Annotated in this window: 43 protein-coding genes (1 of these 43 running past the window's edge); 21 read left to right on the plus strand and 22 right to left on the minus strand. The window is 72.6% G+C overall.

Annotated elements, in window-relative coordinates:
* Window positions 1–38: 38 nt before the first annotated feature.
* A complete protein-coding gene (locus DBP14_RS10625) occupies window positions 39–2,447 on the minus strand; it encodes a hypothetical protein (protein ID WP_129306892.1) in 2,409 nt (802 codons plus the stop codon).
* Between the two features lie 226 nt (window positions 2,448–2,673).
* Between DBP14_RS10625 and DBP14_RS10630 the strand changes: the two genes are divergently transcribed.
* Entirely contained in the window at window positions 2,674–3,225 is a 552-nt protein-coding gene (locus DBP14_RS10630) for a hypothetical protein (RefSeq protein ID WP_129306894.1), read from the plus strand.
* A gap of 10 nt (window positions 3,226–3,235) precedes the next feature.
* Here DBP14_RS10630 and DBP14_RS10635 read toward each other — a convergent pair whose 3' ends face one another.
* From DBP14_RS10635 to DBP14_RS10670, 8 genes are all read right to left on the minus strand, one after another.
* A complete protein-coding gene (locus tag DBP14_RS10635) occupies window positions 3,236–4,153 on the minus strand; it encodes an oxidoreductase (RefSeq protein ID WP_129306896.1) in 918 nt (305 codons plus the stop codon).
* Between the two features lie 158 nt (window positions 4,154–4,311).
* Complete coding sequence (locus tag DBP14_RS10640; RefSeq protein WP_129306898.1) at window positions 4,312–5,448, minus strand: dipeptide ABC transporter ATP-binding protein; 1,137 nt, start codon at window positions 5,446–5,448, stop codon at window positions 4,312–4,314.
* 50 nt (window positions 5,449–5,498) lie between these two features.
* Entirely contained in the window at window positions 5,499–6,563 is a 1,065-nt protein-coding gene (locus tag DBP14_RS10645) for an ABC transporter ATP-binding protein (RefSeq protein ID WP_129306900.1), read from the minus strand.
* 10 nt (window positions 6,564–6,573) lie between these two features.
* Window positions 6,574–7,554: an ABC transporter permease gene (locus DBP14_RS10650; protein ID WP_129306902.1), complete on the minus strand. Its 981-nt coding sequence runs from the start codon at window positions 7,552–7,554 to the stop codon at window positions 6,574–6,576.
* An 88-nt stretch (window positions 7,555–7,642) separates the two neighbouring features.
* Window positions 7,643–9,451: an ABC transporter substrate-binding protein gene (locus tag DBP14_RS10655; protein WP_129306904.1), complete on the minus strand. Its 1,809-nt coding sequence runs from the start codon at window positions 9,449–9,451 to the stop codon at window positions 7,643–7,645.
* A gap of 154 nt (window positions 9,452–9,605) precedes the next feature.
* Complete coding sequence (locus tag DBP14_RS10660) at window positions 9,606–10,640, minus strand: ABC transporter permease (RefSeq protein ID WP_129306906.1); 1,035 nt, start codon at window positions 10,638–10,640, stop codon at window positions 9,606–9,608.
* Between the two features lie 552 nt (window positions 10,641–11,192).
* Complete coding sequence (typA, locus tag DBP14_RS10665) at window positions 11,193–13,100, minus strand: translational GTPase TypA (RefSeq protein ID WP_129306908.1); 1,908 nt, start codon at window positions 13,098–13,100, stop codon at window positions 11,193–11,195.
* Window positions 13,101–13,423: 323 nt separating this feature from the next.
* Entirely contained in the window at window positions 13,424–15,625 is a 2,202-nt protein-coding gene (locus DBP14_RS10670; RefSeq protein WP_129306910.1) for an ABC transporter family substrate-binding protein, read from the minus strand.
* A 340-nt stretch (window positions 15,626–15,965) separates the two neighbouring features.
* Between DBP14_RS10670 and DBP14_RS10680 the strand changes: the two genes are divergently transcribed.
* The 4 genes from DBP14_RS10680 to DBP14_RS10695 are packed head-to-tail and all read left to right on the plus strand — an operon-like array spanning window position 15,966 to window position 19,838.
* The gene (locus tag DBP14_RS10680) at window positions 15,966–16,256 is read left to right on the plus strand and encodes a hypothetical protein (protein ID WP_129306912.1); all 291 of its coding nucleotides are present in this window, start codon (window positions 15,966–15,968) and stop codon (window positions 16,254–16,256) included.
* Window positions 16,257–16,305: 49 nt separating this feature from the next.
* Window positions 16,306–17,127, plus strand: coding sequence for a hypothetical protein (locus DBP14_RS10685; RefSeq protein ID WP_129306914.1), 822 nt, complete (start codon window positions 16,306–16,308; stop codon window positions 17,125–17,127).
* 18 nt (window positions 17,128–17,145) lie between these two features.
* Window positions 17,146–19,077: a fumarate reductase/succinate dehydrogenase flavoprotein subunit gene (locus DBP14_RS10690; RefSeq protein WP_129306916.1), complete on the plus strand. Its 1,932-nt coding sequence runs from the start codon at window positions 17,146–17,148 to the stop codon at window positions 19,075–19,077.
* Window positions 19,074–19,838: a succinate dehydrogenase/fumarate reductase iron-sulfur subunit gene (locus tag DBP14_RS10695; protein ID WP_129306918.1), complete on the plus strand. Its 765-nt coding sequence runs from the start codon at window positions 19,074–19,076 to the stop codon at window positions 19,836–19,838. The genes DBP14_RS10690 and DBP14_RS10695 overlap by 4 nt, the downstream gene beginning before the upstream one ends.
* Here DBP14_RS10695 and DBP14_RS10700 read toward each other — a convergent pair.
* Window positions 19,825–21,003: a hypothetical protein gene (locus tag DBP14_RS10700; RefSeq protein ID WP_241741211.1), complete on the minus strand. Its 1,179-nt coding sequence runs from the start codon at window positions 21,001–21,003 to the stop codon at window positions 19,825–19,827. The genes DBP14_RS10695 and DBP14_RS10700 overlap by 14 nt on opposite strands.
* Window positions 21,004–21,428: 425 nt before the next feature.
* Here DBP14_RS10700 and DBP14_RS10705 point away from each other — a divergent pair, with 425 nt between their 5' ends.
* Window positions 21,429–22,976, plus strand: coding sequence for a hypothetical protein (locus tag DBP14_RS10705; RefSeq protein WP_129306920.1), 1,548 nt, complete (start codon window positions 21,429–21,431; stop codon window positions 22,974–22,976).
* A 105-nt stretch (window positions 22,977–23,081) separates the two neighbouring features.
* On the opposite strand, the gene DBP14_RS10710 is transcribed toward DBP14_RS10705, so the two are convergent.
* From DBP14_RS10710 to DBP14_RS10730, 5 genes are all read right to left on the minus strand, one after another.
* On the minus strand, window positions 23,082–25,742 hold the full coding sequence (locus tag DBP14_RS10710) for a SpoIIE family protein phosphatase (RefSeq protein WP_129306922.1): 2,661 nt from the start codon (window positions 25,740–25,742) through the stop codon (window positions 23,082–23,084).
* Between the two features lie 287 nt (window positions 25,743–26,029).
* Window positions 26,030–26,458 carry an ATP-binding protein gene (locus DBP14_RS10715; RefSeq protein ID WP_129306924.1) on the minus strand — a complete coding sequence of 143 codons (429 nt, stop codon included), beginning with the start codon at window positions 26,456–26,458 and terminating at the stop codon, window positions 26,030–26,032.
* A gap of 121 nt (window positions 26,459–26,579) precedes the next feature.
* The gene (locus DBP14_RS10720) at window positions 26,580–26,990 is read right to left on the minus strand and encodes a (deoxy)nucleoside triphosphate pyrophosphohydrolase (RefSeq protein WP_129306926.1); all 411 of its coding nucleotides are present in this window, start codon (window positions 26,988–26,990) and stop codon (window positions 26,580–26,582) included.
* 159 nt (window positions 26,991–27,149) lie between these two features.
* Entirely contained in the window at window positions 27,150–27,338 is a 189-nt protein-coding gene (locus tag DBP14_RS10725; protein ID WP_129306928.1) for an SPOR domain-containing protein, read from the minus strand.
* Between the two features lie 371 nt (window positions 27,339–27,709).
* Window positions 27,710–28,462, minus strand: a complete 753-nt coding sequence (locus tag DBP14_RS10730) for a GntR family transcriptional regulator (RefSeq protein ID WP_129306930.1) — start codon at window positions 28,460–28,462, stop codon at window positions 27,710–27,712.
* A gap of 217 nt (window positions 28,463–28,679) precedes the next feature.
* Here DBP14_RS10730 and DBP14_RS10735 point away from each other — a divergent pair, with 217 nt between their 5' ends.
* Window positions 28,680–29,906: a serpin family protein gene (locus DBP14_RS10735; RefSeq protein WP_129306932.1), complete on the plus strand. Its 1,227-nt coding sequence runs from the start codon at window positions 28,680–28,682 to the stop codon at window positions 29,904–29,906.
* Window positions 29,907–30,013: 107 nt separating this feature from the next.
* Here DBP14_RS10735 and DBP14_RS10740 read toward each other — a convergent pair whose 3' ends face one another.
* From DBP14_RS10740 to DBP14_RS10750, 3 genes are all read right to left on the minus strand, one after another.
* A complete protein-coding gene (locus tag DBP14_RS10740) occupies window positions 30,014–30,652 on the minus strand; it encodes an RraA family protein (RefSeq protein WP_129306934.1) in 639 nt (212 codons plus the stop codon).
* Window positions 30,653–30,663: 11 nt separating this feature from the next.
* Complete coding sequence (locus DBP14_RS10745) at window positions 30,664–33,351, minus strand: YCF48-related protein (protein ID WP_129306936.1); 2,688 nt, start codon at window positions 33,349–33,351, stop codon at window positions 30,664–30,666.
* A gap of 136 nt (window positions 33,352–33,487) precedes the next feature.
* Window positions 33,488–34,738 (minus strand): MFS transporter, encoded by a 1,251-nt coding sequence (locus DBP14_RS10750; protein WP_129306938.1) that lies wholly within the window; start codon window positions 34,736–34,738, stop codon window positions 33,488–33,490.
* 260 nt (window positions 34,739–34,998) lie between these two features.
* Between DBP14_RS10750 and DBP14_RS10755 the strand changes: the two genes are divergently transcribed.
* The 10 genes from DBP14_RS10755 (at window position 34,999) to DBP14_RS10800 (ending at window position 49,044) form a co-directional block, all read left to right on the plus strand.
* Window positions 34,999–36,606 carry an amino acid adenylation domain-containing protein gene (locus DBP14_RS10755; RefSeq protein ID WP_129306940.1) on the plus strand — a complete coding sequence of 536 codons (1,608 nt, stop codon included), beginning with the start codon at window positions 34,999–35,001 and terminating at the stop codon, window positions 36,604–36,606.
* Window positions 36,607–36,800: 194 nt separating this feature from the next.
* Window positions 36,801–38,213, plus strand: a complete 1,413-nt coding sequence (locus DBP14_RS10760) for a citrate/2-methylcitrate synthase (RefSeq protein WP_129306942.1) — start codon at window positions 36,801–36,803, stop codon at window positions 38,211–38,213.
* Window positions 38,210–40,942, plus strand: a complete 2,733-nt coding sequence (acnA, locus tag DBP14_RS10765) for an aconitate hydratase AcnA (protein ID WP_129306944.1) — start codon at window positions 38,210–38,212, stop codon at window positions 40,940–40,942. The genes DBP14_RS10760 and acnA overlap by 4 nt, the downstream gene beginning before the upstream one ends.
* A 110-nt stretch (window positions 40,943–41,052) precedes the next feature.
* Complete coding sequence (locus DBP14_RS10770; RefSeq protein WP_129306946.1) at window positions 41,053–42,537, plus strand: DUF6025 family protein; 1,485 nt, start codon at window positions 41,053–41,055, stop codon at window positions 42,535–42,537.
* The gene (locus DBP14_RS10775) at window positions 42,534–43,541 is read left to right on the plus strand and encodes a dipeptide epimerase (RefSeq protein ID WP_129306948.1); all 1,008 of its coding nucleotides are present in this window, start codon (window positions 42,534–42,536) and stop codon (window positions 43,539–43,541) included. The genes DBP14_RS10770 and DBP14_RS10775 overlap by 4 nt, the downstream gene beginning before the upstream one ends.
* Window position 43,542: 1 nt before the next feature.
* The gene (locus DBP14_RS10780; RefSeq protein WP_129306950.1) at window positions 43,543–44,502 is read left to right on the plus strand and encodes a D-2-hydroxyacid dehydrogenase family protein; all 960 of its coding nucleotides are present in this window, start codon (window positions 43,543–43,545) and stop codon (window positions 44,500–44,502) included.
* A gap of 85 nt (window positions 44,503–44,587) precedes the next feature.
* Window positions 44,588–45,940 (plus strand): LLM class flavin-dependent oxidoreductase, encoded by a 1,353-nt coding sequence (locus DBP14_RS10785; protein WP_129306951.1) that lies wholly within the window; start codon window positions 44,588–44,590, stop codon window positions 45,938–45,940.
* Window positions 45,937–46,434 (plus strand): flavin reductase family protein, encoded by a 498-nt coding sequence (locus tag DBP14_RS10790; RefSeq protein ID WP_129306953.1) that lies wholly within the window; start codon window positions 45,937–45,939, stop codon window positions 46,432–46,434. Before DBP14_RS10785 ends, DBP14_RS10790 begins: the two co-directional genes overlap by 4 nt.
* Window positions 46,435–46,439: 5 nt before the next feature.
* Complete coding sequence (locus DBP14_RS10795) at window positions 46,440–47,756, plus strand: ATP-grasp domain-containing protein (RefSeq protein WP_129306955.1); 1,317 nt, start codon at window positions 46,440–46,442, stop codon at window positions 47,754–47,756.
* A gap of 34 nt (window positions 47,757–47,790) precedes the next feature.
* Window positions 47,791–49,044, plus strand: coding sequence for an ATP-grasp domain-containing protein (locus DBP14_RS10800; RefSeq protein ID WP_129306956.1), 1,254 nt, complete (start codon window positions 47,791–47,793; stop codon window positions 49,042–49,044).
* Between the two features lie 58 nt (window positions 49,045–49,102).
* On the opposite strand, the gene DBP14_RS10805 is transcribed toward DBP14_RS10800, so the two are convergent.
* The 4 genes from DBP14_RS10805 to DBP14_RS10820 all read right to left on the minus strand — a co-directional run bounded on the left by DBP14_RS10805 (window position 49,103) and on the right by DBP14_RS10820 (window position 53,018).
* Complete coding sequence (locus DBP14_RS10805) at window positions 49,103–49,771, minus strand: response regulator (protein WP_129306958.1); 669 nt, start codon at window positions 49,769–49,771, stop codon at window positions 49,103–49,105.
* Complete coding sequence (locus DBP14_RS10810) at window positions 49,768–50,388, minus strand: ATP-binding protein (RefSeq protein WP_164992300.1); 621 nt, start codon at window positions 50,386–50,388, stop codon at window positions 49,768–49,770. Before DBP14_RS10810 ends, DBP14_RS10805 begins: the two co-directional genes overlap by 4 nt.
* Before the next feature lie 295 nt (window positions 50,389–50,683).
* Window positions 50,684–51,688 carry a 2-dehydropantoate 2-reductase N-terminal domain-containing protein gene (locus DBP14_RS10815; RefSeq protein WP_129306962.1) on the minus strand — a complete coding sequence of 335 codons (1,005 nt, stop codon included), beginning with the start codon at window positions 51,686–51,688 and terminating at the stop codon, window positions 50,684–50,686.
* Between the two features lie 46 nt (window positions 51,689–51,734).
* Window positions 51,735–53,018 (minus strand): ATP-grasp domain-containing protein, encoded by a 1,284-nt coding sequence (locus DBP14_RS10820; protein ID WP_129306964.1) that lies wholly within the window; start codon window positions 53,016–53,018, stop codon window positions 51,735–51,737.
* A 197-nt stretch (window positions 53,019–53,215) separates the two neighbouring features.
* On the opposite strand from DBP14_RS10820, the gene DBP14_RS10825 reads away from it, so the two are divergent.
* The 4 genes in view from DBP14_RS10825 to ectB are tightly spaced (at most 10 nt apart) and all read left to right on the plus strand, a layout consistent with a single transcriptional unit that may run on beyond the window.
* Window positions 53,216–54,808 (plus strand): LLM class flavin-dependent oxidoreductase, encoded by a 1,593-nt coding sequence (locus DBP14_RS10825; protein ID WP_129306966.1) that lies wholly within the window; start codon window positions 53,216–53,218, stop codon window positions 54,806–54,808.
* A 10-nt stretch (window positions 54,809–54,818) separates the two neighbouring features.
* The gene (locus DBP14_RS10830) at window positions 54,819–55,988 is read left to right on the plus strand and encodes a pyridoxal phosphate-dependent aminotransferase (protein ID WP_129306968.1); all 1,170 of its coding nucleotides are present in this window, start codon (window positions 54,819–54,821) and stop codon (window positions 55,986–55,988) included.
* Window positions 55,985–56,953 (plus strand): 3-methyl-2-oxobutanoate hydroxymethyltransferase, encoded by a 969-nt coding sequence (locus DBP14_RS10835; protein WP_129306970.1) that lies wholly within the window; start codon window positions 55,985–55,987, stop codon window positions 56,951–56,953. The genes DBP14_RS10830 and DBP14_RS10835 overlap by 4 nt, the downstream gene beginning before the upstream one ends.
* On the plus strand, window positions 56,950–57,671 hold the 5' portion of the coding sequence (gene ectB / locus DBP14_RS10840; RefSeq protein WP_129306972.1) for a diaminobutyrate--2-oxoglutarate transaminase. 583 nt of this gene lie beyond the right edge of the window; only the first 722 of its 1,305 coding nucleotides appear in the window; its start codon is at window positions 56,950–56,952; the stop codon falls past the right edge of the window. Before DBP14_RS10835 ends, ectB begins: the two co-directional genes overlap by 4 nt.

Genomic DNA, 57,671 nt, shown 5'->3' on the forward strand with positions numbered 1-57,671 from the left:
CGGGCAAGGGCGCCGCTGTCATGAGGGGCTACGGCCGTTCAGTGCCGGCCGGGACGGCCCCGCTTCGCGCGGAACAGGACGACGCCGGCGGCCAGGAGCACCGCGGCGGCGGCCGCGGCGAGCCCGATCTGGGTGCCGGTGTCGGCGAGGCCGCCCCCGTCACCGTTCGATCCGCCGTCGCCCCGGGGCGGGACGGTGGCCGGCGGGCTGTGGTGGCCGGGGCTGCTCGGCGCCGGGCTGCCCGGGGTGTGCGAGGGCTGCGGGGTCGGCTTGCCCGAGGGGGTCGGGGTCGGCGTCGGGCTGGGCGGGGTCGTACCGCCGTGGTCGCCCTTCGCGGCCCCGTTGCCGCCGAAGTACCCGGTGTAGGTGCTGCGGTAGCCGGTCTCCTCGCGCAGCGAGCGCTTGGTGGTCTTGTCCAGGGACGGGTGCTCCACCGTGAAGCGGGCCTTGCTGATCTTCTTCTCGGGCTGCTTGGAGAAGTCGACGCCGCCCACGCCCTGGTTGTAGACCTTGCCGCCGTAGCGGAGCTCGAACCAGTCGATGCCCTCGCGCAGGGACTTCAGGTACTTCTGGTAGGTGTCCTGCTTGGTCCAGTTCTGGTTGGGGGCGCGCAGCGGCCACCGGCCCATGTCGTTGCTGTTGATGATCGGCCGGAAGTCGGTGGCCTTCCTGGCGTCCTGCTGCCGGATGAACTCGGCGGCCACGCGGGACTTGTAGACGCGACGCAGGTCGGCGTACCCGGCGCCGGTGTTGACCTCCTTGTCGACCCGCGGGATCACGAACTGGCGCAGCAGGGCCTCGCTGGCGCGCTTCTCCGGTGCGGTGAGGTCGCAGACGCGGGCGCCCGGCGGGTGGTACTTGACGTCCATCCACTCGGTGGACACCTTCAGCGGGGCGTCGAGGATGTAGATGCCGCCGTCCTGCTCACGGACCTTCGCCGGCTTGGGCTCGATCCACAGCCGTACGGAGGGGAAGCAGGGCGTGCCGTCGCGCCGCGGGGCGGTGTCCCAGAACTTCTTCGCGTCCGGGTTCTTGTTGGGGTTCATGGCGTGCGCGAAGTCGGCCTTCATCGCGAAGTCGGACTCCAGCAGGACCCGGCCGGCGTCGGTCTTCGCGAACGTGGAGTCCATGATCTTGTCGGGCTGGTCCGGGTTGAGGTTGACCCAGAACTTGTCCGGCGTGAGCGCGAGCCAGGTGAACATGGCGTCGGAGGCGAGCTGGAGCTTGGCCCGGCCGCCGTAGCCCGGGTTGGTGTCCTCGTCGTCCACGTAGCCGGCCTTGAACGAGTAGTCCAGGGCCTTGCCCTTGACGGGGTTGCCGACGTACTGGAGTTCCAGGGTGGTGAAGTCGACGCCGCCGGGGCCCCGGCCGAGCGCGGAGCGGGTGTTGACGGCCTGGTACTGGCGCTGGATGGCCTTCGCCTCGGCCGGTGTCTTGCCGGAGCCGAACGCGAGGTCGTCGATGGGACCGGCCGACCCCTGCTTCGGGTTGGGGTTCATCACGTCGTACGTCTTGGTGTACTGCGTGGTGGGGTAGACGCCCTGGCCGGTGGCGTTGCGCTGGTAGATGCGGACCGGGTTGCCGGTCGTGCCGCGCTCGGCCTGCAGCTCGCGGTTCAGCTGCCCGTATTTGCTGACGGTGCCCTTGCTGGCCTTCTCACCGCCGTAGACGGTGAGCTTGCTCTTGGTGAAGTCGTGGTTGGCGTCCTTGTGCCGCAGGACGACGCTGTCGTCGCGGAACTGCTTGGACCGGTACTTCGCGGTGGACTTGAACTCGCCGAAGTCGACCTTCGTCCGCTGGTTGTACGTGTCGTACTTGCGGCGGGCGATGACCTTGCCGTCCTTGTCCTTGATCTCGACCGTGACCTCGCACAGCCAGTCCGGGCCGATCAGGTTGTAGTCGCGGACGGTCTTGGCCTCGAAGGAGGAGCCCTTGCGGTTGTTCTTCTGGTTGAGGATGAGCCGGTTCTTCAGCCAGTTCCCCCAGCCGATGTTGGGGTTCTTCGCCGTGGCCTTGAAGCGGCCGTAGCGGGCGTAGATGGCCCGCTTCATGTCGTCGGCGTCCTTGGACTTGGCGTACTCGGCGTCCCACTTGGCGATGTCGGCGTCCGTGTCGCCGGCCGCGGAGAGGTCGCCGGGGCTGGGGGCGGGAAGGTTGTCCCAGCCCTTGAAGGTGTTGTCGTAGAAGTACTGGCCGGGCGGGCCGTCGTAGACCTCCTCGAACTGGCCGCTGCCGACGGGCGCGCCGGAGTTCGGCGGGGTCGTGGCGTACCTCTTGCCGAGGTGGTATTCGTCGCAGCGCTTGCCGCCGATGATCTGCGCGGTGTCGCCGGGTGCGGCGTGGGCGAGCGTGGGCGGCAGTCCGACCAGCATCATGCCGGCCGCCGAGGCGACCGCGAACGCGGTCGCCAGCCGGCGGCTCAGCCGGACTCTGATGGGTGTGCTCAATGTCTGTCCCGGGTGGGGGGCACAGGGGACGCGGTCGGTGGGCGGGGATAGGGCCCCCGTGACATGTCTCCGCCCACTTCGCCTCCCACACTAGAACCACAGCCAACGCACAGCGCAACGGTTTCCGGCGCTACGGCGCGTCAACTCACAAATAATTCACGGGCGTTGATCGACATCGGATCGCCATCGGATCGTCGTCCCGGACGGTTCGCTACGGTGGCCCACCATGACCACCTCCGCGCATCACGGCATGGACCCCACCCGGCACCCCGCGCTCCTCGCCTGGCTGACCGAGCGCCGCGAGGCGTTCACCGCGTGGGCGGGGCGGACCGGCGCCGCCGACCGCCTCGACTTCGGCGCCGGCTCCCTGGACGTGCTGGAGTCCCTCCTCCGGTCCGCGTTCACCTCGGACGACGAGATCCGCGCCCGCCGTCTCGACCCCTTCGTCCAGGGCGCCGTCTGGTACCTCGGCGAAGTGATCTGCCGCACGAGGGGCACGGTGTGGAAGTACGAGCGGGACGCCGACCTGCCCGCCGGCACCCCGATGCCGCCCCTGTTCACCCCGGCCACCCCGACAGCCGTCCTCGACACCCCCTGCGTGGCCCTCCCGGAGGACGGCCCCGAGCGCGCGCTGTACCCCCTCAACATCCTGTGCCGGTCCCTCATCACTCAGGATGAGCTGGGCGAGCCGGTGGAGGAACATCTGCGGGACGCGCTCGCGGAGGACTACCTGGACGAGGAGGAGGACGAGGACGAGGTCGACTTCGACGAGGACTAGTCAACAACGGCTATGCGCATCGCGGCGGTCGGTGCGTGCCGTCGAGAGTGTCCAGGTCGGCCTGGGACAGCCGTAGCGCGCCGGCGGCGATGTTCTCGGCCAGATGGGCGGGGTCGGATGTGCCCGGGATGGCGAGGACGTGGGGGCCCCGGTGCAGGGTCCAGGCCAGCCTGACCTGTGCCGGAGTCGCGCCATGGGCTCGCGCGACCGCGCGGAGCCGCTCGTCGTGCGTGTCGTCGGCGGCCGCCTCGCGCCGTCGGCCCGAGATCGCGAAGAACGGCACGAACGCGATGCCCTGCCTGCCGCAGGCGTCCAGCAGTCCGCTGGTGTCCGCGCGCCGCTGGTCCAGGCCATACCAGTTCTGTACGCAGACCACGGGCGCGATGGCCTGCGCCTCGGCGAGCTGCTCGGGTGTCACGCTGGACAGCCCGAGGTGCCGGACGAGCCCCGCCTGCCGCAGCTCGGCCAGGGCCCCGAAGTGCTCGGCGACCGAGGTGATGCCGTTCCTGCGAAGGTTGACGACGTCCAGGTGGTCCCGGCCGAGCTGGCGCAGGTTCTCCTCGACCTGCCCGCGCAGTTGGTCGGGCCGGGCCATCGGCAGCCACTCGCCGGACGGATCGCGGCCGGGCCCGACCTTGGTGACGATGACCAGGTCGTCGCGGTAGGGCGCCAGCGCCCGGTTGATCAGTTCGTTGGCGGAGCGCAGCGGCGAGAAGTAGAAGGCGGCGGTGTCGATGTGGTTGACGCCCTGGTCCACCGCGCTCCGCAGGAGGCCGACCGCCAGGTCGCGGTCGATCGGCGCGCCGTCGGAGTTGCCGTCCATCCCGTTGCCGGTCAGCCGCATCGTGCCGAAGCCCAGGCGGTTCACCACCTGGTCGCCGAGTTTCCAGGTGCCCGCGGCCGCCGCCGTGACCGTTCCCGATTCCACTGTGACCCACTCCCTGTCCGTCCGGCCGCACGCCGGCTCCGCTCCGGGAGTATGGGCCCGGAGCGGTACGGCGAGAAGGCTCACGAGGTGGGCGAAGAGTCACGCGGGAATGGGGAACTACTACGCTCCGCCCGGCCGTTGGACATGGTGTACGGGGGTCAGTTCTTCCCCGCCTCTCCGGTGGCGTCCTCCTCCAGTGCTGCCAGTGCCGGGTCCAGGATGATGTCCTCGGAGCGGGCCTCCGTTGTGGGGTCTTCGGGGAAGTGGCAGGCGGTGAGGTGGGTGGGGCCGTTGCCGGAGAGCTGGATCAGGGGGGGTTCCTCGGTGGCGCAGCGGTCCTGGGCCTTCCAGCAGCGGGTGCGGAAGCGGCAGCCGGAGGGCGGGGAGATGGGGGACGGGACGTCGCCGGCCAGGCGGATGCGTTCGCGGCGTTCGTCCTCGCCGTCGGTGAGGTTGACCTCGGGTACGGCGGACAGCAGGGCGTGGGTGTAGGGGTGGCGGGGGCGGGTGTAGATGGACTCGCGGTCGCCTACCTCGATGATCTTGCCGAGGTACATCACCGCCACGCGCTGGGAGAAGTGCCGGACGACGGCCAGGTCGTGGGCGATGAAGAGGAACGCGATGCCCAGCTCGTTCTGGACCTTCTGGAGGAGGTTGACCACCTGGGCCTGGATGGAGACGTCCAGGGCCGAGACGGGTTCGTCGGCGACGATCAGTTTCGGTTCGAGGGCGAGGGCGCGGGCGACGCCGATGCGCTGGCGCTGGCCGCCGGAGAACTCGTGCGGGAAGCGGTTGTAGTGCTCGGGGTTGAGGCCGACGATCTCCAGCAGCTCGCGGACCCGCTTCTCACGGCCGCCGGCCGGGTTGATGCCGTTGATCTCCATCGGGCCGGAGATGATCTTGCCGACCGTCTGGCGGGGGTTCAGCGAGGAGTACGGGTCCTGGAAGATCATCTGGATCTCGGAGCGGATCGGCGCCAGCTCCCTGCGGGAGGCGTGGCTGATGTCGCGGCCCCGGTAGGAGATCGTGCCGCTCGTCGGCTCCATCAGGCGGGTGATCAGCCGGCCGGTGGTCGACTTGCCGCAGCCCGACTCGCCGACCAGGCCGAAGCTCTCGCCGACGTGCACGGTCAGGTCGATGCCGTCGACGGCCTGGACGTGGCCGACGGTCCGGCGGATCGGGAAGCCGCCCTTGACCGGGAAGTGCTTGGTCAGGTGCGAGACCTCCAGCAGCGGCTCGCCGTCCGCGCCGGCGGCCGTCTCCCGCGGTGCGGGGAGGACCAGGTCCTCTTTCATGCGGTGTCCTCCTCGGACAGAGGGACTGACGGACAGGCCAGGAGAGGGGGTCAGCCCAGGCGGGGTCTGATCTCCTCGGTGAAGATGGTCCGCTTCTGCTCGGCGGTCAGATGGCAGGCCGACGCCCGGTCGGGAGCCAGCAGGGGCTGCTCCGACACACAGCGCCCGCTGCCCTCCACCCGGTCCTGGAACGTGCAGCGCGGATGGAAGCGGCAGCCGGACGGCGGAGTGAGCAGGGACGGCGGGGTGCCCGGGATGGGCGCCAGCGGGGCGGTGAGGTCGGAGTCCAGGCGGGGCATGGAGTTGAGCAGGCCCCAGGTGTACGGGTGCTGGGGTGCGCGCAGCACCTCCTCGACCGTGCCCCGCTCCACCGCGCCGCCCGCGTACATCACCATGATGTCGTCGGCCATGTCCGCGATCACCCCCAAGTCGTGGGTGATGAAAATGATGCCGGATCCGAACTCCTGCTGCAGGTTCTTGAGCAGATCCAGGATCTGGGCCTGGACGGTCACGTCCAGCGCGGTGGTGGGCTCGTCGGCGATCAGCAGGTCGGGGTCGCAGACCAGGGCCATGGCGATCATCGCGCGCTGGCGCATACCTCCGGAGAACTGGTGCGGGTAGTCCTTGGCCCGCTCGCGCGGGTTGGGGATGCCGACCTTGCCGAGCATCTCCACGGCGCGTTCCCAGCCCTCCTTCTTGGAGGCCCGGTTGTGCTTGATGTACGGCTCGGCGATCTGCCGGCCGACGGTGTAGTAAGGGGAGAGTGCGGTCAGCGGGTCCTGGAAGATCATGGCGGCCTTGTTGCCGCGCAGTTTCTCCAGTTCGGACTCGCGTGCCGTCGTCAGCTCCTGGCCGTCGAGCAGGATCTCGCCCTCGACGGTGGTGAACACGGGGTTGTGCAGGCCGAGGATGGTCAGGTTGGTGACCGACTTCCCCGAGCCCGACTCCCCCACGATGCCGAGGGTCTTGCCGCGCCGCACGTCGAAGGAGAGCCCGTCCACGGCCCGTACGACGCCGTCCTCGGTCTTGAAGCTGACATGCAGGTCCCGTACCGACAGCAGGGGGCCGGTGCCGGCCGGGCCCGTGGTCCCGGCCTCCTTGGTCACAGTGGTCACGACAGCGCTCCTAGGACAGCCGCACGCGCGGGTCGATGAAGGCGTAGGCGGCGTCGACGATGATGTTGAACAGCAGGATCATGGCGGCGGAGAAGAGCATGACGCCGAGCAGCAGTGGCAGGTCGCTGAAGAAGACCGCCTGCACGGCGAGCTGGCCGAGTCCGGGCAGGCTGAACGTGGTCTCGGTGATGATCGCGCCGCCGAGCAGGGAGCCCAGGTCGATGCCGAAGATGGTGACGATGGGGATCAGCGAGCCCCGCCAGGCGTAGCGGAAGAAGACGTACCGCCGGGACATGCCCTTGGCGCGGGCGGTGCGGACGTGTTCCTCCTGGAGCTGTTCGATCATCGAGGAGCGGGCCATACGGGTGTACTGCGCGGCGAAGATCGTGGAGAGGACCACCCAGGGGATGATCAGTCCGCTGAACCACGTGACGGGGTCGGCGGTGAAGTTGTTGTAGGCCGGTTTGTCGAACCAGTGGGTCTGGTAGACGAGGACCGCGAGGGCCAGCGGGCCGAGGAAGTAGATCTGCATCGAGCTGAGCACCATCGCGCCGGCGGTGGCCGTCTTGTCGATGACCGTGCCGCGCCGCCAGGCGGCCAGCAGGCCGGCCCCGAGGCCGACGATCAGGAAGCAGATCGCGCCGCCCAGCGTCAGCGAGAAGGTGGTGGGCAGGCGGTCCATCAGGGTCGCCCAGACCTGCTCGTTGGTGTGGTACGAGTACCCGAAGCAGGGGGCGGGACAGGGGCCCTGGGCGAACTGGCTGCTGCCCAGGACGAGGTTGTGCAGGAAGATCCAGTACTGCTCGGGGATCGACTTGTCCAGGCCGAGCACATGGTGGATGTTCGCGATGGCGCCGGGGTTGCAGGTCTTGCCGCACATCAGCAGCGCCGGGTCCCTGGGCATCCCGAAGAAGATGAGGAACGCGACGATGCTGAGCAGGAACAGGATGACGACGGCACCGAGGGTCCGGCGGACGAGGAAGCGCAGCATGGCAGGGGCAGCTCTCTGACGTCGGCGGTCCGGCCGGTACCCGGCGCTCCCCCTGGTGGGCGGTGCGCCGGGTACCGGGCGGGGACGGTTACTTGATGAAGAGGCGACGCGGGTCGACGCCGCCGATCACGTCGTCGTAGACGAGGCCGCCGACCTTGGAACCGGCGATCTGGGTCTGCTTGTAGTACGCGGTCGGGACGACGTTGACGACGTCCTTCACCAGGTACTGGTCGACCTTCTCCCACTCGGCCGCCGACTTGACCGGGTCGGTGATCTTGTTGATCCGGTCGATGTCGCTGTTGACCTTCGGGTCGTTGATCTGCGAGTAGTTCGTCGCACCGTCGGCGATCGCGCGGCCGTCGTACAGCGGCGGGATCACGGTGGAGGCGGACGGCCAGTCGGCACCCCACGCGGTGTGGAAGATGTCGTAGTTGTTGTTCAGCTTGGAGACCTGGTCGTAGAACGTCTCGGCCGGGATCTCCTGGCGCTGGACGTCGAAGCCGGCCTTCTTCAGGCCCGCCGCCATGGCGGTGGAGTACTGCTGGCCCTCGGGGGTGTTGATGTAGCCGAAGGTGAGCTTCATGCCGACCTTGCCGGCCTTCTTCAGCAGCGCCTTGGCCTTGGCCGGGTCACCGGCGGGCTTCTTCTTCTTGCCCCACGGGTCGAACGTCGGGTCGTAGCCGGAGACGGTCGGCGAGATCAGTCCGCCGGCGACCTCCATCGCGTCGGTGCCGCCGTAGGCGCGGACGAACGGGGTGATGGGCAGCGCGTAGGCGATGGCCTCACGCACCGTCTTGTCCTGCATGGCCTTGTGGCTCATGTTGATGTTCATCTGGCCGACGTACGGCTGGTAGCCGGAGACCGTGCGGGACTTCATCTTCGGGTCGCGCAGCACCTGGGACAGGTTGCCCGCGTCGACCTGGTTGTTGAAGCTGATGCCGGTCTTGTCGGCGCCGGTGTCCGCCAGCAGGGCCTTGGTGGAGGTCTCGAACTGCTGGTTGAAGGTGAAGTTGAACTGGTTGATGTACTGGTGGCGGATCGGGTCCGTCTTCGGGTCCCAGTTGGTGTTCTTCACCAGCACCATGGACTTGCCGGACTTGAACGACTGGATCTTGTACGGCCCGGTCGCGAGCGGCGCGCGGTCGTACTTCTGCTTGGTGTCGCCCTTCTCCGAGACGATCGAGTAGCCCGCCATGGCCAGCGCGTACGGCAGGTCGGGGTGCGGGGTCTTGAAGTGGAAGACGATCGTCTTGGCGTCGGGGGTCGACAGGACCGAGTCGGGCAGGTGCTTGCCCTTGTACGGGCCGTCCTTGAGGAGCGAGCGGTACTTGGCGCCCGGGGTGTTCGCCAGCCACTGCTGGAGGTAGGTGGGGCCCTGGTTGATGAAGGGGGCGAAGAGGCGCTCGACGGTGTGCCGGACGTCCTTGGAGGTGATCGGCGTGCCGTCCTGGAACTTGATGTCGTCCTTGAGCGTGTACTTCCAGGTCTTGCCGCCGTCGGTGGTGGTGCCGGAGTCGGTGGCGAGGTCGCCGACCACCTCGTGCTGCCGGCCGTCGTCGCTCGTCGACTTGTAGCCGGTGAGGCCTCTGTGCAGAAGCTGCGCGACCGACATCTCGTCGGAGACGTAGATCTGCGCCGGGTCCAGGTGCGCGTAGCTGTCGCGCTGGAGGACCTCCATGGTGCCGCCCGGTTTGGCCCCGGGCACGGCGGCCGCGGGGCCCGTGGAGTCCGACGCGTCGCCGAACTTGATGGAGGCCTGCTGGCGTTTGGCGCTCTGCTGGTCCTTCTTGCTGTCACCGCCGGTGTCGCTGCCGCCCTTGCTGCAACCGGTGAGCACAAGAGCTCCGGCCGCGAGCACGGAGAGTGCGCCGTATGCGTGGCGTCCGCCCCTACTCATCACGAGGATTCCCACCCATCTGTGTGTCACCAGTGCGATCTCTGTGTCACCAGTGCGAATGAATGACGTGCGAATGAATGACGTGCGTGTGAAACGACGTGCGCACGAACGAGTTGCCGTGCGATTCGAGCCGGTTTGAGGTGCGAGTGCCGGGTCAGCGAGCCGACTTGGGGTCGAAGGCGTCCCTGACCGAGTCCCCGAGCAGGTTGAACGCGACGATGAAGATGATCATCGAGACGCCGGGGAAGAACATGTAGGTGATGTCGTTCTGCATCACCAGCTCCGTGGAGGCCTTGGAGAACATCTGGCCCCAGTCGGGCGTGGGTTCGACGATGCCCACCCCCAGGAAGGACAGTCCCGCCTCGGCGGTCACGAAGCCCGGCAGCAGGTACGTCGCCTGCACCAGCAGCGGGGTGACCACGTTGGGCAGCATCTCCCTGCGGATGATCCGCCACGGTGACGCGCCGCTCACCTTGGCCGCCTCGATGAACTCCCGTTCCCGCAGGGCGAGCGCGGTGCCGCGCAGGATGCGCCCGAGGCCCATCCAGCCCAGGAACCACTGGACGAGGATCAGGGCGACCACCCGGACGTAGGTCGGTGTCTCGTCGCGCGGGCTCACGAAGAGGGAGACCACGACCGGCATGCTCGCGATGAAGAACAGCTGGGCCGGGAAGGCGAGGAGGAAGTCGATGACCCGGCCGATGAAGTAGTCGGTCTTGCCGCCGGCGTAGCCGGCCGTGACGCCCAGCAGGATGGCGGTCACGACGACCGCGATGGTGACGGCGACCGAGATCATCAGCGAGGTGCGGATGCCGTAGATGAGCTTGGTGAAGACGTCGTAGCCGTTGCCGGGTTCGAGGCCGAACCAGAACTCGCCGCTGATACCGCCGTTGGGCTGCACCGGCACACCCGCGCTGTCGAACAGTTCCGGACGCTCGTCGGCGTAGACGGTGTAAGGATTCTTCCCGTAGAGCTTGGCGATGAGCGGCGCGCAGATTCCGACCAGGAAGAAGAAGCCCACGACGTAGGCCGAGATGACGCCCGTGCGGTCGCGTTTGAAGCGCGTCCACATGAGCCGGCCGGGAGACCGGCCTTCGAGCTTGACGTCCTCGGACTTCGTCTTCGGCTGTGGTTCGCCGTCGACGACGACCGAAGTCCCGCCGCCCTCAATGTCGATAGGACTTGTCACGGTTCGTCCGTTTCACAGGTATGAGTGTGAGAGGTGCCCGGGTACTCCGAGTACGCGCGAAATCCCTGTCGGACGCGCGTAGTTGAACGGCCGCACTAAACGGCCGGGCTACTCCTCACCCACCTGGCGTTCGTGACACCGCGCATGGGGGTTCCTCCTCATGACTTCACGTGTTCACCGACAGGAGGGGGTTCGACGTCTGCCCTCCGACACCCCTGACGGAGGGTCAAACACCCCCTGGTGCTCGTGAGTCGGCGCTGTCCCCACAGCGCGAGACCCATTGACCCGAGCGCTACGCGGCTAACTATCTGCCATGAGCCAGGTGGCGACCACCGGTCGCAGATCTCAATTCAGTCACAGCTGGCGCCTAGATCTTCCGAAAAATGGACAAACTGTTCGCCGGGAGAAGGCCGCGAAACGGACGTGTTGCCTGGCTAGCGGGCCTGGACGTCCGCATTCCGGACAATGATCGCGTGCCGGACGCCAAAAACGGGTTGCAAAAAGCCCGGGCACCCCCATCATGGGGGCACCCGGGCTCAGGGGCCTGGTCGATCAGCCGTGCTTGGCGCGGCTCGCGGCGCGGGCGCGCTCGCGGGCGTCCAGGTTCACCTTGCGGATGCGAACGGCCTCCGGGGTCACCTCGACGCACTCGTCGTCGCGGCAGAACTCCAGCGACTGCTCCAGCGAGAGCTTGCGCGGCGGCACGATCGACTCGGCCACGTCGGCCGTCGAGGACCGCATGTTGGTGAGCTTCTTCTCCTTGGTGATGTTGACGTCCATGTCGTCGGAGCGGGAGTTCTCACCGATGATCATGCCCTCGTACACCTCGGTGCCCGGCTCCACGAACAGCACGCCGCGCTCCTGGAGGTTCGTCATCGCGAACGCGGTGACGGCGCCGGCGCGGTCCGCGACCAGCGAGCCGTTGTTGCGCGTCGTCAGCGTGCCGAACCAGGGCTCGTGGCCCTCGTGGATGGAGTGGCCGATGCCGGTGCCGCGGGTCTGGGTCAGGAACTCGGTCCGGAAACCGATGAGACCGCGCGACGGCACGACGAACTCCATGCGCACCCAGCCCGAGCCGTGGTTGGACATGTTGTCCATCCGGCCCTTGCGGACGCCCATGAGCTGGGTGACCGCGCCCATGTGCTCCTCGGGCACGTCGATCGTCATGCGCTCGACCGGCTCGTACGTCTTGCCGTCCACGTCCTTGGTGACGACCTGCGGCTTGCCGACCGTCAGCTCGTAGCCCTCCCGGCGCATGGTCTCCACCAGGATGGCGAGCGCCAGCTCACCGCGGCCCTGCACCTCCCAGGCGTCCGGACGGTCGGTGTCGAGCACGCGCAGCGAGACGTTACCGATCAGCTCGCGGTCCAGGCGGTCCTTGACCTGGCGGGCGGTGACCTTGCGGTCCTTGACGGCGGACTTCGCGTCGGCGCCCTTGCCGGTGCCGCCCCGGCCGACCAGCGGCGAGGTGTTCGTGCCGATCGTCATCGAGATCGCGGGCTCGTCGACCGTGATCAGCGGCAGCGGGACCGGGTTCTCGGTGTCCGCCAGCGTCTCGCCGATCATGATGTCCGGGATACCGGCGACCGCGCAGATGTCACCCGGGCCGGCCTTCTCGGCGGGCTTGCGGGTGAGCGCCTCGGTCATCATCAGCTCGGAGATGCGGACGTTGCTGACGCTGCCGTCCCGCTTGATCCAGGCGACGGTCTGGCCCTTGCGCAGCTCGCCCTGCTCGACGCGGAGCAGCGCGATACGGCCGAGGAAGTTGTCGGCGTCCAGGTTGGTGACGTGCGCCTGGAGCGGGGCGGCCTCGTCGTACGTGGGGGCCGGGATGTGCTCCAGGATCGTGGAGAAGAACGGCTCCAGGCTGGTGGAGTCGGTCGGCACCGTGCCGTCGTCCGGCTTGGTCAGCGAGGCGACGCCGTCCCGGCCGCAGGCGTAGACGATCGGGAACTCGATCTGCTCCTCGTCCGCGTCCAGGTCCAGGAACAGGTCGTACGTCTCGTTGACGACCTCGTCGATCCGGGAGTCGGGGCGGTCCGTCTTGTTGATGCACAGGATGACGGGCAGGCGCTGCTGGAGCGCCTTGCGCAGCACGAACCGGGTCTGCGGGAGGGGGCCCTCGGAGGCGTCCACCAGCAGCACGACACCGTCGACCATCGACAGACCGCGCTCGACCTCGCCGCCGAAGTCGGCGTGGCCGGGGGTGTCGATGATGTTGATCGTGATCGGGTCCCCGCCGTCCTTGGGGTGGTACTTCACCGCCGTGTTCTTGGCGAGGATCGTGATGCCCTTCTCACGCTCCAGGTCGTTCGAGTCCATCACCCGGTCGTCGACCTGGTCGAGCTGGTGGGCGGCGAACGCGCCGGCCTGCTTCAGCATGCCGTCGACGATGGTGGTCTTGCCGTGGTCGACGTGGGCGACGATGGCGACGTTGCGGATGTCGTGGCGCGTGGCCATAGTGCGGCGAACTCCCAGAGTGGTGAGGAGGCCCTGCTGAGTACGTCCGTGTGACGCGGGCCTGCCGGGCTGGACACGCCACGGCCTCACCCCATGGTACGGGTCCGCTGCCGCTGGGGCTCGCCGGGGCGGGTCGGCCCAGTTCAGCCCCGTTGCGTGGGCACCCGGCGTTGTCCGCTGTGCCCACCCGTTCCGCCCTGCGGAACGCCTGCCCACAGCGGTGGGGGGCACCTGTCAGCGCCGGTCAGCTGGTCCCGCCCAGGGGCGCGGGGAACTGCGCGAACGGCCCCCACCGGCCCGCACCCGGCGACGAACCCGAACCCCTACTTCTTCGCCGGGCCGGCGGCCGGAACCTTCGCCCCCTTCTTGAGGAACCCCATGTCCTCGTACACCGGCGTTTCAAAGCCGAAGGCGCCCACGTTGACCAGGGTGGCGCGGGCCGCGACGAGTTGGGGCCGCTGGTAGAGGGGAATCGACCCCGCCTCCGCCCAGATGCGGGAGTCCGCCTTGCGGATCAGGTCCCGCGCCTCGTCCTCGTCCAGCGTCGCCCCCGCCTGCTCGAACAGCTGATCGACCTGGTCGGTCCCGACCCGCGTGTAGTTCTGCCCGATGTTCACCGAGCCGTCGGCCGCCGGCACCGGCTTCGCGAAGATCGGCCGGGCGTCGGTCGCCGGGAACGCGGAGGCCGGCCAGGAGAACAGGGCGAGGTCGTAGTCCCCGGCGGCGATGTGGTCCTTGAAGTAGCTGTCGTCCGGCACCTTGCTGATCGTCGTGCGGATGCCGACCTGCTCCAGCATCGCGGAGATCCGCTCGGCCACCGTGTTCAGCGTCTGCGAGCCCGGTCCGGACGGCAGCACGAACCGCAGGTTCAGCGCCTTGCCGTTCTTGGCGAGCGGCGCGGCCGGGGCGCCGGCCGGGGCCGCGGTGCCCTTCGGGGCGTACGCGCCCGGCGCGCCCCCCTTCTTCAGGTCCCCGGAGTACTGCTTGCCGTCCTGCGCGAGGTGCCTGCCGCCCTCGTCGCCGCGCTCGCCCTTGTCGTCCTCGCCGACGATGTACGTACCGTCGTCGTCGGAGGACGCGGAGGACGCGGAGGACGCGGAGGACTTCGAGGACTTCGAGGACTTGGACGCCTTGGAGTCCTTGTCCTCCGGGCCGGCCGCCTTCTCGCCCTTCTTCTCCTGCTTCACCGCCCCGCCGGACACCCAGCCCGCGTCGGCGAGGAGCGCCGCGGCCTGCTTGGTGTCCTGGTCGCCGAGGGCGTCGCTGTCGTCGGCGTAGTCGTACTGGCCGGAGAGCGCGAGGTGGCTGCCGACCGGGACGGCGGGCAGGCCCAGCGGGGTCAGCACCACCTTGGCGAGTTCCTCGCGGTCCAGGGCGCGGGCGACGGCCCGGCGGACCCGCTCGTCGGCGAGGGGTCCGGCGGAGCCGTTGAGGGCGAGCTGGGTGTAGGCGGGCGCCAGCGACTTGCGCACGTCGATGGCGCGCAGCGCGTCCTGCTGCTTGAGGTAGGTGCTGATGGTGTGCCGCAGCTTGTCGGTGCTGTGCGGGATCTTGTCGGAGTCGAAGCCGTGGGCGAGCGCCCAGGAGCGGAGCTTCTTCGCGGAGGTCTTGCCGCCCCCGGTCAGCGGGCCCTGGTTGCCCTTCTTCCCGGCGGCGAGGTTGATCCGCTCGGCGTCGCCGGCGTCGATGTCGGCGACGTCCACGGTGCCGTCGGCCAGCGCGGCGGCCCGCTTGTCGCGGGGCACGGCGTGCAGCACGATCTCGGACAGTTTCGGGGCCTCGCCCCACCAGCGCGGGTTGCGGGTGAGGACGATGTCCTTGTCGGCGGTGTCGACCTTGTCCACCTTGAAGGGTCCGGCGGTGACCTTCAGCTTGCGCCGGGCGCCGTCGTTGAAGGCGTCCGGGGTGCCCATGACGTCCTTCGGGTACAGCGGGGAGAACAGCGACTTCCAGTCGGCGTAGGGGCGGCTGAAGGTGACCCGGACCTCCAGGTCGCTGGCGCCCTGCTCGATCTTGGAGATGCGGTCGTACCCGGCGTTGCGGGCGGTCCAGTAGGCGCTGTCCTTGCCGGACAGGGCGCGCCACTGGGCGACGAAGTCGGCGGCGCCGATCTCGCGGCCGTCGCTCCACACGGCCTGCTGGTTCAGCTTGTACAGGACGACCTGGCGCGGCTCGGTCTCGATGACCTTGGCGGACTCCAGGTAGTCGGCGTCGCGCACCGGCCGGCCGCTCGCGTCGGTGCGGAACATGGCCGGCAGCACGGCCTGCGCGATCCGGGTGGTGCCGGCGTCGGCGTCGGCCTGGAAGGCGTTGAGGGTCTCCGGCACGGCGTCCACGGCCCACTTCAGCGTGCCGCCGTCGGCGACGAGGTTGCGGGCCGCGGGCACGATGTCCTGCGCGGCGAGCGGCTTGCTCGTGTCCTCGTCGGAGCCGCAGCCGGCGAGCAGGGGCACCGCGAGCGCTCCCGCGGTGAGGAAGGCGACCGAACGCGAGACCGCGCGCAGGCCGACGCCGTCGTGGGACATCTCTGCTACCTCCGGAGAACCGCTTCCGCCGGTGTCATGAGTGGGTTCTGTTCACATTTGGCGGTATTTTGGAGTTGATCAGATCTATGGACGGGACCTACTGAAGGGGAAGGGGTTCGTCCGCCGGGCGCGACACGGCGACGGCGGGCCCCGAAGCCACCCGTGCGGCGCAACGCGGCGCGCGGACGGAGGGAAGTGGCGCAAGGCGGACGCACGGGACGGATGTGCGATCCGCCAATCGCTGCACATCCCTTCACAGCGGCAGGTGTGGCGCGCAACACTCGCAGGCGCATGAACGTCGCCACGTAGGGCCGAGAAGCCCGCGGAAATGAGGTACGTCATGTCCGTGCACGACGAACTGACATCGGTCCAGCGCAGCCTCGACGAGCTGTTCCGGTCCGTCAGCCGCCTCGAACAGCAGCTCGGGCGGGGTGGGCTGGAGATGCGCCGCGTCCGCGCCGACGCCGACCGGCTGCGCGAGAGCGTGGCGCTGCTGCGGGACGCGGCCCCCGACCCGTCCCAGTCCCGGCGCCCCGAACTCGTCACCATCTCCGACACGCCGTACGACATCAGCCTGTGGACGGACTCCGACGACGAGGGTCTCGGCGCCCGCGACCGTCACGCTCCCTGAGCCGTGACCGCAGGCGGACCCCGACCCCTCCCCCGACCGGAGTCATGAGTTGGCCACTGGTACGGAACCCCAACAGAACAGCGGCGGCGTACGGTCCGCGACGCGCGCCGCGATCGACGCCCCCCATCTGCGGACCGACCGGTGGTGGCTGGCGCCCGCCGCCACCGCGGCCGGTCTGCTCGCCTTCGTCGTCTACTCGACGTGGCGGGCCTTCGCGAACGCGGACTACTACTCGGCGCCCTACGTGTCGCCGTTCTACTCGCCGTGCCTGGCGGACAACTGCCGGACGATGCACGCGGGCCCGAACTACGACCTGTTCGGCGCGTGGTGGGCGATCTCCCCGGCGATCATCATCCTGATCTTCCCGCTGGGCTTCCGCCTGACCTGCTACTACTACCGCAAGGCCTACTACCGGGGCTTCTGGGCCTCGCCCCCGGCCTGCGCGGTCGCCGAACCGCACGCGAAGTACTCCGGCGAGACCCGCTTCCCGCTGATCCTGCAGAACATCCACCGGTACTTCTTCTACGCCGCGATCCTCGTCGCCGCCGTCCTGACCTACGACACCGTGCTGTCCTTCCGGGACACGCACTACCACTGGGGCCACATGGGCCTCGGCACCGTCGTCTTCCTGGTCAACATCGCGCTGATCTGGGCGTACACCATCTCCTGCCACTCCTGCCGGCACATCGTCGGAGGCAAGCTCAAACACTTCTCCAAGCACCCCGTGCGCTACAAGGCATGGCAGTTCGTCGGCAGGCTCAACGCCCGCCACATGCAGCTGGCCTGGGCGTCGCTGCTGAACGTGGCGCTGGCCGACTTCTACGTGTACCTGGTGGCGTCCGGTGTCTTCGACGATCCGCGCTTCTTCTAGACGAGTGGGGCTGTACTGATGTCCGTGGTGGACCGGCAGGAGTGGGACGTCGTCGTGGTCGGTGCCGGGGGCGCCGGGCTGCGGGCCGCGATCGAGGCGCGCGAGCGGGGCGCCCGTACGGCGGTGATCTGCAAGTCCCTGTTCGGCAAGGCGCACACGGTGATGGCCGAGGGCGGCATCGCGGCGTCGATGGGCAACGCCAACCCGCACGACAACTGGCAGGTCCACTTCCGCGACACGATGCGCGGCGGGAAGTTCCTCAACCAGTGGCGGATGGCCGAGCTGCACGCCAAGGAGGCCCCCGACCGGGTGTGGGAGCTGGAGACCTGGGGCGCGCTGTTCGACCGTACGAAGGAAGGAAAGATCTCCCAGCGCAACTTCGGCGGCCACGAGTACCCGCGCCTCGCCCATGTGGGTGACCGCACGGGCCTGGAGCTGATCCGCACGCTCCAGCAGAAGATCGTCTCGCTCCAGCAGGAGGACCACCGGGAGACCGGCGACTACGAGTCCCGGCTGAAGGTCTTCCAGGAGTGCACGGTCACCCGGATCCTCAAGGATGGCTCGCGGGTCTCCGGGGTGTTCGCCTACGAGCGCGAGACCGGCCGCTTCTTCGTCCTGGAGGCACCCGCGGTGGTCCTCTCGACCGGCGGGATCGGCAAGTCCTTCAAGGTCACGTCGAACTCGTGGGAGTACACCGGCGACGGGCACGCGCTCGCCCTGCTGGCCGGGGCGCCGCTGCTGAACATGGAGTTCGTGCAGTTCCACCCGACGGGCATGGTCTGGCCGCCGTCCGTGAAGGGCATCCTCGTCACCGAGTCGGTGCGCGGCGACGGCGGGGTGCTGCGCAACTCCGAGGGCAAGCGGTTCATGTTCGACTACGTCCCGGACGTCTTCAAGGAGCAGTACGCCGAGTCCGAGGACGAGGGCGACCGCTGGTACGACGACCCCGACAACAACCGGCGCCCACCGGAGCTGCTCCCCCGCGACGAGGTGGCCCGCGCCATCAACGCCGAGGTGAAGGCGGGGCGCGGCTCGCCGCACGGCGGGGTCTTCCTGGACGTGTCCACGCGGATGCCCGCCGAGGTCGTACGGCGCCGGCTGCCGTCGATGTACCACCAGTTCAAGGAGCTGGCGGACGTCGACATCACCGCGGAGGCGATGGAGGTCGGGCCGACCTGCCACTACGTCATGGGCGGCATCGCCGTCGAGTCGGACACGGCCGCCGCGCGCGGGGTGCCGGGGCTGTACGCGGCGGGTGAGGTCGCCGGCGGCATGCACGGCTCCAACCGGCTCGGCGGGAACTCGCTGTCCGACCTGCTGGTCTTCGGGCGCCGGGCGGGCTGGCACGCCGCCGAGTACGCGCAGGGACTGGCGTACGAACGGCCGCCCGTGGACGACGCCCAGGTCAACACGGCCGCCGCGGAGGCGCTGCGCCCGTTCTCGGCGGAGACCGAGGGCGAGGAGGGCCCGCCCGAGAACCCGTACACCCTGCACCAGGAACTCCAGCAGACCATGAACGACCTGGTCGGCATCATCCGCCGCGAGGGCGAGATGTCCGAGGCGCTGGAGCGGCTGGCGGCGCTGCGGGTCCGGGCGCGCCGGGCCGGGGTGGAGGGGCACCGGCAGTTCAACCCCGGCTGGCACCTCTCCCTGGACCTCAGGAACATGCTGCTGGTCAGCGAGTGCGTGGCACGGGCCGCGCTGGAGCGCACCGAGTCGCGCGGCGGCCACACCCGCGAGGACTTCTCCGGGATGGACCGCGCCTGGCGCAACGTGAACCTGCTGTGCACCCTCACCGACCCGACCGGCGGCCTGGCCGCCACCGACCCGCGCCGCGGCCAGATCACCCTGACCCGCGAGACCACCGATCCCGTCCGCGCCGACCTGCTCGCCCTCTTCGAGAAGGAGGAGCTGGTCAAGTACCTCGCCGAAGAGGAGCTGTACGAATGAGCAGCTACGAGGCCCGCTTCAAGGTGTGGCGGGGCGACGACGAGGGCGGCGGCCTGGAGGACTTCGAGGTCGAGGTGAACGACGGCGAGGTCGTCCTCGACATCATCCACCGGCTCCAGGCCACCCAGGTCCCCGACCTCGCCGTCCGCTGGAACTGCAAGGCCGGCAAATGCGGTTCGTGCTCGGCGGAGATCAACGGGCGGCCCCGGCTGATGTGCATGACCCGCATGTCGGTGTTCGAGCGCGACGAGACCATCACGGTGACGCCGATGCGCACCTTCCCGGTGATCCGGGACCTGGTGACCGATGTCGGCTTCAACTACACCAAGGCCCGTGAGGTCCCCGCGTTCGTGCCGCCGGCCGGGGTGGGGCCCGGGGAGTACCGGATGATGCAGGAGGACGTGGACCGCTCGCAGGAGTTCCGCAAGTGCATCGAGTGCTTCCTGTGCCAGAACGTGTGCCACGTCGTCCGTGACCACGAGGACAACAAGGAGGCCTACGCCGGCCCCCGCTTCCTCATGCGGATCGCCGAGCTGGACATGCACCCGCTGGACGCGGCGGCGGACACCGGCCTGGACCGCAAGGCCACCGCCCAGGACGACCACGGGCTCGGCTACTGCAACATCACCAAGTGCTGCACGGAGGTCTGCCCCGAGGGCATCAAGATCACGGACAACGCGCTGATCCCGCTGAAGGAGCGGGTCGCGGACCGCAAGTACGACCCGCTGGTGTGGCTGGGCTCGAAGATCAGGCGCCGCTGACCCAGCCGTCCCGGTAGGCCCGCCAGTCCGCTTCGGTCGCCGCGAAGTCCACGTACAGGGCGACGCCGAAGCGGGCCCGGTCCGCATCGGTGCGGGACAGGCCGAGGCGTACGCCGCGCACGGCGGCCGGGACGGTCTCCGCGTGACCCCAGTGGCCGAACCGGTTCTCGTGGTAGAAGGGCAGGCCCATCAGCAGGTCGGTGCTCTTCGGGGTGACCTCCAGGGCGAGGCTGGTCTGCTCGGCGACGTATCCGCCGTACAGGCTCTGCAGCGGCTGCATGGTGTCGTACGACATCACCGCGATCTGGTCGACCCTGCGGGCCACCTGCCCGAAGTAGGCCTGCGACCACCACTTGGGGTGGCCGGTGGTCGTGCCCCAGAAGGAGTGGAACGCGGGCAGCGGGTCGATCTGGTGGGCGGCGACGGAGAGCAGGGCGTGCCGGGAGTGGGTGAGGGCGTGCAGGCGGTCGAGGAGGTCCAGGTAGTTCCGGTCGCCTGAGTGGAGGGGCTCCAGGTCGAAGTGGGTGCCCTGGAAGCCGGCGTCGAGGATGTCCTTCGCCGAGGCGACGATCGCGTCCCGGGTGGCCTTGCGCTCCAGGTGCATGCCGTCGGGGCTCTCGGTGGCGAGCACATCGCCGAGCCAGGCCTGGACCCGGACTCCGGGGAGTTCGCGGTACAGGGCCGATATCAGCCATGGTGCGTTCTTGTACGCCGACTTCGGGAGCGTTCCGTCGTGTTCGAGGGGGCCCGCGTGGACGTACAGGTTCGTGATGCCGGTGTCTCTCAGGCGGTGCGCGAGCTTCGTGACGTCCTTGTCGGTCTTCCGGCCGTCCACCCAGGCGTGGCCCAGCCAGAGGGCGTCGCGGTGGCGGGTGTGTGTACCGGGTTTCGGGTCGCCGGTGTAGTTGAGGCGGAGGGCGGTTTCGGCGGTGAGGAGGGGGAGGAGGAGGGCGAGCAGTGCGGCGAGGAGGGTACGGCGCGCTCGGCGCGCTCGGCGCGCTCGGCGCGCTCGGCGCGCTCGGCGCCGGGGGCGGGTCGCCTCGGCTTCGCCTTCGGCGCGCTTTTCGTTCCCACCCGCACCACCCGTGCCGCTTTCGTCGTCGGGTGCGGGTGGCCCTGGCGGGGACTGCTCGCCGTCGGCGGGTGCGGGTGGGTGGGCGGGGATGCGGCGGTCGTCGTCGGGTGCGGGTGGCCCTGGCGGGGACTGCTCGCCGTCGACGGGTGCGGGTGGGTGGGCGGGGATGCGGCGGTCGTCGTCGGGTGCGGGTGGCCCTGGCCGGGACTGCTCGCCGTCGGCGGGTGCGGGTGGGTGGGCGGGGATGCGGCGGTCGTCGTCGGGTGCGGGTGGCCCCGGTGGGGACTGCTCGCCGTCGGCGGGTGCGGGTGGGTGGGCGGGGATGCGGCGGTCGTCGTCGGGTGCGGGTGGCCCTGGCGGGGGCTGCTCGCCGTCGGCGGGTGCGGGTGGGGGCTTCTTCCCCTCGGCGGGTGCGGGTGACCTTTCCTTGTCCATTGCGTCTCCCTTCGCTGCTTGTCCCCCGCGCGTATCCGTCCCGGTCGCGGTGGCGTCTGGCTGGTCATACGCTCCGGAATGTGACGTCCTCCCAGTTCCGGGGCCGGTCCCGGTGTGCCGCACTGGGTGTCGTCGTCGGAGCCGGGTGGCTGGTGTTGCCGGTGATGACGATCAGCGCCCAAGATCCGGTTCCCGTCGCCGCGGCGGGGCCGGTCGCCGGTGCGGCCGCACCACGGCACGACGAGACGTCCGGTACCGACTACGTCCTGCCCGTCGCCGTGGTCGCCGCGGCCGGCGTGCTGGCCGGATACGGCTACCTGCGGCGCACCCGGCGGGCCCGGACCAGGACGACCCCCGGGCTCGTGTCCGCGCGGCCCGCCACCCCCACCCCCGCCGAGTCCGAACGGCAGGCCCGGGCCGCGCTGGTCCTCGCCGACGACTGCGTGCGCACCAGCCGGGAGGAACTGTCCTTCGTGTCCGAGCGGTTCGGCGACGCGGACACCGAGCCGTACCGGCACGCTCTGCGGAGCGCCGGGACCGAACTGTCGGCCGCGTTCGCGATATGGCGGCGCTACGAGGAAGGCACACCCGAGGACCCTGCTGTCCGTCGGCAGGCGCTGGTGGGTGTCGTCGGGCGGTGTGCGGAGGCGGGGCGGCTGCTGGACGCGGAGGCGGACGGTCTCGACCGGCTCCGGGGGCTGGTCGAGGACGTGGGGGCGGCACTGGAGGTCTGCGAAGGGCGGTTCAGGGAGCTGACCGTGCGGACGGCGCACGCCCGGGAGACCGAGGTGGAGCTGCGCCGGCGGTTCGGGCCCTCGGGGGTCGCCGCCGTCACCGGGTACGTCGAACAGGCCCAGGACCGGCTGGTGTTCGCCACCACCCATCTCAACGCCGCCCGGCAGAGCGCCGACTCCGGTGACTTCCGTCGCGCGGCCCGGGATCTGCGCGCCGCGGAAGGCGCTGTCGCGCAGGCCGGGGTGCTCGTCGGCGCGGTGGAGCGGCTCGCGGCCGAGCTGCGGGAGGCCGCCGCACTGGTGCCGGCGGCGCTGACGGGCGGGGAGGCGGAGATCGCGGCGGCGCGGAAGGGGGGTGCGCCGGCGTCCCTGGCCCCCGGTGAGCTGCACGCCCGGCTCGCCCGCGCCGACGGCGTGCTGGGTGCCGTACGGGAGGAGCTGACCGGGGGGCCGTACGACCCGTTGGACGCGCTGCGCCGGATCGCGCGGGCGGTCGAACGGCTGGAGACAGGGGCGTCCGGGGTGGTGGAGGCGGCGGCGCTGCTGGTGGCACGGAGTGCGGTCGCGGGGGCGGAGGAGTTCGTCACGGTGCATCGGGGGGCGGTGGGGGCGGAGGCGCGGGCGCTGCTCGCGGAGGCGGCGCGGGGGGTGGGGGCGGCGGGGCGGGTCGATGAGGTTGACGTTCTCGCCCGTCGGGCGCGGGAGCTCGCGGAGCTGGACGTGCGGGCGCACGGGAATCCGTATGCCGGGGGCGGGGCTGACTCCGTCGGGGCGGGTGGGGCAGTTCTGGGCGGGGTTCTGCTGGCCGAGGAGGGCGATGGGGGGCCGCCGGCGAGTTTTGGGGGGCCGGGGACACGGGGGCGCCGTGGGCTTCCCGAGCCGCCGGAGCCGTAGGGTCGTCGTTCGGCTGCTGCGCCGTCGGGGCTGGTCGCGCCCACGCGGCGGAGCCGCACATAGACACAGCCCCGCGCCCCTGTGGGGCGCCGCCCTGGCCGTTGGTCAGAACAGGCTCAGCAACGCCTCCGCCGGGTCTGTCAGGGTGGTTTCTGCTCCGGGGAGGGGAAGTTCGAACCAGACTGTTTTGCCTCGGGGGGTGCGGCGGGAGCCCCAGGCGGCGCTGAGGAGGCCGACGAGTTGGAGGCCGCGGCCGCCCTCGTCGGTGTCGCGGGCGCGGCGGCGGCGGGGCTGGACCAGGCCGGAGTCCCAGACCTCGCAGACCAGGGTGCGGTCGAGGAGGAGGCGGAGTCTGATCTCGCCCTCGCCGTAGCGCAGGGCGTTGGTGACCAGTTCGCTGACGAGGAGTTCCGTCGTGTCGACGAGGGGCTCCAGGTCCCAGCCGAGGAGTTGTGCGCGGGCGTACTCGCGGGCGCGGCCCACGCTGCGGGGTTCGCGGGGCAGCGTCCAGTCGCCGACGGACTCGGCGGGCAGGCCCTGGACGCGGGCCATGAGCAGGGCGATGTCGTCCTCGCCGTGGTGGGTGTCGAGGGTGTTGAGGACGTGGTCGCAGACGTCCTCCAGGTCGCGGTGGGTGGCGGTGTGCGACGCCGACGCCGGGGTCGAGGGGTGGGCGGGGTCGGTGAGTGCCCCCACGAACGCCTGGAGGCCCTCGTCCAGGGGGTGGTCGCGGGACTCGACCAGGCCGTCGGTGTAGAGGGCGAGGAGGGCGCCCTCGGGGAGTTCGACCTCCACCTCCTCGAAGGGTTCGCCGCCCACGCCGAGCGGCATCCCGGGCGGCACGTCGAGCATGAGCGCGGCCTCGCCGGGTTCGACCAGGACGGGCGGCAGGTGGCCCGCGTTGGCGAAGGTGCACCGCCGGGTCACCGAGTCGTAGACGGCGTACACGCACGTGGCCAGGTAGACCTCGGACAGGTCGGCGTCGCGGGGCTGGCGGGCGGTGCGGGTGGCCTGCTGGACGCCTCCCCCAGAGCCGAAAGCCTGGGTGGGACCCCCAGGGGTGCCGAGGCCGCGGGCGATCTCGTCCAGCGCGGAGAGGACCTCCGCCGGTTCCAGGTCGAGCAGGGCCAGGGTGCGTACGGCTGTGCGGAGTTCGCCCATGGCGACGGCCGCGCGCAGGCCGCGGCCCATCACGTCGCCGACGACGAGCGCGGTGCGGTGGCCGGGGAGTTCGATGACGTCGAACCAGTCGCCGCCGACCTCGGTGGCCGCGTTGCCGGGGAGGTAGCGGCAGGCGATGTCCAGGCCGGAGGCCTCCGGGTCGCCGGGCGGCAGCAGGGACCGTTGCAGTATCAACGCGCGTTCGTGCTCGCGGCGGTACAGGCGCGCGTTGTCGATGCAGACGGCGGCGCGCGCTGCCAGTTCGACGGCGAGGTCCCGGTCGCGGTCCCCGAACGGTTCGCTGCCCTTGGTCCGGGAGAACTGGGCGAGTCCTACGACGGTGTCGTGGGCGACCATCGGCACCGCCAGCGTGGACTGCACGAGCCCGCCCTCCTCGGCGGGGATGCGCTGCGGGCGGGCGGTGCGCAGGGCGTCCGCGCAGGGCGAGTTGAAGGGGTAGTGGTGGACGGCGCCGACCCTGACCGGTTCCCCGGAGGCGCTGAAGGGCGCGTCGGACACGGCGCTGGCGAAGGCGACGCGACGCAGTTCCGCGCTGCCGTCGGCGCGGCCGGGCGGGTTCTCGTCGCCGGCCAGCAGTCCCTGGTAGAGGTCGACGGTGGCGAGGTCGCAGAAGCCGGGGACGACGACGTCGAGGAGTTCCCGGGCGGTGGTCTCCAGGTCGAGGGAGTTGCCGATGCGGGCGCCGGCGTCGTTCAGCAGGGCGAGGTTGCGGCGGGCGGCGGCGGCCTCGCGGGCGGCGGCGCGGCGGGCGGTGATGTCGGTGCCGAGCCAGGCGATGCCGATGGGCCGGCCGCTGCCGCTGTGCACGCGGTAGAGGTTGACGGACCAGTGCCGGCGTTCGTCGGAGCCCGGGACGTACCCGGTGACGTGCATGTCGGTGATGGAGTCGCCGGTCTCCAGGACCCGCCGCAGCGTGGCCGAAACCCGCTCGGCCTCGCCGCGCGGCAGGTAGTCGTGAACTCCCTTGCCGCGGTGGTCGTCGGGGGTTCCGCCGAAGATGGAGGCGAACCGCATGTTGGCGCGGCGCACCCGCAGGTCCGGGTCGATCAGCAGGAAGCCGAACGGGGATTGGCCGAATATGGCCTGTGAGGCGGCGAGGTCGGTCTCGATGCTGCGCAGGGTGCGGACGTCGACGACGATGCAGACGGCGGCCTTCTCGCCCTCTGCGGTCCGGGTCGGCATGACGTAGACCTCGGCGAGGCCTTCCTCGCCGCGCTGTCCGTCGGGCCGGTCCGGCATCCGGAACGGGACGACCCCGGTCCACTCCCGGCCGTCGAGGATCTCGGCCATCTTGCGCTGGCCGCGCTCGCGCAGGTCGGGGTCGATGAACGCCTCTATGGGGTCCGTGCCGACGGCGCGTTCGGCGGGGATGCCGAAGAGTTGCTCGGCGCGCAGGCTCCACTGCTCGACGAGGCCGTCGGAGCCGATCGCGAACGAGGCGACCTTGATGTAGTCGTAGATCGAGCCGGGCGGACTGCTCTGCCACATGGCCTCGCCGGGTGCCGCGGCAGCCTCCGCGGCCCGCGTCCTCGCGCCGTCCGACGGGTCCTCGGACTCCGTGGCCTTCGCTGGTATCTCGCTCACGCGAACCGTCCCCTCCAGCTCACCGCGTCCGGTACCGGTCACCGAAAGGCGGCTGCCCGCAGTATCCAGCACTACGGGGCCGCACGACACGGTGTTCACGATCACAGCTCGGTCCAGGCTTTTTTCGGACCGTGCCGCGACAACACTTCCAGTCTTCTAACCAGGGAACACGCCCTCGAATCTCCTACGGGGTCCCTGTTGTGGACCTTGTTGCCGGCCCGGTGCGCGCCGGGGACGGTCCGCGGACGTCCGTGACAGCGCGTCCGGGCCGGGAGGGCGGCCGATTCTCACCCCGGGAGCGCCAGCTCGAACCACACGGTCTTGCCGTTCGTGCCGGGCCGGGTGCCCCAGCTCCGGGAGGCGCCGGCGACCAGTTGCAGGCCGCGTCCGCCCTCGTCCTCGGGGTGGGCGACGCGTTCGCGCGGCGGGTCGGGAAGCGGGTCGGAGACCTCCACGCGCAGTGCGTCGGCGACTGCGGCGGGGCGGACCAGCCGTACGCCGATGGGCCCGGTCGCGTGCCGCAGGGAGTTGGTCACCAGCTCGCTGACCAGCAGGGCCGTCAGATCGGCGAGGCCGTCCAGGTCCCAGCCGCGCAGTTGGTCGCGGACGACGACCCGGGCGGAGCGCACGGCACCCGGTTCCGCGGGGAACGTCCACTCGGCGCAGTCGCCTTCGGTGTCGATCACGCCGATCACTTCCCTGGCCGGCCGGCCCACCCATGTCCGTTTTCATGGGATTAATGGGCACATACCCGATATTCGGGGCACAGTACCGCGCGACGGGGCACACTGTGGCGCGAACGGCGTACGACGGGTTCGGCACCCGCCGGCGGTGCGCTCAGTACGCCTGCGCGGCGAGGCGGGCGGCGACCTCGCGGACGGCCGGGACGTCCTGGTCGAGCCAGGGCACGTCCCAGAGTTGGGCGGGGGTGAGCCAGCGGAGCTCGTCGTGGTCCTGGAGGGGGCGGGGCGCCGCCGACCCGGGGAGCAGGCGGACGGTCCAGACCTGGAGGACGTACGGCGGCTTCAGCGGCCACTCCCCCGGCACACGCTCGACGGCTTCCGTCTCGACGCCGAGTTCCTCCCGGAGTTCGCGTACGACCGCGTCCTCGGTCCGCTCACCGGCCTCGACCTTGCCGCCCGGCAGCTCCCAGCGTCCGGCCAGTTCGGGGGGCGCGCTGCGGCGCGCGGCGAGCAGGCGGCCGGCGTCGAGCAGGGCGGCTCCCACCACCACGATCCGTTCCGTCATGAGGCGGAGCCTACGGCAGCGCCGCACACCCCGGTTGCGCCCACAGCCCGGGCGCCCACGCCCTGGCCACCGACACCGCCCGGGTCGCCGAGCGGCCCCGGCCCGCATCCGGTTCCGGGCGGGGCGCGACGGTCAGCAGCGGTTCCTATCGCGGTCCCGTCAGTTTCGGCTTTCTCCGTTGTGGGGGATTCGCTCGACCCAGTAGAGCTGTTTGTGGCCCCGGTCGTCGAGGCTGTCGGCGATTCTCTGGGCCTCGGCTCGTGTCGCGTACCGGCCGACCCGGTAGCGGTTGCCGTTGTCGTCCTGCCGTATCACGAGCCAGGGCAGCGAGACCGTGCTCTCACTCATCGCCCCCACCGTTCCTTCTCGCACCGCCCCACCCTCCCCCGGGCCCCCGCCCCGTCCGGCCTAAGGAAACCCCAATCCGCATATGCCCGAGCGTACGCCCAACCTTTACGGAGCGAATACGCCTTTTCACAAAGAGGTACGCAACCAGCCAGAACAGTGGGGGCGCACGTGACCGAATGCGCCGTCTCCCACCCCGCTGCCTTCAGCGGAGGCATGACGGAGGGACGGCGGGCCACCTGCGAGAACGGCTGGATTCCAGCGGCCCGGTGGGACCCTGGGCGGGGTCGCGCACGGGTGCGGCGGAGAAGGGGGTGCGCGGTGTGTGCGCTACCTCACGCGGGTGACACGGTTCCGGTCGGCCCGCGCGGCGCTCACTTGACGGGCAGGTGGTACGCCACCCGGTACCGGTCGGCCGGGATCACCACGTCGGCCGCCTCGACGGGACGCCCGGAGGCGAAGTAGGTCCGCTGGATCACCAGGACCACGTGTCCGGGGACGCCTCCCAGCAGGTGGAGTTCCTCGGCGAGGCCGGGACGGGCGCCGACCTCCTCGGTGACGTTGTCCACGATGACGTCGATGGCGCGCATGCGTTCGACGACACCCATGCCGCCGAGCGGCCCCTCCTCGGGCAGCATCACCGGGGTGCGGCCGGTGACGGCGAGCGGCTCCCAGGAGGTGGAGAGCATCATCGGCTCACCGGCCTCGCGGAACAGGTACTTGGTGCGCATCACCCGGTCACCGGGTCTGATGCCCAGCCGGTCGGCGAGGGCGACCCCGGCCTCGGCCTGCTCGCTGCTGGACTCCCAGGTGCCTCGCACCCCGGCGTCGGCCTGCTCCTGGCGGAACGGTGTGGCCCCGGCGGCCGGCCGGTATCCGGAGCGGGCGATCCTCCTCGGCACGGGCCGCTCGCGCACATAGGTCCCCGACCCCGAACGGCCCTCGACCAGCCCCTCGGCCATCAGCACCTTGCGCGCCTCCAGCGCGACGGTGTCCGAGACGCCGTACTCCTCGCGGATGCGGGCCTGCGAGGGGAGGCGTGTGTGGGGCGGCAGTGAACCGTCGACGATCTTCTTGCGGAGATCACCCGCGACGCGCAGGTACGCCGGCTGCTCACCGAATGTCACGGGCCGCTCCCATCAGGTTGTACAGACAGCAACAGCGTGGCAACCGTGGGTTGGCCATGCAAGCAAAGGCCAGAGAATCACTCGATGTGATGACATGCGCCCCCGGAGGGCTTTACGCAGGCACTTCTTTCCGCTTATAGCCGCGATCACACCTCCATGGCACCCCCTGCCCCGGCCCGGACGCCGGTACCGTGTCCCTCCGGGGAACGGGGGCGAAATGCGGGTGGGGACAGCCACGGTCCGGGCGGTCAACGGACTCACGGCGCGCTGGGCGGCGACCGCGGGCGACGGCGGCACGGTGTTCTCGGCGGCCGGGGTGTGGCCGCTGCTGGGATTCCTCGCGGACGGCGCTGCGGGCCCGGCGCGCGCGGAGTTGGCGGAGGCACTGGGCCTGCCCGCGGACCGCGCGGCCGACGCGGCACGGGAGTTGCTCGCCGGACTGGGGGCGACGCGCGGTCTGGACAGCGCCGTGGGCCTGTGGACCAGGAGGACCCTGGAACTGCGCGAGGCCTGGTCGGCGGGGCTTCCGGCCGACGCGCACGGCGTGCTCACCGGGGACGAGGCGACGGACCGGCGGGCCCTGGACGCCTGGGCGAAGGCCCGTACCGGCGGCCTGATCGAGCGGATGCCGGTGGCGTCGACGGCGAACGTCGGACTGGTCCTCGCGAACGCGCTGGCGCTGCGCACGCGGTGGCTGAGCCCGTTCGACGAGGTCGCGCTCGACACGGCGTACGAGCCCTGGGCCATCACGCAGCGGCAGGGCCTGTGGCGCCGTTCCGCCGTGCTGGACCGGATCGGCGTGGCCGCCACCCCGCACGGCCACGTCACCGAGCTGAAGGTGCTCGGCGACAACGCCCTCGACGTCCATCTGCTGCTCGGCGAGGAGGGGATGACACCGGGCCAGGTGCTGGGCGCGGGCGTCGGTGTCCTCGCGGGCGCGCACCCGGTCGTGTCCGGCCCGCTGCTCCCCCACGGCGAGGCGGGACCGGGACTCACGGTGTGCAGGGGGCGCAGTACGACCCCGGACCGGCCCCTGCTCGACGTCACGACGGTGGCGTACGACATGACGGCGCGCCACGATCTGCTGGCGCTGCACCGGTTGTTCGGGCTGACCACGGCGCGGGACGACAGCCGCGGCCACTTCCCCGGCGTCAGCGCGTCTCCGCTGGCCGTGGGGGCGGCCGAGCAGGCGGCCATGGCCCGGTTCGGGGCGCTGGGCTTCCGGGCGGCCGCGGTGACGGCGTTCGCCGCGGTCCCCGGCGGCATGCCCCCTCCCGTCCGCTACCTCACCACCACGGTCGAGGCCCGCTTCGACCGGCCGTTCGGCTTCCTCGCCCTGGAGCGCCACTCGCGGCTGGTGCTGGCGGCCGGCTGGGTGACGGATCCGCTGCCGCTGCGCGAGGAGCCGTGGGAGGACGGGACGGCCGGGGGGCACGGGGAGTGATCCGTGGGGCGCGGCCGGGACGGCCGCGCCCCGGCCGCCGCCCCGCGCACCCGGCCCGCCGCCGGGGCGAGGGGGCGTGGCGCGGGGGCGCGGCGCGGGCGGACCTCTCAGCCCTCGAAGCCCTGGTCGCGCAGGATCTTGTCGATGCGGGTGCGGTGGGCCTCTTCCCAGGCGTCGAGGCTCTCACCGGCCTCCTTGGCCAGCTTGGCCCGGGCCGCCGCCATGACCTCCGCCGCGCGCTGCGCGGGGACGGCCACGACGCCCTCCTCGTCGGCGACCACGATGTCGCCGGCGTTCACCGCCACCCCGCCGCAGCGGACCTCGGTGTTGAGCGGTTCGACGGCCTTCTTGCCGCCAGGGATGGGGATCACGCCGCGCGCGAAGACGGGGAAGGCCATCTCGCGGACCTCGCCGAGGTCGCGGATCAGGCCGTCCGCGACGAAGCCCACGACGCCCCGGCGCCGCGCGACCGCGCACACGTTGCCGCCGGCCAGCGCGTGGTCCAGGTCGCCCGACTCGACGACGATGACGGAACCCGGCGCGGCGCGGTGGATGGCCACGTGCAGCATGAGGTTGTCGCCGACCGGGCACCGCACGGTGAACGCCGGTCCGGCGATGCGCGGCACCGGCTGCCACAGCGGGCGGATGCCGATGTCCATGACCTTCTCGCGGCCCAGGACGTCGGCGAGGGTGGTGGTCGGGATGTCCGCGAAATCGAGGTCGGCGGCTTCGTTGACGTCTGCCATGTCTCCCCTGTTCATCGTTGCTGTCGCTGCGGACGCGCGGCCGCGTCCTTCTCCGGGCTGTAGAAGTGCTGTTCCCAGGTGGCGCCGCCGTCCGGCGTCGACAGTACTGTGCCCTCGTCGCCGACGATCCAGGTGCGCAGCGGGGAGGCGACGTGCACGGCCCACAGGGACATGCCCGAGCCGGTGGTGGCGGTGCGCCAGGTCTCGCCGCCGTCGTCGGAGAGCAGCACGGTGTCGCTGCGGCCGACGGCCCGTCCGGTGCGGCCGTCGGGTGAGAAGTGCACGGCGTTGAGGCTCTGGACGGTGCCGGTGGTCCGGCGGTGCCAGGTGTGGCCGGCGTCGTGGCTGCCGAGGACGGTGCCGTCGTCTCCGACGGCCCAGCAGGTGTGCCGGTCGAGGACGCACAGGCCGATCAGGTCGGCGGTGGTTGTGCTGTCCTGCGGCCGCCAGGTGCGGCCGGCGTCGTCGGTGGTGAGCACGGTGCCGCCCGCGCCCACCGCCCAGCCGGTGCGGTCGTCGGCGAACTGCACGGCCCACAGGGCGGCTTCGCCCGGTCCGCCGGCCTGGGGGCGCCAGGTCTGCCCGCCGTCGCCGGTGTGCAGGATCGTGCCCTGGTCGCCGACGACCCAGCCGGTGCGGCCGTCCGGGCGGACGTGCACCGACAGCAGGTCCTTGATGGTGCCGGTCCGCTGGGCCCGCCAGGTGGCGCCCGCGTCCCGGGTGGCCAGCACGGTGCCGCCGCGTCCGGCCACCCAGGCCCGGTCGGGGTCCGGTGCCGCGACGCCGTACAGGTTGGTGGCGACGCCCGGGGGCCGCGGGGTCCACCGTCCGCCCGCGCGGGAGGAGAGGACCGTACCGCCGTCGCCGACGATCCAGCCGCCGCTCGCGTCGGGGAAGACGTGCACGCCGTAGAGGTTCTTGCCGGTGCCGGAGACGTGCGCCCGCCAGGCCCGCCCGGCGTCCTCGCTGCCGAGGACCAGTCCGCCGTCGCCGACGGCGGTGACGCCCTTGCCGTCGGGTGCGGCCCACACGCCCTTGAGGTTGTTGGCGACGGCGGCGTCCTGGGTGTGCCAGGTGGCTCCGGAGTCGGAGGTGGCGAGGACGGTGCCCGAGTCGCCCACCGCCCAGCCGTGTTCGCCGGACGCGGTGAAGGCGACACCCCACAGCACGGTGTCCGTGCCGCCGGCGCGGTGTTCCCAGGTGGTGCCGCCGTCGTGGGTGACGAGGAGCGTGCCGGCGCGGCCCGACGCCCAGGCCGTGCCGGCGTCCACGGCGTGCACGCCGGTCAGGGTGGGCGTGCCGGCCGGGGTGTCGCACAGCCGCCAGGTGGCGCCGCCGTCGGCCGTGGCGAGGACGGTGCCCAACTCCCCCACCGCCCACGCGTGCCGCCCGTCGGCCGTGCCGTGCACGGCGTGCAGGTGGGCCGTGGCCGGGGTGTCCCGAAGCTGCCAGGTCAGGCCCTCGTCGGCGGTGGCGAGGACGGTACCGGACTCGCCGACCGCCCAGCCGGCCGGTCCGGCGAGGTGGACGGCGTGCAGCGCGGCGCCGGTCGGGACGTCCCGGCGCTGCCAGGTCGCGCCGCCGTCGGCGGTGGCGAGAACGGTGCCGGACTCGCCCACCGCCCAGGCGTGCAGCCCGTCGTCGAGGCCGTGCACGCCCCACAACAGGCAGGCGGCGCCCGCCGGGTCGGCGGCGGTGCCACTCTGCCAGGAGGCGCCGCCGTCGGTCGTCACGGCCACCGTGCCGTCCTGGCCGCTCACCCAGCGGACCGGGCCCGCGCCGTGCACGCCCACCAGGTCCTTGTGCATGCCGTTGAGCTGCGGGTGCCAGCTGCGGCCGCCGTCCTCGGTGGCCAGGACGAGGCCGTCGTCGCCGGCGGCCCAGCCGCGCAGCGCGTCCGCGGTGAAGGCGAGCGTGACGACGTCCTTGCCGGTGCCGCTGGTCCGCGGTGTGAAGGTGCGGCCGCCGTCGTCCGAGGCGAGGATCATGCCGTCGTCGCCGGAGACGCGGACCGTGCGCCCGTCGGACGCCGCCCACAGCCCGTAGACGTCCAGTTCGGTGCCGCTGTCACCGTGGTTCCAGGTGGTGCCGCCGTCGGTGCTCCACAGCACGGTGCCGCCGCGGCCCACGGCCCAGCACAGGTCGCGGTCGAGCGCGAAGACACCACGCAGGTCGGCGTCGGTGCCGGTGTGCTGGAGCGTCCAGGTGACGCCGCCGTCGGTGGTCGCGAGGACGTGGCCCTTCTTGCCGGCGATCCAGGCCGCCTCGTCGTCCAGGGCGAAGCAGCGCGTGAAGTGCGCGGCGGCCGGGGCGGTCTGCGGCTGCCAGCTCACCCCGCCGTCGCGCGAGACGAGGACGGTGCCGCCGTCGCCGACGGCCCAGCCGGTGCGTCCGGACGGGGCGAACGCGATGCCGTAGAGGTTGCGTTCGGTGCCGGAGTCCTGGCCGTGCCAGTGCGCGCCGCCGTCGTCGGTGCGCAGGATCGTGCCGTCGCGTCCGGCCACCCAGCCGCGCCGGGTGTCGGCGAAGGCGACCGCCCGCAGGTCCTTGTCGGTGTCCCCCTGGGGCGTCCAGCGGCTGCCGCCGTCGCGCGTGGCCAGGATCATGCCGCCGTCGCCGACGGCCCATCCGTTCGCCCGGTCCACCCGGCAGACGCCCTGGAGGTTCACACTGCGCGGTGCGACGTTCCACATGGTCATGACGCAGCTGCCCACCTTTCGCACGTGGTGCTCGGAAGTCGTACGTCGTGCTCGCAATTCGTACGTGTACTCGGAGTTCGTACGTCGTGCCCCGCCGGCGGAGAGGCGGGCGGTCCCCGGCGCCGGCGCGGGCCGTTCAGCCAGCCGGGGTCACCTCGCCGGCCGTGCTCCCGGCACCCTCGCCCTCGCCCGCGGCGGCGCGGGTGCGCAGGCCGCGGCCGACGACGGCCGGCATGGCCGCGCCCAGCAGGGCGAACGCCCCGGCCAGCACGACCCAGCCGAGCGCCCCGTGGTCGAGGACCAGCCAGGTGAAGACGGCCGGCGCGATCATCTTGCCGATGTCGGCGCCCATGGCGTGGGTGGCCTGGTACTGGCCCTGGGCGTGGTCCGGGGCCAGTTCGAACGCGATGCCCCAGCTGCCCGCCGCCTGCCGCACCTCGCCCAGCGCGTGCCCGACGGCGCCCACCACCAGCAGCAGGCAGGCCGGCAGCAGGGCCGCCCCGTCGCTCAGCGCGAACACCAGGCAGGCGCCGGCCACGCAGCCGGCGCCCTGGAGGCTCACCCGGGCGGCCGACCGCGGATCGTCCGCGCCCCGCGCCGCCCACGTCTGCACGGTCACCACCAGGATGGTGTTGACCAGCAGGATCACCGCGCTCATCCAGCGCGGCGCGCCCGTGTGCCGCAGCACCCACAGCGGCAGCACCACGTCGAGCAGGATGGCGTGCGTGGTCAGCAGCCCGTCCAGCGCGGCGAAGCTGAGGAACGGCACGTCCCGCAGGACCCCGAGGGCGGGACCCGCCGAGGCCGGGACCGGCGGCACGGCCGGCTCCTTCATGGTGAGCAGGCCGGTGATCAGGAAGGTGAGCGCGATGAAGCCCACCGCCCCCTGGTAGGCGGCGCGGGAGCCCACGGCGAGGACGAGGCCGGCCAGGCACGCGCCGACCGACACGCTCGCGTTGGAGGCGGCCCGGATCTGGGCGAGCACGGTGACCCGGTTCGCCGACGGGATGAGGCCGGCCAGCATGGCCTTGCGGGCGCTGCGGCCGGACCGGTAGGCGATGCCCTGCAGGGAGACGACGACCAGATATGGCCAGAAGTCGGTGGCGAACAGCAGCGCGCAGGTCAGTACCGTCAGCACCAGGAACGACCACATCTGGACCGTGCGCGGTCCGGCCCGGTCGGCCAGGTGCCCGAGCGGGATGCTGCACAGCAGGACGATCGCGGCGGCGACGCTCACACTGATGCCGAGCTGCCCCGTCGTCAGGTGCAGCACGGTGACGGCGTAGATCGCGCTGAGCGCCATCCACAGCCCCTGACCCAGTGTCATCACCATCGTGATGACCGCGAGGAGTCGCGCGGGGCCGGGCGGCGGCAGGAGGGATCTCATGGTGGGGGCACTCCTCGCTGGTTCGTCCCGGCGAGGCTAGGTCACCCGGTCCCGGCGGGGCGGGCTTGCGCGCACAAACGGAATTGACCGCGAAAAGCCGATTCTGCTCACTGTGCGCGTTGATTGCGTGGCGGAAGCACAAAGCCCGTGCGCAGAAGGGGATTTGCTGGCTTAAGGAGCAGTGCGCTCGCAAGGGCGCGGACGGCCCGGGGCGCGGCTAGCGTCTGTCCGGCTTCCCGTCACCGTCAGTTCGGACCGACATGACCACAGCACTCGACCGGCGTCTCGGCGCCGGCCTGCTCCACCACGCGAGCATCCAGCCGGGCCGCGTCGCCCTGACCCTCGGGCGCCGCGCCTACACCTACGAGGAGACCGCGCTCACCGCGCGCCGCTGGGCCGCCGCCCTCGTCGACGCGGCCGGGCGCCGGCCCGAGCGGGTCGGGGTGTTCGCCCACCGCAGCGAGGTCTCCTACCTGGGCGTGGCCGCGGCGCTGTTCGCGGGCGCCGCGTTCGTCCCGCTCAACCGGAAGTTCCCGCAGGAGCGGACCCGGACCATGCTGGAACGCGCGGACGTCGACGCCGTCCTGGTGGACGCCGCCTCCGCGCCCCAGCTCGCCGAGCTGCTGCCGCGGCTGCCGAAGCCGCCGGTGGTGCTGCTGCCGGACGCCCGCCGGGCCGACGTGCCCGGCCTCGCCGGGTACCGGGTGCTGGACGCGGCGGACCTGGCCGCGTTCTCCCCGCTCGACGAGCTGCCCGCGCCCGGTCCGGACGACCCCGCCTACCTGCTGTTCACCTCGGGCAGCACCGGGGTGCCGAAGGGGGTGCCGGTCACCCACGCCAACGCCCGGGCGTTCCTCGACGTCAACCAGGACCGCTACCGGCTCACCCCGGACGACCGGCTCACCCAGACCTTCGACCAGACCTTCGACCTGTCGGTGTTCGACCTCTTCATGGCCTGGGAGAACGGGGCGGCGGTCTGCGCGATGGACCCCATCGAGCTGCTCGCCCCCTTCCGCTACCTGGAGCGCAACGGCGTCACCGTCTGGTTCTCCGTGCCGTCGGTGGCGGCCGTGCTGCGCCGGCGCGGGGTGCTGGGGCCGGGCACCATGCCGACCCTGCGCTGGAGCCTGTTCTGTGGGGAGGCGCTGCCCCGGGCCACCGCCGAGGCGTGGCAGGCGGCGGCGCCGTACTCCACGGTGGAGAACCTGTACGGGCCGACCGAGCTGACCATCGCCTGCACCGTGCACCGCTGGGACCCGGTGATGTCGCCGGACGCGTGCGTCCACGACAACGTGCCCATCGGGCGCGCGTACCCGGGGCTGCACGCCCTGGTGGTGGACGAGCGGCTGGCCGTGGTCGGGGACGGTGAGGCGGGCGAGCTGTGCGTGGCCGGCCCGCAGACCACGCCGGGCTACTGGCGGGCGCCGGGGCTGACGGCCGAGCGGTACTTCGAGCGCGACGGCCGTACCTACTACCGCACCGGCGACCTGGTACGGCACCTGGACGGGCAGTACGTCTGCCTCGGCCGCAACGACCAGCAGGTCAAGGTCGGCGGGCACCGGGTCGAGCTGGGCGAGATCGAGGCCGTGCTGCGCCGGGCCGGGGCCACGGAGGCGGTCTGCCTGCTGTCGCCGGGCGACCAGGCGATCACGGCGGTGGTCTCCGGCACCGGGGACACCGAGGCGCTGGCCGCGGCCTGCGCCGCCGGTCTGCCGTCGTACATGGTGCCGAAGTCCCTGCGGGTCGTCGCGGAGATGCCGGTCAACGCCAACGGCAAGGTGGACCGCGCCGCGCTCCGCGACCGGCTCGGGGAGCACTCGGCCGATGACCGCCCCGCCCCGCCGGAGGAGACGGCCGGCCACCGCTGAGCCCCGCCCCGCCGGAGGAGACGGCCGATCACCGCTGAGCCCCGCCCCGGCACCCCCGCCCCATCACGGTCCCGCACGCTCCGGTCCCGGCGCGGTCCCGTCAGCGCACGCGGCCGACCGCCGCCGGCCTGCCGGGCACCGCCCACGACACCCGCGCACGACCCCCGCACACGACCCCACACAGGAGGGGAACCATGAGCAGCGTCGACGCCCTCATCGCCCACACCCTGGGCATCGGCGAGGACCGCGTCACCAGCGCCCTCGAATACCAGTCGATCCGGGAGTGGGACTCGCTCGGCCACGTCTCGCTGATGGCGGCGCTCGAAGCGGCGTACGGGGTGACGATCGACGACGAACTCACCCTCGCGCTGCGCTCGGTGCCGGCGATCCGCGCGTTCGCCGAGGGCAGCACCCTCGGCACGGCGCCGGCACCGCTGTCCGCGTCCGCGTCCGAAGCCCCGCAGGCGCACACCGTGCACCGGGGCCTGGACGGCGTCCGCTTCGACCGGACGACCATCACCCGCATCGACGGTGCCGAGGGCGTCCTGGAGTACCGCGGCTACAGCATCCACGACCTCGCCGGGCGTGCCTCCTTCGAGGAGGTGGCGTACCTCCTGGTGTACGGCCGGCTGCCCGACGCCGACGCCCTGACGGCGTTCGAGAAGGAGCTGCGCGCCGCCCGGGAACTGCCCCGGCCGGTGCTCGACCTGGCCCGTTCGCTGGCCGGCGCCCACCCCATGGACGCGCTGCGCACGTGTGTCTCGGCGCTCGGCGCGTTCGGCCCGCGGCGCCCGGCGGACACCGACGAGTCGCTGGAGGAGGCGCGGGAGACCGGCATCGCGCTGATCGCCCGGATCCCGATGATCGTCGCCGCCCACCACGCCTACCGCAGCGGGCGGGAGCCGTCGATCCCGGCGGAGGAGACCTCGTACGCGGACGCCTTCCTCACCGCGCTGCTCGGGGAGCGGCCCACGGCGGCGGCCGTGCGGTTCATCAACAAGGGGTTCATCGTCCACGCCGACCACAGCTCCAACGCGTCGGCGTTCGCCGCCCGCGTGGCCGTCGGCTCGCGCGCGGGGATGACGGCCGCCCTCACCGCGGCCGTAGCCACCTTCGCCGGCTCGGTGCACGGCGGGGCCGCCGAGCGGGTGGTCCGGCTGGTGGACCAGGTCGGCTCGCCCGAGCGGGCCGCCGAGTACGTGGCCGAACTGCGCGGCCGGGGCGAGCCGGTGATGGGTTTCGGCCACCGCGTGTACCGCACCGAGGACCCGCGGGTACGTCATCTGCGCGACACGGTCGTGGAGTTGAGCCGGGAGCGGGGCGACAGCGGCGGGCTCGACATCCTCGACGCCGTGGCCGAGGCGATGCGCCCCTACGGCCGCTACGGTCTCGCGCCCAACGTGGACCTGTACGCCGGTCTCGCCTACCGCCTGCTCGGTCTGCCCGACGACCTCGCCGTACCGCTGTTCGTGGTCGGCCGCACCGCGGGCTGGGTGGCGCAGGCCCTGGAGCAGCAGTCCAACAACGTGCTCATCCGGCCGCTGCTGGAGTACGTCGGCCCGCGCGGCCTGCGCTACCCCGCCGACCGGACGGCGGCGGGCCGATGACGGCGCCGGCCGGGACGCCGCTCGCCGGGCGGGACGCGGAGCCGTACGGGCTGCCCGAGTTCGCCGCGGGGGCGGGCTTCGACCTGGACGCCGTCCCGTACACCGGGCGGGTGCTGCTGGAGTCGCTGCTGCGTGCGGGTGACCCCGCCGCGGCGGCCGGGCTCGGCAAGCGGCTCGCGGCGGGCGAGGAACCGGGCCTGGAGATGCCGTTCGTGCCCGCGCGGATCCTGGTCCAGGACTACACCGGCATCCCGCTGCTGGTGGACCTCGCCGCGCTGCGCGACCGGGTGGACCGGCCCGGCCTCGTGCATCCGGCGCTGCCCGTCGACGTGGTCGTCGACCACTCCGTGCAGACCGACTTCGCGGGGCGGGCGGACGCGCTGGCCCGCAACGAGGCGCTGGAACTGGAGCGCAACCGCGAGCGGTACGCGTTCCTGAAGTGGGCCGAGGGGGCGTTCGACGGGCTGCGGGTGGTTCCGCCGGGCAGCGGCATCGTCCACCAGGTCAACCTGGAGCAGCTGGCGACCGTGGTCGCGCAGGGCCCGGACGGTGTGCTCTTCCCGGACACCGTGATCGGCACCGACAGCCACACCACCATGGTCAACGGGCTCGGGGTCCTCGGCTGGGGGGTCGGCGGGCTGGAGGCGGAGGCCCTGCTGCTGGGGCTGGCCCGGCCGGTCCGCGTGCCGGCCGTGGTGGGTGTGCGCCTGACCGGCGCCCCGCGTCCGGGCACCTCGCCGTCCGACATCGTCCTCGCGCTGACCGAGCGGCTGCGCCGGGAGGGCGTACGCGGGCTGATGCTGGAGTTCACCGGCCCGGCGACGGGCGCCCTGTCGGCCCCGGACCGCTGCACGATCGCCAACATGGCGCCCGAGTACGGTGCCATGACCGCCTTCTTCCCGGTGGACGCCGAGACCCTCGACTACCTGCGGCGCACCGGCCGTACGGAGGCGCAGGCGGCCCGCGTGGCCGCGTACTGCCACCGGCAGCGCCTGCTCCGCGAGGACGGTGCCCCGGAACCCCGGTTCGGCCGCGTCATCGAGTTCGACCTGACCGAGGTGGGCCCCAACCTGGCCGGCCCCAGCCGCCCCGACCAGCGCATTTCACTCACCGACCTCCCCGCGTCCTTCGCGGCGCTGCGCCCGGCCGGGGCCCGGGACCAGGGCGAGGCGAGTTCCGGAGCCGACGACGCGTCCGGGGCCGGGACCACGGCCGAGGCCGACGCCGGTGCCCCGGCTCGAACCAGCACCGGCGACAAGGCCGAACCCGGTGCCGCGGCCGGCGAGGCTCCAGCCGCCCCCCGGCCGGCCGGGCCCGCCGCCCGGGCCGGGGTCCCGGGCCGCGTTCGGGACGGGGATCTCGTCATCGCGTCCATCACCTCCTGCACCAGCACCTCCAACCCGAGGGCGATGCTGGCGGCCGGGGTGCTGGCGCGGCGGGCCGTCGAGCGGGGTCTGACCGTTCCCGGGCATGTGAAGACGAGTCTGGCGCCCGGGTCCCGGGCCGTCACCCGGTATCTGCGCGAGGCGGGGCTGCTCGCGGACCTGGAGAAGCTGGGCTTCCATGTCACCGGGTACGGCTGCATGACCTGCAACGGCGGCAGCGGCCAGCTGAACGAGGGCGTCGGGGAGGCCGTGGACGAGGGCGGCCTGACGGTGGCGGCGGTGCTCAGCGGCAACCGCAACTTCGAGGGCCGGGTGCACGCCCAGGTCCGCGCCGGTTACCTGGCCTCGCCGGCCCTGGTCGTCGCGCTGGCCCTCGTCGGGCACGTCCGCGCCGACCTGGACCGCGAACCGCTGGGCACTGACCCGGGCGGCGAGCCGGTGATGCTGCGCGACCTGTGGCCGGACGACGGGGAACTGCGGCGGCTGGAGGCGGAGTTCGTCACCCCCGGCGTCTTCGCCGAGGACCCGGCGGCCCGGGCCGCATGGGACGCCGTACCGGCGTCGCGCGCGGAGGTGTTCGCCTGGGACCCGGACTCCACCTACATCCGGCCCCCGGCGTACACCGACGCCGCCCCCCGCACCGGTTCGCTGACCGGCGCGCGGGCGCTGCTCGCGCTCGGCGACGACGTCAGCACCGACCACATCTCCCCCGTCGGCGCGATCGCCCCGGACTCCCCGGCCGGGCGCTACCTGGCCGAACGCGGTGTGCGGCGGCGGGACTTCAACTCCTACGGCTCGCGGCGCGGCAACCACGAGGTGATGGCCCGCGGCGCCTTCGGCAACCCCCGGCTGCGCAACCGGCTGGTGGGCACGGGCGACAGCGGCGGCACGACGCTGCACCTGCCGAGCGGCGATCGGCTGCCGGTGTACGAGGCGGCCTGCCGGTACGCCGCCGAGGACACCCCGCTGATCGTGCTGGCGGGCCGCTCCTACGGCATGGGCTCCTCCCGGGACTGGGCGGCCAAGGGCCCCTGGCTGCTGGGGGTGCGGGCGGTCCTCGCCGAGAGCTTCGAGCGCATCCACCGCGCCAACCTGTGCGCCATGGGCATTCTGCCGCTGCTGCTGCCCGAGGGCCGCGGCTGGGCGGATCTGGGGCTGACCGGGCACGAGGAGTTCCGGCTGGCGCTGGAAGACGTCCGGGAGACCGGCACGGCGGAGGTCACCGCGGGCACCGCCTCCTTCACCGCGCGCGTCGACGTGCACGCCGGAGAGTGGGACGTGCTACGCGCGGGCGGCACCCTGCCCCACCTGCTGCACCGGCTGCGGACCGAGGAGGCGCGGTGAACCACACGGACATGCACCCACCCGCCCCACCGGCCGCGGACCGAGGAGGCGCGGTGAACCACACGGACATGCGCCCACCCGCCCCACCGGCTGCGGACCGAGGAGGCGCGGTGAGCCGCACGGACATGCACCCACCCGCCCCACCGGCCGCGGACCGAGGAGGCGCGGTGAGCGGCGCGGGGCTGCCGGTCGGCCGCGGCGGACCGGGCCGGGCGGCCGGGCGGCTGCTGGACGAGCTGGGGCTGCGCTCCGCCGTCGGGGCGGACGCGCTCGCGGCCGGCGAGAAGACGTTCAGCCCGGTCCACCTCGGCACCCAGGACGTGCCGGTCGGCGCGCTGCTGGACGCGCTGCACCGCGATCCCGACCTGCTGCCGCCGCGCACCGGGCACCTCGGCAACTGGGAGGACATCGCGCTCGGCCGGTCGGGCCCGATGGACTTCAACACCGCGATCTGCGGCGGCGGTCACGGCTATCCGCTGATCTACGGCTTCACCCGCACCGAGGCCGCCACGGAGGGCGGCGACGAGGGGTACCGGCCCGGCTCGCTGATCGAGCAGGGCAAGCGGGACACCCTCGACCTGTACACCTGGGACGGGCGGGCCTTCGTACGGCGCGACCGCGACCGCCCGCTGTTCTGCCCGCTGACCCAGGCCGGGGTCGACGGCGGCCTGGTGCCGCTCGTCGACCTGCACTGGCGCCGGATGGGCACCATCCCCGGCTACCGCTTCCGGCAGTGGGCCACCGTCCTGGTCGAACACGGCCCGCTGGTCACGGACATGCTCACGCTGCTCATCGAGCAGGCCGACGCCACGGCGAAGCAGGGCACCCGCCTGGCGGAGCTGATCAGCCAGGCGGTCCGGCTGGACGGCGACGTGGCCCGCTGCGACCTGGCGGCGGACGGCCCGGGATACGTGCTGGACGGGTACCGCTACCCGTCCGCCCGCGCGCTCGCCGAGGCCGCGATGGTGCTGGTGCGGGCCCTGACCGACCCGGCGGCCTTCTTCGAGCAGCTGCCCGGCCTGCCGCCGGTGCTGCCGGTGATGTCGCTGCAGCTGACCAACGTGCTGTTCGGCCTGCTGGACACCCACCACCCGGACCGCCCGGCCGGCGCCCCGGAGTCGTCCTTCATCACGCATGTGCACTGGGGGGCGCGGGCCATGGCCGGCTGTCCGCCCCGGCGCGGCGGCTATCTGACGCGCCGGTCCACGGTCCGCTCGCTGCGGGCGATCACCACCCCGCTGGTGCGCCGTTTCGAGCAGGCCGCTCCGGTGGCGTTCGTGCTGCTGCCCGCGCAGGTCTTCATGCTCTGCCCGCCCAGCACCTCCCCGGCCGACGCCGACCTGCTCGCGGACCTGTTCCGCACGGTGCGCGCGGCCCGGCCCGACGCCGCCCACGCGACCGCGCTCGGCTGGCTCGGTGAGCACGGGGAGCGGCTCTCGCCGTACCTGCGCGGCCGGTTCAGGCCGGGCACCGGTGTCCCCTCGGACGGGGTGCCGCGCGAGCCGGCCGTGCCGGTGGAGCCGGAGGGCTTCCGGGAGCTGACGTTCCGGCAGGCCAGCGCCCTGGTCGGGGCCTTCGAGGAGGTGCTGGGATGAGATTCGCGCACCGCGCGGTGACCATCGCGCTCAAGGAGCCGTTCGCCAGCAACACGGGTGTGACCACGGAGGTACGGCAGTCCGTCGTCGAGCTGGACTGGGAGGGGCTGCGCGGGTACGGCACCGCGCGCGGCGCCGATCCGGCAGAGGTCGGCGCGTGCGCCCCGCTGCTCGCGGACGTCTCCTCGCCGTACGAGCTGCGGCGGGTCATGGACCGACTGGCCGGGGCCGGGATCGGGCCGGCCGCCCGGTGCGCGGTGGATCTGGCGCTGCACGACCTGCTCGGCAAGGCGTGCGGGCAGCCCCTGCACCGGCTGTGGGGCCTGGCCGGGCTGCCGGTGCCGCCGACGGCCCTGTCGATCGGCGCCTGCCCGGACGGCGAACTGCGCTCCCGGGCCCGGGAGCTGGCCGGCTGGCCGGTGCTGAAGCTGAAGCTCACCCCGGAGGACGACGGCAGCCGCGCCGGGGTGCTCGCCTCGGTGTACGGCGGCCGTATCCGGGTCGACGGGAACGGCTCGTGGAGCCCGGACCGGGCACTGGAGGTGGCCCGCACCCTGCACCGCCACGGCGTGGAGATCCTGGAGCAGCCGGTCCCGCCCGGCGACCCGGACGCGCTGCGCTATGTGCACGAGCGGTCCCCGATACCGGTGTACGCCGACGAGGACTGCGCCGGGCCCGAGGACATCGGGCGGCTGCGCGGCCGGGTGGGCGGGGTCAACGTCAAGCTGGTCAAGTGCGGCGGCCTCCGCGCGGCCCGCGAGACGGTGACGCTGGCCCGGCGCGCCGGGCTGCGGGTGATGCTCGGCTGCAAGCTGGAGAGCGCCCTCGGGGTGAGCGCCATGACCCAGCTGGCGCCGCTCGCCGACGAACTGGACCTGGACGGCCATCTCGGTCTGGTCGGCGACCCGTTCGCAGGCCCGGCCGTCGAACGTGGTGAGATCGGCCTGCCGACGGCCCCCGGCCTCGGCGCGATCACTACCGGCACCGACTACGGAGACAACTGACATGCGACTGCGCTGTGCCGTCCTCGACGACTTCCAGGACGCGGCCCTCGGCTCGGCCGACTGGAGCCCCGTCGAGGACCGGGTCGAGGTCGTCATCTTCCGCGACCACCTCACCGACGAGGACGAACTCGCCGCCCGCCTCGCCGGCTTCGACATCGTCGTCACCCTGCGCGAGCGGGTCCGGTTCCCGGCCGCGCTGCTGGACCGGCTGCCCCGGCTCCGGCTGCTCGTCGCCTCGGGCATGCGCAACTCGGTGATCGACTACGCGGCCGCCGAGCGGAACGGGGTCACGGTGTGCGGCACCGCCAGCTCCTCCACCCCGCCGGTGGAGCTGACCTGGGCGCTGCTGCTCGGCCTGGCCCGCGACCTGGTCGCCGAGAACACCGCGCTGCGCACCGGCGGCCCCTGGCAGTCCTCGGTCGGCGCCGATCTGCACGGCCGCCGGCTGGGCCTGCTGGGCCTGGGCAAGATCGGCGCCCGGGTCGCCCAGGTCGGCCTGGCCTTCGGCATGCGGGTCAGCGCCTGGAGCCAGAACCTGACGAAGGAGCGCGCCGACGAGGTGGGGGTGGAACTCGCCGCGTCGAAGGAGGAGTTGCTGCGGACCAGCGACTTCGTCTCCATCCACCTCAAGCTCGGCGACCGCACGCGGGGCCTGGTCGGTGCCGCCGAACTCGCCCTGTTCAAGCCCTCCGCCTACCTGGTCAACACCTCGCGCGCGGCCATCGTCGACCAGGACGCGCTGCTCGCCGCGCTGCACGGGGGCCGGATCGCGGGCGCGGGCCTCGACGTGTTCGACGTCGAGCCGCTGCCGGCGGACCACCCCGTGCGCACCGCACCCCGGCTCCTCGCCACCCCGCACCTCGGCTACGTCTCGCAGAGCAACTACGCGACGTACTACAGCCACGCCGTCGAGGACATCCAGGCGTTCCTCGCGGGCGAGCCGGTCCGCCGGCTCGGCTGACCGGACGCCGCGCACGGCCGGCCCCCGCCGGCCGGCCGTGCCCGGGGGCCCCTCGTAGTCCGTACCCTGCACCTTGGAGATCCACGTGAGCGCGCAACGCCGCATGATGAAGCTCGGCGCCTTCCTGCCCGCGCCGGGGCACCACGTCGCCGCCTGGCGCCATCCGGACGCCCGGCCCGACGGCGGACTCGACTTCGACTACTACCGCGGCCTGGTGCGGACCGCCGAGCGCGGCCTGTTCGACATGGTGTTCCTCTCCGACGGGGCGGGCGTGCGCACCAAGTACCGGGACGCCGACGAGCTGAGCCGGCAGGGCCGGATGGTGCACTTCGAGCCGCTGACGCTGCTGTCGGCGCTCGCCGTGCACACCACGCACATCGGCCTGACGGCCACCGCCTCCACCACCTACAACGAGCCCTTCAACGTGGCCCGCGCGTTCGCGTCCCTGGACCACCTGAGCGGGGGCCGCTCGGGCTGGAACGTGGTCACCTCGGCGACCGACGCCGAGGCCCGCAACTTCAACCTGGACAAGCAGCCCGAGCACGCCGCCCGCTACCACCGGGCCCGCGAGTTCATGGAGGTCGTCACCGGGCTGTGGGACAGCTGGGAGGACGACGCCTTCCTCTACGACAAGGAGTCGGGGCGTTTCTTCGACCCGGAGAAGCTGCACATCCTCGGCCACGAGGGGGAGCACTTCAAGGTCCGCGGCCCCCTCAACGTGGCCCGGCCCCCGCAGGGCCATCCGGTGATCGTGCAGGCCGGGTCGTCCCCGGACGGGCAGGACTTCGCCGCCCGCTGGGCCGAGGTCGTCTTCACGGTGCAGCAGACCCTGGACGGGGCGCAGACCTACTACCGCGGGCTGAAGAAGCAGGTGGCCGACCACGGCCGGGACCCGGACGAGGTGAAGATCCTGCCCGGCGCGTTCATCGTCGTCGGCCGCACCCAGGCGGAGGCCGAGGACAAGTACGCCACGCTGCAGGAGCTGGTCGACCCGGTCGTCGGGCTCGGCATGCTCTCGTACCAGCTCGGCATGGTCGACATATCCGGCTACGACCTCGACGGGCCGCTGCCCGAACTGCCGCCCACCGAGGGCTCGACCAGCAAGCAGCAGCTGCTGTACGAGAAGGCCCGCCGGGAGGGGCTGACCATCCGGGAGCTGTACCTGTCCGTGGCCGCCGGGCGCGGGCACCGCTTCCTGCTGGGCACGCCGGAGACGATCGCGGACGCGCTGGAGGAGTGGTTCACGGCGGAGGCCGCCGACGGCTTCAACATCATGCCGGACTACCACCCGGGCGGCCTGGACGCGATCGTCGAGCTGCTGGTGCCGGAGCTGCAGCGGCGCGGGCTGATGCGCACCGCCTACGAGGGCACCACGCTGCGGGAGAACCTGGGCCTGACCCGACCGGCGTTCCGCACGACGGCGGGGGCCACTCCGTGACCGTCGAGGCCACGGCCCTGCGGTCGGTGCTGCGCGCGCACGCCTCCGGCGTCACCGTGCTCACCGCCCGGGGGCCCGCCGGGCCGGCCGGCGTCACCATCACCTCGTTCACCTCGCTCAGCGCGAGCCCGGCACTGGTGTCCTTCGCGCTGGCCGAGACCTCCAGCACCTGGGAACTGGTCCAGGACGCGCGGTGGTTCGGGGTGCAGCTGCTGGGCGCCCACCAGGCGGACCTGGCCGAGCGGTTCGCGACCCGGGGCGCCGACCGGTTCGCCCCGCCCACCGCCTGGCACCACGGCCCGCACGGGGTGCCGCTGCTCGACGACTGCCTGGGCTGGCTCGTGTGCGCCGCGCGCGAACGGATCAGGGTCGGCGACCACCACCTGGTGGTCGCCGCGGTCGAGCAGGTACGCGAAGGCGGCCCCGGGGACAGCCTCGTGCACCTCCACGGGCGGCTGCGGCCGGTCACCTCCACCACCGTGTCAAGGATCTGAGAGCCATGCCGAAAGTCCTGCTGTTCTCCCGCCAGCCGCTCACCGGCCGGCCGCTGCACGAGTGGCTGGACGACACCGCCGACAGCGTCGTCCTGGTCACCACGCCGAAGGCCGTCGAGGGCGCCGAGGACGTCCTCGCCGAGCACTTCCCGATGCACCGGCTGGTGCCGGACTACCACTCCTGGGCCACCGAGCGGGTCGCCGAGGAGGCCGCACGCACGTACGGCGCCGACCTGGTCGCGAGCACCAGTGAGAGCGACGTGCTGCGGGCGGCCCGGCTGCGGGCCCGGCTGGGGCTGCCCGGTCAGCTGCCCGACTCCGCCACCGCCTACCGCGACAAGGTCGTCATGAAGCGGATCGCCCGCGAGGCCGGCATCCGGGTGCCCGCGTTCACGGCGGTGGACAGCGTGGCGGACCTGCTGGACTTCCTGGACCGCACGGGCTGGCCGGCGGTCGTCAAGCCGCGCTTCGGCGCGGGCTCCGAGGGTGTCGCCGTCCTGCGCGGCCCGGAGGACGTCGCCGCGTTCCTGGACCGGCAGCGCGCGGCCGACGTGCCGTACCTGCCGGGGCAGTGGATGGCGGAGAGCTTCGTGCACGGGGACTTCTTCCACGTGGACGGCATCATGCGGGACGGCCGCGTGGTGCATTCCTGGCCGGCGCGGTACAACGGCGGCGGGATCGCGCAGCGGGTGTGGGACGACTCGCACGTCAGCAGCGTCATGCTCGCCCCGGACGACCCCGCCTTCACGCCGCTGGCCGGCCTGACCCGGGACGTGATCGCGGCGCTGCCGGCCGCGCCGCACCCGCTCGCCTTCCACCTGGAGGCGTGGATCGGCGCCGACGGCGAGCCGGTGCTGTGCGAGATCGCCAGCCGGGCCGGGGGCGCGCTGATCGCCGAGGCGTACGAGCGGGTCTTCGGCGTACAGCTCGCGAAGGAGGGCCTGCGCGCCCAGTGCGGCAGCGCGCTCACCCTGGCCGGGCAGCCAGCCGCACCGGCGGAGCTGGCCGGCTGGATCCTGTTCCCGCCGGGCTACGGCGCGTTCGTGCCGCCCGCCGGCCCCTGCCCGGTGCCCACGGCCCAGCTGACGCACGCGATGGCGCCGGGCGCGGTCGGCCGCGGGGTGGAGCACCTGACCCACGCGGCCGCCACCGCCCTGGTGGCGGCCGGGTCGGCGGAGGAGGTCCGCAAGGACATGGAGGAACTGACGCGCTGGTGGTACGACGCCACCGACTGGGTCCGCGGGTCCGACGGGTCCGACGCGTCCGACGCGTCCGACGCGTCCGACGCGTCCGACGCGTCCGACGCGTCCGACGCGTCCTGATGACATCAGATGACATCGGTGGAGAGGAACTGTCATGTCTGAGCACGTCCTGGTCGTCGGGACCGGCCGCGACTTCCCGGCCCGGCTGCGCGCCGCCCGGCCCGGCACCGAGACCACGGTGATGGTCCAGCTGGACTACATCGGCAAGGTGCGCGAACCGGGCGGCAACGCCCGGGTGATCGGGGTGCGCGGGGACGCCGCGGACGCGGAGTGGATCGCGCTGGCGCGGGCCGCGCACGCGCTGCGCCCGTTCACCCGGATCGCCACCTTCGGTGAGCGCGACCAGGACCGTTACGCGGCGATCGGCGAAGCCCTCGGCCTGGCGTGCCACAGCGTGAAGACGGTCGGGCTGGTGCACGACAAGGAGGCCATGCGGGACCGGCTGGCCGAGGCGGGCGCCGACACCACGGCGCACGCCCGGGTCGCCGACGTGGAGGCGCTGCGCGCCTTCGTGGTCGCGCACGGGACCTGCGTGGTCAAGCCGGTCTCCGGTTCGGGCAGCGCGGGCGTGGCCCGGGTGACCGCCGACAGCGACCTGGCCGGCGCCTTCGAGCGGGCCGGGGGCAGCTATCTGGGGCTGGCCAACCCCGGTGTGCTGGTGGAGGAGTTCATCGAGGGCACCCAGTACAGCGTGGAGGCGGTCTCGGAGGAGGGCGAGCACCAGGTGGTCGCCGTCACCCGCAAGTACTCGGACCCGGAGACCTTCGTGGAGCTGGGCCACGTCTCCCCGGCCGTGCTGCCCGAGGAGCGGCGCGCCCAGATCGCGGCGTGCGTGGCCGGTGTCCTGGACGCGCTGGGGGTGACCTTCGGGGTGACGCACACGGAGGTGGTGCTCGGCGGCGCCGGGCCGCGGGTGATCGAGACGCACGTGCGGATGGGCGGCGACGACATCCCGGGGCTGACTCTGGACTCGACCGGTGTCGACCTCGACGAGTGCGCGCTGCGCCAGACGCTCGGGGAGCGGGTGCTGCCGGACGTGCGGGCCGCGCTGGCCGCGGCGGACGGCCGGCCCAGTTCGGCGATCTGGTTCGCGGTGCTGGCCGGGCGCGGGGTGCTGGGCGAGGTGGCCGGCCTGGCCGAGGCGCGTGCGGTGCCCGGTGTGTCGGCGGTCAAGGTGACCGCCCGCGAGGGCGCGGAGGTCGGCGGGCTGACCTCCTCCGACTCCCGGGTGGCGTACGCCCGTGCGCTCGGCGGCAGTGCCGGGGAGGCGGTGGAGGCCGCCCGTGGAGCCGTCGCCCACCTGGAGTTCCAGCTCCGGGTGCGCGACGCGGGTGGCCCGGCGGTGTGAGCCGCCGGGCCACCCGGCCCCTGGTGCCGCCCGCCAGTTCGGCGGGCGGGCGGCACCATCAGCCGGCCGAGTAGTGGTGCTCGGGGCGGCCGCTGTCCCCGTACTTCAGGGTCAGCCGCAGCCGGCCCTGTTCCTCCAGGTACTTCAGGTACCGCTGGGCGGTGGACCGGCTGACCCGGGCGTGTTCCGACACCTCGCAGGCGGACACGGGGCCGCCGGCCCGGGTGACGATCTGCCGGATCAGCTCGGCGGTGCGCTGCGTGTACCCCTTGGGCATCGGGCTGACGGCGGCCGAGGCACGCAGGGTGCCGAGGACCCGGTCGATCTTGTCCTGGTCCAGCTCTGTGTCGTCGAGGGCGCCGCGCAACTGCGCGTACGCCTCCAGCTTGCCGCGCAGCCCGTCGAAGGTGAACGGTTTGACGATGTACTGGAGCACGCCGGCCCGGAGCGCCTCCTGCACGGAGGCGGGCCGGTTGTCGGCGGTCACCATGATGACGTCAACGGCCGGTCCCTCCCGGCGCAGCCGGCGGGTGAGCGACAGCCCGCTCTCGTCCGGCAGGTAGTGGTCGAGGAGGACCAGGTCGATGCCGCCGGACTGGACGGCCTCGAACGCGGCGGCGGCGTCGTGCGCCCGTCCGGCGACGCGGAAGCCGGGCACCCGGGAGACGTACCGGGCGTTGATTCCGGCCACGTGGAAGTCGTCGTCGACGACGAGTACGCCGATCACGAGGCCTCCCGCCCGCCGGTACACCCCGCCGTCCTCGGCAGCCGTACGGTGAACCGCGCGCCGCCGCCGGGGCGTTCGGTCACGGCGACCGTGCCGCCGCGCTCGCGCAGCACGTCGGAGACGAGGGCCAGGCCGAGACCGCGGTGGCCCGCTCCGGTGTGCCGTTTGGTGGAGGCGCCCTCGACGAAGATCCACCGCCGGCGCTCCGGCGGCACTCCGGGGCCGTTGTCCGTCACCCGGAGTTCGGTGACGGGACCTTGTTCGTCCAGGGTGACCTCGATGCGGGGGCCGTCCTGGGTGGGCGCCCGGTGTCCGAGGAGGGCGTCCACGGCGTTGTCGATCAGGTTGCCCAGGACGGTCACCAGGCCGTCCGCGGTTCCCGGGCGCGGATCGAGCCGCGAGGTCCGGCTGACCGACAGTTCGATGCCGTGGGCCGCCGCGGTCACGGTCTTGCCGACGAGGAGCGCGCGGACGAGTGGTTCGCGGACCCGTCCGGTGATCTCCTCCCAGTCGTGCGCGGCCAGTTCGAGCAGGCCGACCAGGGTGTGCAGCGCATTGCGGCGTTCGTGTTTGTGCGCGTAGTCCCGTATACGTGCTGGTGAATTCAGAGCAGGCATGTGATGGGTCACCCAGCCTCTTTCGAGTCTCCCCCGTGCGCGGGATCCGGACATCGTGGCCGAATCACGCACGGCTCATCAGGCCAGCGCAGCGCGGTTGTTGACCGCTTAACCACACTGAGGGCGGTTCAACCGCCACCGGAATTCATTGATTCCGATCGGTGGTGACGGCAGCAAGTCCTGTTGAGTAAAGAGATTGATTTTACCAACTACTTACCTCCGGAACGTACAGGTGAATTCCGGTCCCAGCCCGTACGGCCGGTGCGCTCCCCCGCGAAATCGGCGAAAGGGCATGTCACTCGGGTGCTGAGAGCAGCGAAAGGATCTCCTCCGCCGAGGTGCTGCCGGGCGGCAAGCCCTGTTCCGCCGCCGCGTTCGCCAGCGAGAGCAGCGTCTCGTTGACCGGCGTCGGCACCCCGTGCAGCCTGCCGAGCAGCACGAACTCCCCGTTGATGTAGTCCGCCTCGACCGAACCGGCGCCACGGGCCAGGCTCTGCCACGTGGAGCCCAGCGCGCGTTCACCCTCCGGCACCGGCCGCGGCTCCACGGCGCCCTCGCGCAGCGCGGCCAGTTCGGCGGCTTCGGCGAAGCCGGTCCCGGCGGCCTTCAGCACCGCCGTACCCTCGGCGCGAGCCCGCGCGGCCAGCTCCGCGGCGGCCGACCCGGGCACCACAGGACCGCACAGGGCCTCGACGGTCTGGGCGAGGTTGCCCAGCAGTTTGGTGTACTTGAACCGCATGACGTCCGGTACGACCGGGGCGCGGAACACCGAGTCCTCCAGGTCCGCGGCGACGGCCCGGACCGTGTCGTCGGCGCCGTCGGGATAGCCGCCGAGCACCAGGACGCCGGTGCGGGGGCCGCAGGCCGCGGTGACCGCGCCGGGGCGCAGGAACGAGGCCGGCAGGACCACGCACACCCCGTACACCCGGCGGAACAGGCGCAGCGCCAGCCGCTCGTTCTCCACGCCGTTCTGCGCGCACAGCAGCGGCAGCACCTCCCCCGCCGTACCGCCGCCCGCGACCGGCCGGCGCGCCCAGCGGGCCAGCGCGTCCGCGGTGTGCTGGGTCTTCACGGCCAGGACGAGCACGTCGTCCGGGCGCAGTTCGACGTCCTCGGGGCCACCGGCCACCGGGATGCGCACGTACCGGGTGCCCTCGGGGGTGGTGAAGCGCAGCCCGTCGGCGCGCAGGGCCGCCGCGTGCTCCCCCCGGGCCACCAGGACGACGTCCCGGCCGCTCTCGTGCAGCCGCCCGCCCAGGGAACCCCCGACGGCACCGGCCCCGATCACGATGTACCGCATCACTGCTCTCCGCTTCCCTCGTGCTAGCCCGGCGGACGTCCCGCCGTCACCCGGTCCATTCAACCGAGGTGCCGTACCAGGCCGCGAGTTCCCCCACGCGGCGCTCCACCTCGGCGGCGTCCCGGCCCGTCACGACGTAACCGGCCAGGTACACACCGGACTTCTCGCCGCCCTCGTACCGGGTGCCGACGCGGCCGCGCAGCCGCTGCTCGACGACGTACGGCGGCGGGTCGGCGGGCAGCGCGGCGAGGGTGCCGGCCTCCGGGTAGAAGACGACCCAGCCGGCCGAGCTGCCCGGCGCCGCCCCGGTCACCTCGCGCACCCGGTGCGCGGAGCCCTCGACCTGGGCCAGGAACCACTCCTCGTCCAGGTCGAGGCCGCTCGCGGCGCGCACGGCCGCGCCGGTCAGGGCGCCCCCGGTACGGCTGGCCACCTCGCACAGCACCAGCTCGTCGCCGGGGGTGCGGAACACCTCCAGGTGGAAGGTGGTGCACGCGGGTGTCGGCAGCGCGTCCAGCACCCGCCGGGCGTATCCGGCCAGCCGGTCCACGAGCGGGTCGTCCCGGGTCAGCTGGACCGAGCCCAGGTGGGCGCCGGTGCGGTAGGACAGGCAGTCGTTCAGGTAGCGGGAGACGAACACCGCGCGGGGGCGGCCGTCCACGACGAGGCCGTCCACCACGTACATGTCCCCGTCGACGAACTCCTCGGCCTGCGCGTGCTCGGGCAGCCCGGCGGCGAGCAGTTCGGCGAGGTCGGTGTCGTCGCGCAGCACCCGCGTGCCCGTGGAGCCCGAGCCGAAGGCCGGTTTGACGACCACCGGGTACGGGTGGTCGCGCAGGAAGGCCAGGAGGTCGACGACCAGCCGTACCGGGGCGAACTCCGGGACGCGCACCCCCTGTTCCCGCAGCAGCGACTTCATCAGCACCTTGTCCCGGAACGCGAGCGCGCCGGCGAAGTCCTGGCCGTCCGCGCCGACCAGCTCGCGCAGCCGGGCCGCGCGCAGCACGTCGGCCTCCGAGCGGGCCACCACCGTCCGGGGCCGCAGCGCGAGCACGGCCCGCTCCACCTCGCCGCCGGTGGCGTAGGCGCCGTAGGACCGCGCGCCCGGGATGTGGCGGTACTGGGGGTACCGGCGCGCCGAGACCAGCAGCGAGGGCCGGATCCCGGCCTCGGCGGACCACTTGTCGTAGGGGGTGTCGGCGTAGTCGCTGTCGACGAGGACGACGACCGGTCCGCCGGTGCGGTCCTCGGGGCGGGTGCCGTCCGTAGGTCGTATGCCGTCTTCCGGTCGCACACCGTTCGCCGGTCGTATGCCGTCTGCGGGTGGCATCGCTTTTCCTCCGCTTCGCAGGCCGCCTGCAGCGTAGGTCACCGCCGGCGGCCGCAGAGGTTTTGGGAAAGACCCCGGCGCAATGGGCACAACGAGATTTTCGAAGGGAAGAACGCGTTGTGCCCACAACCGTGGACCGGCCGGAACCCTTGGCTACCGTCCCCTTCCGGGTCGCGTATGCAAAGGGGGATTCGCAGATGACGCGGACACCGGACCGCAGGCTCCGTCTCGGGGCTTTCCTGGTCGCGCCGGGCTATCACATAGCGTCCTGGCGCCACCCGCACGCCCACGCCGACGGCGGACTCGACTTCGGCCACTACCGCGATCTCGTGCGGACCGCCGAGCGCGGCCTGTTCGACATGGTGTTCCTCTCCGACGGGGTCGGCATCCGCATCCCGTTCCGGGACGCCGACGAACTGAGCCGGCAGGGCCGGATCGTGCAGTTCGAGCCGGTCTCGCTGCTGTCGGCGCTCGCCGTGCACACCACGCACATCGGACTGGCGGCCACCGCCTCCACCAGCTACAACGAGCCCTTCAACCTGGCACGGAAGTTCGCCTCCCTGGACCACCTGAGCGCGGGCCGGTCCGGCTGGAACGTGGTCACCTCCGTCACCGACGCCGAGGCCCGCAACTTCAACCTGGACCAGCAGCCCGAACACGCCGCCCGCTACCACCGCGCGCGCGAGTTCATGGAGGTCGTCACCGGCCTGTGGGACAGCTGGGAGGATGACGCCTTCCTCTACGACAAGGAGTCCGGCCGCTTCTTCGACCCCGAGAAGCTGCACATCCTCGGCCACGAGGGCGAGCACTTCACGGTCCGCGGCCCCCTCAACGTCGCCCGGCCGCCCCAGGGTTACCCGGTGATCGTGCAGGCCGGCGCCTCCGCGGACGGGCAGGACTTCGCCGCCCGCTGGGCCGAGGTCGTCTTCACCGCCGCCCAGGACGCCGGGCAGGCACGGGCGTTCTACCGGGGCATCAAGGAGCGGGCCGCCGGCTACGGCCGCGACCCCGGGCAGGTCAAGGTGCTGCCGGGCATCTTCCCGGTCGTCGGCCGCACCCGGGCGGAGGCCGAGGACAAGTACGCCACGCTGCAGGAGCTGGTCGACCCGGTCGTCGGTCTCGGACTGCTCAAGCTGCTGCTCGGGGACACGGACATCTCCGGGCACCCGGTGGACGGCCCGCTGCCCGAGCTGCCGCGCACCGAGGGCAGCACCAGCCGCCAGCAGCTCGTCTACGACAAGGCGCGCCGGGAGGGGCTGACGATCCGCGAGCTGTACCAGTCGATCTCCGGCGGGCGCGGCCACCGTATCGTCATCGGCACCCCTGAGAGCATCGCCGACGAACTGGAGGAGTGGTTCACGACCGGCGCGGCCGACGGCTTCAACATCATGCCCGCGGTCCTGCCCGACGGCCTCGACGACTTCGTCGCCCTGGTGGTGCCGGAGCTGCAGCGCAGGGGCCTGTTCCGGACGGAGTACGAGGGCACCACCCTGCGCGAGAACCTCGGCCTCGCCCGCCCGTCCTGGGGCGCGGCCCGAGCCACGCCCCCGTCACCGGCGCCCGCCGCCACCCCCGGCCCGTCGCCCACCCCGGCCGGCCCGACCACCGCGCCCGCCTCCACCGGGGTCCTCCCGGCCCCGCCCGCCCCCACCGGCGCGTCGAGCCCGGCGGCCCCGCCTGCCCGCGTCGGCGCATCCACCTCCGCCCCCGCCCCCGCGTCCGTGCGCACAGCCGCCGGCCGAACCGCCCCCAGCGCCGCCATCTCACCCACCGCCTCCACCGCCGACTAGGAGCATCCCCATGCCCTCCTTCGGTCGTTCGCTGACCGAAATCCCCCCGTCGCCGCTCGTCGCGGTCGAACGGCTGCTGCGGGCCCACGGGCACGAGGTGCCGGTCCGCCTGCACCAGGGGAAGACCGTCTTCCCGCCGTGTGCCGAGCCGCGCACCTGGGACCGCGCCGAGTTCGGGATCGCCCCGCACGAACACGCCCCGCCGGTCGGCGTGCCCGCGCTGCGCGAGCGGCTCGCCCAGACGGCGAGCGCCCGCCGGGGCCTCCCGGTCGACCCGGAGCGGATTCTCGTGACCGCCGGGGCGACCCACGCCATCGCCGTCGTCCTCCACGCGATCCTGAGCCCCGGGGACGACGTCCTCGTGCTGTCCCCGCAGTGGCTGTTCGCCACCGGCCTGGTCCACGCGGCGGGCGGTGTGCCGCGCGAGGTCCCGGTGTTCCTGGAGCTGTCCGAGGACGCCGGCTTCGACTTCGTCTCCGTCGTCGAGGCCGCCGTCGGCCCCCGCACCCGCGCGATCTACTTCAACAACCCCAACAACCCCACCGGTTACCGCCTCGACGAGGCGCAGCTGGCCGCTCTGACGGCTCTCGCCGAGCGGCACGACCTGTGGCTGATCGCCGACAACGCCTACGAGAACTACGACTTCTCGCCCGACGGCTTCACCGAGCCGGCCACGGTCGGCGCCGCCGACGCGCGCACCTTCTCGGTGCACTCGTGCAGCAAGACGTACGCCATGCCCGGCGCCCGCGCCGGATACCTGATCTCCCCGCCCGGCTGCACCGAGATCCTGACGAAGTGGTCGCTGCACACCCTGTACTCGGTGTCCACGGCCGCCCAGTTCGCCGCCTTCGAGGCGCTGGCCACCGCGCCGGAGGAGCTGGCCGCCCGCCGCCGTCTCGCCGCCCAGGCCCGCGACCTCGCCGACGGGGCCCTGGAGATCCCGCACACCCGCGTCGCCGGGGGCCTCTACACCTTCCTGGACCTGCGGGCCTACCGCGACGGCGACGGAGCCGGGTTCGTCCGCCGCTGCGCGGAGGAGGGGGTGGGGCTGGCGCCCGGCGAGGTCTTCGGGGCGCACTGCGCCGCCTGGGCCCGCCTCTGCTTCACCGCCGCGCCGCCGCAGGCCGTGCGGGAGGCCGTCGACCGCATCCACAAGGTCTACCAGGAGGGCGCCGCGTGACCGCCGACCTGACCGCGCCGCCCGTCGTCGGCGCGCTCGCGCCCTACCTGCGGCGCTACACCTCACCGGCCCAGCTCGGCCTGAAGATCAACGCCTACCGCGGCTACGAGATCGAGGGCCTGGCCGAGGCCCTGGCCGTCCCCGACCTGGCCGACAGCCCCGTCGAGTGCGTGATGGTGGGCGACTCGTACTTCATGACCCACCTGGGCCGGCCCGGGACCGTCATGTCCGGCGCGGCGGAACGCGACTGGGCGCTCACGACGATGGCCGGCCTGGTCGACGAGGTGCGCGACGCCCTGGACCGGCACTTCACGCCGGACCGGGTCCCGTTCCTGCTCGCCGACCTGCCCGACGGCGCCACCGCGAGCCCGGCCGCCGCCCGGCAGGCCGCGGCCCGGTTCCGCGCCGCGGGCGCCGACGCCGTGAAGATCGAGGTGGCGGGCGACTCCGAACTGGCGTGCGTCGAGGCCGTCGCCGCGACCGGCCTGCCCGTCCTCGCCCACCTCGGCTACACCCCCCAGCTCACCGCGCTGACCCGGCACGGCGACGCCGTCGACGACGCCCTCGGCCTGTTCGCCGAGGCCCGCCGGGCGCGGGACGCGGGGGCCTGCGGGCTGGTCGTGGAGATGGTCAGCGAGCCGGTCAACCAGGCGCTCAGCCGCCCGCACCCGGCCGGGCTGCCGCTGTACTCCGTGTTCAGCGGCCGGGCCCGCTGGGGCGGGCAGAGCCTCAACCTGTGGGACGCGGTGGTGCGCCCCGCCCGGCCCGGCCGCTACTTCCCGCCGACGCCCGTCCTGGACGCGGCCGACGTGCCCGCCGCCTACACCCCCGGCCTCATCGCCGACCGGATGCGGGAACTGGTCCGGCTCACCCTCGCGGGCTGGTTCCCGCTCTCCCCGCGTACCGCGCTGGGCGCCCAGCAGGCCGCGCGGATCGCCGACACCGATCCCTGGAGCGTGTCATGACCGTCACCGATCCGGCGCCCGCCGCCGCCCCGGCTGTCTTCGACGAATTGGAGTCCGCCGTACGGACGTACTGCCGGCGCTTCCCGGCCGTCTTCACCCGCGCCTCGGGCCATCTGATGTGGGACGAACAGGGCCGCGAATACGTCGACTTCCTGTCCGGCGCCGGCGCCCTGAACTACGGCCACAACCCGGCCGGGGCGAAGGCCGCCCTCGTCGAGTACCTGCTCGCCGACGGCCCCGCGCACGGCCTGGACCTGCACACCTCGGCCAAGGCCCGGTTCCTGGAGCGGTTCCGGGAGGTGGTCCTCGCCCCCCGCGGGCTCGACTACCGCGTCCAGTTCACCGGCCCGACCGGCACCAACGCCGTCGAGGCCGCCTTCAAGACGGCCCGCCGGGTCACCGGCCGCACCGACATCGTCGCCTTCACCGGCGGCTTCCACGGGCTCTCCCTCGGCGCGCTCGCCGCCTCCGCGACCGCCTTCAAGCGCGGCGCGGCCGGCGTGCCGCTCGGCCATGTCACGCGCATGCCGTACGAGGGCTACTTCGGCCCGGACACCGACACCGTGGACCACCTCACCCGGCTCCTGGACGACCCGGGCAGCGGCGTCGACAAGCCGGCCGCCGTGATCGTGGAGACCGTGCAGGGCGAGGGCGGGCTGGCCGTGGCGAGCCCCGGCTGGCTGCGCCGGCTCGCCGAGGCCGTCCGGGCGCGGGACAT

Source organism: Streptomyces sp. L2 (assembly GCF_004124325.1).
In the GTDB taxonomy this organism is placed as follows: Bacteria; Actinomycetota; Actinomycetes; order Streptomycetales; family Streptomycetaceae; genus Streptomyces.

Coding starts and splice junctions, on each gene's coding strand:
- DBP14_RS10630 (WP_129306894.1), top strand. CDS start 2,674: ATGACCACCTCCGCGCATCACGGCATGGACCCCACCCGGCACCCCGCG.
- DBP14_RS10735 (WP_129306932.1), top strand. CDS start 28,680: ATGCGGGTGGGGACAGCCACGGTCCGGGCGGTCAACGGACTCACGGCG.
- DBP14_RS10670 (WP_129306910.1), bottom strand. CDS start 15,625: ATGTCCCACGACGGCGTCGGCCTGCGCGCGGTCTCGCGTTCGGTCGCC.
- DBP14_RS10695 (WP_129306918.1), top strand. CDS start 19,074: ATGAGCAGCTACGAGGCCCGCTTCAAGGTGTGGCGGGGCGACGACGAG.
- DBP14_RS10820 (WP_129306964.1), bottom strand. CDS start 53,018: ATGCCACCCGCAGACGGCATACGACCGGCGAACGGTGTGCGACCGGAA.
- DBP14_RS10825 (WP_129306966.1), top strand. CDS start 53,216: ATGACGCGGACACCGGACCGCAGGCTCCGTCTCGGGGCTTTCCTGGTC.
- DBP14_RS10775 (WP_129306948.1), top strand. CDS start 42,534: ATGAGATTCGCGCACCGCGCGGTGACCATCGCGCTCAAGGAGCCGTTC.
- typA (WP_129306908.1), bottom strand. CDS start 13,100: ATGGCCACGCGCCACGACATCCGCAACGTCGCCATCGTCGCCCACGTC.
- DBP14_RS10640 (WP_129306898.1), bottom strand. CDS start 5,448: ATGAAAGAGGACCTGGTCCTCCCCGCACCGCGGGAGACGGCCGCCGGC.
- DBP14_RS10810 (WP_164992300.1), bottom strand. CDS start 50,388: ATGCCTGCTCTGAATTCACCAGCACGTATACGGGACTACGCGCACAAA.
- DBP14_RS10720 (WP_129306926.1), bottom strand. CDS start 26,990: ATGACGGAACGGATCGTGGTGGTGGGAGCCGCCCTGCTCGACGCCGGC.
- DBP14_RS10690 (WP_129306916.1), top strand. CDS start 17,146: ATGTCCGTGGTGGACCGGCAGGAGTGGGACGTCGTCGTGGTCGGTGCC.
- DBP14_RS10755 (WP_129306940.1), top strand. CDS start 34,999: ATGACCACAGCACTCGACCGGCGTCTCGGCGCCGGCCTGCTCCACCAC.
- DBP14_RS10655 (WP_129306904.1), bottom strand. CDS start 9,451: ATGAGTAGGGGCGGACGCCACGCATACGGCGCACTCTCCGTGCTCGCG.
- DBP14_RS10740 (WP_129306934.1), bottom strand. CDS start 30,652: ATGGCAGACGTCAACGAAGCCGCCGACCTCGATTTCGCGGACATCCCG.
- DBP14_RS10780 (WP_129306950.1), top strand. CDS start 43,543: ATGCGACTGCGCTGTGCCGTCCTCGACGACTTCCAGGACGCGGCCCTC.
- DBP14_RS10750 (WP_129306938.1), bottom strand. CDS start 34,738: ATGAGATCCCTCCTGCCGCCGCCCGGCCCCGCGCGACTCCTCGCGGTC.
- DBP14_RS10725 (WP_129306928.1), bottom strand. CDS start 27,338: ATGAGTGAGAGCACGGTCTCGCTGCCCTGGCTCGTGATACGGCAGGAC.
- DBP14_RS10800 (WP_129306956.1), top strand. CDS start 47,791: ATGTCTGAGCACGTCCTGGTCGTCGGGACCGGCCGCGACTTCCCGGCC.
- DBP14_RS10680 (WP_129306912.1), top strand. CDS start 15,966: ATGTCCGTGCACGACGAACTGACATCGGTCCAGCGCAGCCTCGACGAG.
- DBP14_RS10760 (WP_129306942.1), top strand. CDS start 36,801: ATGAGCAGCGTCGACGCCCTCATCGCCCACACCCTGGGCATCGGCGAG.
- DBP14_RS10815 (WP_129306962.1), bottom strand. CDS start 51,688: ATGCGGTACATCGTGATCGGGGCCGGTGCCGTCGGGGGTTCCCTGGGC.
- DBP14_RS10830 (WP_129306968.1), top strand. CDS start 54,819: ATGCCCTCCTTCGGTCGTTCGCTGACCGAAATCCCCCCGTCGCCGCTC.
- DBP14_RS10650 (WP_129306902.1), bottom strand. CDS start 7,554: ATGCTGCGCTTCCTCGTCCGCCGGACCCTCGGTGCCGTCGTCATCCTG.
- acnA (WP_129306944.1), top strand. CDS start 38,210: ATGACGGCGCCGGCCGGGACGCCGCTCGCCGGGCGGGACGCGGAGCCG.
- DBP14_RS10745 (WP_129306936.1), bottom strand. CDS start 33,351: ATGACCATGTGGAACGTCGCACCGCGCAGTGTGAACCTCCAGGGCGTC.
- DBP14_RS10795 (WP_129306955.1), top strand. CDS start 46,440: ATGCCGAAAGTCCTGCTGTTCTCCCGCCAGCCGCTCACCGGCCGGCCG.